Origin of the sequence: Nocardia sp. NPDC051750, from assembly GCF_044453135.1 — a bacterium.
GTDB lineage: Bacteria > Actinomycetota > Actinomycetes > Mycobacteriales > Mycobacteriaceae > Nocardia.
The window spans coordinates 613,134-659,570 of record NZ_JBITCK010000007.1 but is presented as its reverse complement, the minus strand read 5'-3'; the positions used below and the strand labels follow the sequence as shown (position 1 = coordinate 659,570).

At 66.0% G+C, this 46,437-nt stretch carries 56 protein-coding genes, 1 tRNA gene, 1 other RNA gene and 1 pseudogene (1 of these 59 cut by a window edge); 32 read left to right on the top strand and 27 right to left on the bottom strand.

What is annotated here, in order from left to right; translation table 11 throughout:
* The coding region (locus ACIA75_RS30960) for a pentapeptide repeat-containing protein (protein WP_397110283.1) at positions 1-251 on the bottom strand (251 nt) is incomplete at its 3' end.
* Positions 252-467: 216 nt separating this feature from the next.
* Between ACIA75_RS30960 and ACIA75_RS30955 the strand changes: the two genes are divergently transcribed.
* From ACIA75_RS30955 to ACIA75_RS30940, 4 genes are all read left to right on the top strand, one after another.
* Positions 468-1,397: a haloalkane dehalogenase gene (locus ACIA75_RS30955; RefSeq protein WP_397110281.1), complete on the top strand. Its 930-nt coding sequence runs from the start codon at positions 468-470 to the stop codon at positions 1,395-1,397.
* A gap of 41 nt (positions 1,398-1,438) precedes the next feature.
* Positions 1,439-2,314 (top strand): RNA polymerase sigma factor, encoded by an 876-nt coding sequence (locus ACIA75_RS30950; RefSeq protein WP_397110279.1) that lies wholly within the window; start codon positions 1,439-1,441, stop codon positions 2,312-2,314.
* Between the two features lie 455 nt (positions 2,315-2,769).
* Positions 2,770-3,633: an LLM class flavin-dependent oxidoreductase gene (locus ACIA75_RS30945; protein ID WP_397110277.1), complete on the top strand. Its 864-nt coding sequence runs from the start codon at positions 2,770-2,772 to the stop codon at positions 3,631-3,633.
* Positions 3,634-3,918: 285 nt separating this feature from the next.
* Complete coding sequence (locus ACIA75_RS30940; RefSeq protein ID WP_397110275.1) at positions 3,919-4,665, top strand: helix-turn-helix domain-containing protein; 747 nt, start codon at positions 3,919-3,921, stop codon at positions 4,663-4,665.
* 74 nt (positions 4,666-4,739) lie between these two features.
* On the opposite strand, the gene ACIA75_RS30935 is transcribed toward ACIA75_RS30940, so the two are convergent.
* Together ACIA75_RS30935 and ACIA75_RS30930 are read right to left on the bottom strand one after the other, a co-directional pair.
* On the bottom strand, positions 4,740-5,132 hold the full coding sequence (locus tag ACIA75_RS30935; protein WP_397110273.1) for a VOC family protein: 393 nt from the start codon (positions 5,130-5,132) through the stop codon (positions 4,740-4,742).
* Positions 5,133-5,135: 3 nt separating this feature from the next.
* A complete protein-coding gene (locus tag ACIA75_RS30930; protein ID WP_397110272.1) occupies positions 5,136-6,464 on the bottom strand; it encodes an FAD-binding oxidoreductase in 1,329 nt (442 codons plus the stop codon).
* A 223-nt stretch (positions 6,465-6,687) separates the two neighbouring features.
* Here ACIA75_RS30930 and ACIA75_RS30925 point away from each other — a divergent pair.
* Together ACIA75_RS30925 and ACIA75_RS30920 are read left to right on the top strand one after the other, a co-directional pair.
* Positions 6,688-6,954, top strand: a pseudogene (locus ACIA75_RS30925) (recombinase family protein); the annotation flags it as partial.
* Positions 6,917-7,258 carry a hypothetical protein gene (locus tag ACIA75_RS30920; RefSeq protein WP_397110270.1) on the top strand — a complete coding sequence of 114 codons (342 nt, stop codon included), beginning with the start codon at positions 6,917-6,919 and terminating at the stop codon, positions 7,256-7,258. The pseudogene ACIA75_RS30925 and the gene ACIA75_RS30920, both read left to right, overlap by 38 nt.
* 325 nt (positions 7,259-7,583) lie before the next feature.
* Here the strand turns inward: ACIA75_RS30920 and ACIA75_RS30915 are convergent, their stop codons facing one another.
* The 3 genes from ACIA75_RS30915 to ACIA75_RS30905 are packed head-to-tail and all read right to left on the bottom strand — an operon-like array spanning position 7,584 to position 8,986.
* Positions 7,584-8,147 (bottom strand): hypothetical protein, encoded by a 564-nt coding sequence (locus tag ACIA75_RS30915; RefSeq protein WP_397110268.1) that lies wholly within the window; start codon positions 8,145-8,147, stop codon positions 7,584-7,586.
* A 34-nt stretch (positions 8,148-8,181) separates the two neighbouring features.
* Positions 8,182-8,346, bottom strand: a complete 165-nt coding sequence (locus tag ACIA75_RS30910) for a hypothetical protein (RefSeq protein ID WP_397110266.1) — start codon at positions 8,344-8,346, stop codon at positions 8,182-8,184.
* Positions 8,339-8,986: a type IV toxin-antitoxin system AbiEi family antitoxin domain-containing protein gene (locus ACIA75_RS30905; RefSeq protein WP_397110264.1), complete on the bottom strand. Its 648-nt coding sequence runs from the start codon at positions 8,984-8,986 to the stop codon at positions 8,339-8,341. Before ACIA75_RS30905 ends, ACIA75_RS30910 begins: the two co-directional genes overlap by 8 nt.
* A 705-nt stretch (positions 8,987-9,691) precedes the next feature.
* Between ACIA75_RS30905 and ACIA75_RS30900 the strand changes: the two genes are divergently transcribed.
* The 4 genes from ACIA75_RS30900 (at position 9,692) to ACIA75_RS30885 (ending at position 11,383) form a co-directional block, all read left to right on the top strand.
* Positions 9,692-10,003: a hypothetical protein gene (locus ACIA75_RS30900; RefSeq protein ID WP_397110262.1), complete on the top strand. Its 312-nt coding sequence runs from the start codon at positions 9,692-9,694 to the stop codon at positions 10,001-10,003.
* 107 nt (positions 10,004-10,110) lie between these two features.
* Complete coding sequence (locus ACIA75_RS30895) at positions 10,111-10,662, top strand: DUF3558 domain-containing protein (RefSeq protein ID WP_397110260.1); 552 nt, start codon at positions 10,111-10,113, stop codon at positions 10,660-10,662.
* A 9-nt stretch (positions 10,663-10,671) separates the two neighbouring features.
* Positions 10,672-11,055, top strand: a complete 384-nt coding sequence (locus ACIA75_RS30890; RefSeq protein WP_397110258.1) for a hypothetical protein — start codon at positions 10,672-10,674, stop codon at positions 11,053-11,055.
* A gap of 88 nt (positions 11,056-11,143) precedes the next feature.
* On the top strand, positions 11,144-11,383 hold the full coding sequence (locus tag ACIA75_RS30885) for a hypothetical protein (RefSeq protein WP_397110256.1): 240 nt from the start codon (positions 11,144-11,146) through the stop codon (positions 11,381-11,383).
* A 4-nt stretch (positions 11,384-11,387) separates the two neighbouring features.
* Here the strand turns inward: ACIA75_RS30885 and ACIA75_RS30880 are convergent, their stop codons facing one another.
* From ACIA75_RS30880 to ACIA75_RS30860, 5 genes are all read right to left on the bottom strand, one after another.
* Positions 11,388-11,678, bottom strand: coding sequence for a hypothetical protein (locus ACIA75_RS30880; protein WP_397110255.1), 291 nt, complete (start codon positions 11,676-11,678; stop codon positions 11,388-11,390).
* A gap of 1,115 nt (positions 11,679-12,793) precedes the next feature.
* Complete coding sequence (locus ACIA75_RS30875; RefSeq protein ID WP_397110253.1) at positions 12,794-12,937, bottom strand: hypothetical protein; 144 nt, start codon at positions 12,935-12,937, stop codon at positions 12,794-12,796.
* A gap of 2 nt (positions 12,938-12,939) precedes the next feature.
* Positions 12,940-14,247, bottom strand: coding sequence for a phage major capsid protein (locus ACIA75_RS30870; protein WP_397110251.1), 1,308 nt, complete (start codon positions 14,245-14,247; stop codon positions 12,940-12,942).
* Between the two features lie 28 nt (positions 14,248-14,275).
* Positions 14,276-14,821, bottom strand: coding sequence for an HK97 family phage prohead protease (locus tag ACIA75_RS30865; RefSeq protein ID WP_397110249.1), 546 nt, complete (start codon positions 14,819-14,821; stop codon positions 14,276-14,278).
* Positions 14,822-15,068: 247 nt separating this feature from the next.
* The gene (locus tag ACIA75_RS30860) at positions 15,069-15,371 is read right to left on the bottom strand and encodes a hypothetical protein (protein WP_397110247.1); all 303 of its coding nucleotides are present in this window, start codon (positions 15,369-15,371) and stop codon (positions 15,069-15,071) included.
* A gap of 331 nt (positions 15,372-15,702) precedes the next feature.
* On the opposite strand from ACIA75_RS30860, the gene ACIA75_RS30855 reads away from it, so the two are divergent.
* Complete coding sequence (locus ACIA75_RS30855; protein WP_397110245.1) at positions 15,703-15,876, top strand: hypothetical protein; 174 nt, start codon at positions 15,703-15,705, stop codon at positions 15,874-15,876.
* Here the strand turns inward: ACIA75_RS30855 and ACIA75_RS30850 are convergent.
* The 4 genes from ACIA75_RS30850 to ACIA75_RS30835 are packed head-to-tail and all read right to left on the bottom strand — an operon-like array spanning position 15,810 to position 18,218.
* The gene (locus ACIA75_RS30850; protein WP_397110243.1) at positions 15,810-17,168 is read right to left on the bottom strand and encodes a hypothetical protein; all 1,359 of its coding nucleotides are present in this window, start codon (positions 17,166-17,168) and stop codon (positions 15,810-15,812) included. The two genes, ACIA75_RS30855 and ACIA75_RS30850, sit on opposite strands and share 67 nt — an antisense overlap.
* Before the next feature lie 5 nt (positions 17,169-17,173).
* On the bottom strand, positions 17,174-17,413 hold the full coding sequence (locus ACIA75_RS30845) for a hypothetical protein (protein ID WP_397110241.1): 240 nt from the start codon (positions 17,411-17,413) through the stop codon (positions 17,174-17,176).
* Positions 17,410-17,991 carry a hypothetical protein gene (locus ACIA75_RS30840; RefSeq protein WP_397110239.1) on the bottom strand — a complete coding sequence of 194 codons (582 nt, stop codon included), beginning with the start codon at positions 17,989-17,991 and terminating at the stop codon, positions 17,410-17,412. The genes ACIA75_RS30845 and ACIA75_RS30840 overlap by 4 nt, the downstream gene beginning before the upstream one ends.
* Before the next feature lie 5 nt (positions 17,992-17,996).
* Positions 17,997-18,218, bottom strand: a complete 222-nt coding sequence (locus ACIA75_RS30835) for a DNA-binding protein (protein WP_397110237.1) — start codon at positions 18,216-18,218, stop codon at positions 17,997-17,999.
* A 344-nt stretch (positions 18,219-18,562) separates the two neighbouring features.
* Here ACIA75_RS30835 and ACIA75_RS30830 point away from each other — a divergent pair, with 344 nt between their 5' ends.
* On the top strand, positions 18,563-19,723 hold the full coding sequence (locus tag ACIA75_RS30830) for a tyrosine-type recombinase/integrase (protein ID WP_397110235.1): 1,161 nt from the start codon (positions 18,563-18,565) through the stop codon (positions 19,721-19,723).
* Between the two features lie 83 nt (positions 19,724-19,806).
* On the opposite strand, the gene ACIA75_RS30825 is transcribed toward ACIA75_RS30830, so the two are convergent.
* The 6 genes from ACIA75_RS30825 to crcB form a co-directional block, all read right to left on the bottom strand.
* A tRNA-Ala gene (locus ACIA75_RS30825) sits at positions 19,807-19,879 on the bottom strand.
* A 94-nt stretch (positions 19,880-19,973) separates the two neighbouring features.
* Positions 19,974-20,708 (bottom strand): DsbA family protein, encoded by a 735-nt coding sequence (locus ACIA75_RS30820; RefSeq protein ID WP_397110233.1) that lies wholly within the window; start codon positions 20,706-20,708, stop codon positions 19,974-19,976.
* Positions 20,709-20,754: 46 nt separating this feature from the next.
* On the bottom strand, positions 20,755-22,038 hold the full coding sequence (locus ACIA75_RS30815) for an MFS transporter (protein WP_397110368.1): 1,284 nt from the start codon (positions 22,036-22,038) through the stop codon (positions 20,755-20,757).
* A 363-nt stretch (positions 22,039-22,401) separates the two neighbouring features.
* Positions 22,402-24,039, bottom strand: coding sequence for a phosphoglucomutase (alpha-D-glucose-1,6-bisphosphate-dependent) (gene pgm / locus ACIA75_RS30810; protein ID WP_397110231.1), 1,638 nt, complete (start codon positions 24,037-24,039; stop codon positions 22,402-22,404).
* Positions 24,040-24,089: 50 nt separating this feature from the next.
* Positions 24,090-24,446 (bottom strand): fluoride efflux transporter FluC, encoded by a 357-nt coding sequence (locus tag ACIA75_RS30805; RefSeq protein WP_397110229.1) that lies wholly within the window; start codon positions 24,444-24,446, stop codon positions 24,090-24,092.
* 86 nt (positions 24,447-24,532) lie between these two features.
* Positions 24,533-24,982: a fluoride efflux transporter CrcB gene (gene crcB, locus ACIA75_RS30800; RefSeq protein ID WP_397110227.1), complete on the bottom strand. Its 450-nt coding sequence runs from the start codon at positions 24,980-24,982 to the stop codon at positions 24,533-24,535.
* A gap of 148 nt (positions 24,983-25,130) precedes the next feature.
* Between crcB and ACIA75_RS30795 the strand changes: the two genes are divergently transcribed.
* Together ACIA75_RS30795 and ACIA75_RS30790 are read left to right on the top strand one after the other, a co-directional pair.
* A complete protein-coding gene (locus ACIA75_RS30795; protein WP_397110225.1) occupies positions 25,131-25,814 on the top strand; it encodes a TetR/AcrR family transcriptional regulator in 684 nt (227 codons plus the stop codon).
* Positions 25,815-25,878: 64 nt separating this feature from the next.
* Complete coding sequence (locus tag ACIA75_RS30790) at positions 25,879-27,207, top strand: D-arabinono-1,4-lactone oxidase (protein WP_397110223.1); 1,329 nt, start codon at positions 25,879-25,881, stop codon at positions 27,205-27,207.
* Here the strand turns inward: ACIA75_RS30790 and ACIA75_RS30785 are convergent.
* Entirely contained in the window at positions 27,172-27,915 is a 744-nt protein-coding gene (locus ACIA75_RS30785; protein ID WP_397110221.1) for an SIR2 family NAD-dependent protein deacylase, read from the bottom strand. The two genes, ACIA75_RS30790 and ACIA75_RS30785, sit on opposite strands and share 36 nt — an antisense overlap.
* Before the next feature lie 507 nt (positions 27,916-28,422).
* Between ACIA75_RS30785 and ACIA75_RS30780 the strand changes: the two genes are divergently transcribed.
* From ACIA75_RS30780 to ACIA75_RS30735, 10 genes are all read left to right on the top strand, one after another.
* Positions 28,423-28,620, top strand: a complete 198-nt coding sequence (locus tag ACIA75_RS30780; RefSeq protein ID WP_397110219.1) for a hypothetical protein — start codon at positions 28,423-28,425, stop codon at positions 28,618-28,620.
* Between the two features lie 56 nt (positions 28,621-28,676).
* The gene (locus ACIA75_RS30775) at positions 28,677-28,916 is read left to right on the top strand and encodes a hypothetical protein (RefSeq protein WP_397110217.1); all 240 of its coding nucleotides are present in this window, start codon (positions 28,677-28,679) and stop codon (positions 28,914-28,916) included.
* 49 nt (positions 28,917-28,965) lie between these two features.
* Positions 28,966-29,439, top strand: a complete 474-nt coding sequence (smpB, locus tag ACIA75_RS30770; protein ID WP_397110215.1) for an SsrA-binding protein SmpB — start codon at positions 28,966-28,968, stop codon at positions 29,437-29,439.
* Between the two features lie 85 nt (positions 29,440-29,524).
* Positions 29,525-29,893, top strand: a transfer-messenger RNA (tmRNA) gene (ssrA, locus tag ACIA75_RS30765).
* A gap of 216 nt (positions 29,894-30,109) precedes the next feature.
* Positions 30,110-30,457 (top strand): hypothetical protein, encoded by a 348-nt coding sequence (locus tag ACIA75_RS30760; protein ID WP_397110213.1) that lies wholly within the window; start codon positions 30,110-30,112, stop codon positions 30,455-30,457.
* 50 nt (positions 30,458-30,507) lie between these two features.
* Positions 30,508-31,143 (top strand): DUF2461 domain-containing protein, encoded by a 636-nt coding sequence (locus tag ACIA75_RS30755; RefSeq protein ID WP_397110211.1) that lies wholly within the window; start codon positions 30,508-30,510, stop codon positions 31,141-31,143.
* A gap of 160 nt (positions 31,144-31,303) precedes the next feature.
* Positions 31,304-31,555: a transcriptional regulator gene (locus ACIA75_RS30750; protein WP_397110209.1), complete on the top strand. Its 252-nt coding sequence runs from the start codon at positions 31,304-31,306 to the stop codon at positions 31,553-31,555.
* Positions 31,556-31,674: 119 nt separating this feature from the next.
* On the top strand, positions 31,675-32,577 hold the full coding sequence (locus ACIA75_RS30745; RefSeq protein WP_397110207.1) for a metal-dependent hydrolase: 903 nt from the start codon (positions 31,675-31,677) through the stop codon (positions 32,575-32,577).
* Positions 32,574-33,683 (top strand): PDR/VanB family oxidoreductase, encoded by a 1,110-nt coding sequence (locus ACIA75_RS30740; protein ID WP_397110205.1) that lies wholly within the window; start codon positions 32,574-32,576, stop codon positions 33,681-33,683. The genes ACIA75_RS30745 and ACIA75_RS30740 overlap by 4 nt, the downstream gene beginning before the upstream one ends.
* 36 nt (positions 33,684-33,719) lie before the next feature.
* On the top strand, positions 33,720-34,712 hold the full coding sequence (locus tag ACIA75_RS30735; protein WP_397110203.1) for an alpha/beta fold hydrolase: 993 nt from the start codon (positions 33,720-33,722) through the stop codon (positions 34,710-34,712).
* Here the strand turns inward: ACIA75_RS30735 and ACIA75_RS30730 are convergent.
* From ACIA75_RS30730 to recQ, 3 genes are all read right to left on the bottom strand, one after another.
* A complete protein-coding gene (locus ACIA75_RS30730) occupies positions 34,695-35,684 on the bottom strand; it encodes a helix-turn-helix transcriptional regulator (RefSeq protein WP_397110201.1) in 990 nt (329 codons plus the stop codon). The two genes, ACIA75_RS30735 and ACIA75_RS30730, sit on opposite strands and share 18 nt — an antisense overlap.
* Before the next feature lie 93 nt (positions 35,685-35,777).
* On the bottom strand, positions 35,778-36,278 hold the full coding sequence (locus ACIA75_RS30725; RefSeq protein WP_397110199.1) for a DUF5666 domain-containing protein: 501 nt from the start codon (positions 36,276-36,278) through the stop codon (positions 35,778-35,780).
* 292 nt (positions 36,279-36,570) lie between these two features.
* On the bottom strand, positions 36,571-38,433 hold the full coding sequence (gene recQ / locus ACIA75_RS30720; protein WP_397110197.1) for a DNA helicase RecQ: 1,863 nt from the start codon (positions 38,431-38,433) through the stop codon (positions 36,571-36,573).
* A 169-nt stretch (positions 38,434-38,602) separates the two neighbouring features.
* On the opposite strand from recQ, the gene ACIA75_RS30715 reads away from it, so the two are divergent.
* Positions 38,603-39,571 (top strand): SMP-30/gluconolactonase/LRE family protein, encoded by a 969-nt coding sequence (locus tag ACIA75_RS30715; protein ID WP_397110195.1) that lies wholly within the window; start codon positions 38,603-38,605, stop codon positions 39,569-39,571.
* A gap of 365 nt (positions 39,572-39,936) precedes the next feature.
* The gene (locus tag ACIA75_RS30710) at positions 39,937-40,482 is read left to right on the top strand and encodes a DinB family protein (RefSeq protein ID WP_397110193.1); all 546 of its coding nucleotides are present in this window, start codon (positions 39,937-39,939) and stop codon (positions 40,480-40,482) included.
* 81 nt (positions 40,483-40,563) lie between these two features.
* Here ACIA75_RS30710 and hisN read toward each other — a convergent pair whose 3' ends face one another.
* Positions 40,564-41,349 (bottom strand): histidinol-phosphatase, encoded by a 786-nt coding sequence (gene hisN / locus ACIA75_RS30705; RefSeq protein ID WP_397110191.1) that lies wholly within the window; start codon positions 41,347-41,349, stop codon positions 40,564-40,566.
* 65 nt (positions 41,350-41,414) lie between these two features.
* Positions 41,415-42,005, bottom strand: coding sequence for an NADPH-dependent FMN reductase (locus ACIA75_RS30700; RefSeq protein WP_397110189.1), 591 nt, complete (start codon positions 42,003-42,005; stop codon positions 41,415-41,417).
* A gap of 140 nt (positions 42,006-42,145) precedes the next feature.
* Between ACIA75_RS30700 and ACIA75_RS30695 the strand changes: the two genes are divergently transcribed.
* From ACIA75_RS30695 to ftsX, 6 genes are all read left to right on the top strand, one after another.
* Complete coding sequence (locus ACIA75_RS30695) at positions 42,146-43,024, top strand: helix-turn-helix domain-containing protein (RefSeq protein WP_397110187.1); 879 nt, start codon at positions 42,146-42,148, stop codon at positions 43,022-43,024.
* Positions 43,025-43,121: 97 nt separating this feature from the next.
* Positions 43,122-44,243 carry a peptide chain release factor 2 gene (gene prfB / locus ACIA75_RS30690; RefSeq protein ID WP_397110184.1) on the top strand — a complete coding sequence of 374 codons (1,122 nt, stop codon included), beginning with the start codon at positions 43,122-43,124 and terminating at the stop codon, positions 44,241-44,243.
* 58 nt (positions 44,244-44,301) lie between these two features.
* Entirely contained in the window at positions 44,302-45,177 is an 876-nt protein-coding gene (locus ACIA75_RS30685; protein ID WP_397110182.1) for a mechanosensitive ion channel family protein, read from the top strand.
* Positions 45,164-45,340 (top strand): hypothetical protein, encoded by a 177-nt coding sequence (locus tag ACIA75_RS30680; RefSeq protein ID WP_397110180.1) that lies wholly within the window; start codon positions 45,164-45,166, stop codon positions 45,338-45,340. Before ACIA75_RS30685 ends, ACIA75_RS30680 begins: the two co-directional genes overlap by 14 nt.
* Positions 45,341-45,396: 56 nt before the next feature.
* On the top strand, positions 45,397-46,086 hold the full coding sequence (gene ftsE / locus ACIA75_RS30675) for a cell division ATP-binding protein FtsE (RefSeq protein WP_397110178.1): 690 nt from the start codon (positions 45,397-45,399) through the stop codon (positions 46,084-46,086).
* Positions 46,086-46,437, top strand: the beginning of a protein-coding gene (gene ftsX / locus ACIA75_RS30670) for a permease-like cell division protein FtsX (protein WP_397110176.1). The gene runs 554 nt beyond the window's last position; the window shows 352 of its 906 coding nt (coding positions 1-352); the start codon lies at positions 46,086-46,088; its stop codon lies beyond the right edge, outside the window. The genes ftsE and ftsX overlap by 1 nt, the downstream gene beginning before the upstream one ends.

The following is a 46,437-nucleotide window of genomic DNA, read 5'->3' as shown; positions in this document are numbered from 1 at the left end:
TCCGTCCAGCCATGGTTCCCATAGTCCCTTCTGGCCCTGATCAGGGCCAACGAGACTCTAATTCCGGCTGGTCGCATCCATGGGGGACGGGTCAGTGGAACGAACCCTTCCGGCCGCTGTGTGCCGCTGTCGTAGATGATTCCGGTGAGGTCGGCACCGTCCAGGGAGGCGCCGGTGAGATCCGCACCGGAGCGGTCGGCCTCGGTGAGGTTCGCTCTCTGGGTGTAGGAGTCCGGCAGGGCAGCGCTCATTGCTCATTGTCCGGCCGGTCGAGTTGCCGGGTGAGGCAGATCACTATCTGGTTGTGTCACGGCTGTCGGCTTCCGGTGTCTAGAGAGGTGTATCAGTCATCGACACCCGCCCACCGCAAAGGGCGCGAAGGGATCGGTATGCACAGGCACCTTCGCTCGGCCACACCCCATCCCGGCCGGCCGGTATCTCGACGGGCACTGCTCCGGGGGATCGCCGTGGGGATCGCCTGCGCCTCCTGCGGATGCGGATCGCCCGATAACAAAGGCCAAATAGTGAAGACCGCAAAAGTTCTCGACTCGCACATGTCCTACACCGAAATCGGCGCCGGCAACCCGCTCGTGTTCCTGCACGGCAACCCGAGCTCCTCGCATACGTGGCGCAACATCTTGCCTCACATCGCCGGCAGGCGGCTGCTGGCGCCGGACCTAGTCGGCATGGGCACATCCGGTAAACCCGACATCGGCTACACCTTCGCCGACCACGCCCGCTATCTCGACGCCTGGTTCGACGCTCTCGACCTGGACCGGGTCGTCCTCGTCGGCCACGACTGGGGCGGCGCGCTCGCCTGCGACTGGGCCGCCCGTCACCCGGAAAGGGTGAGCGGACTGGCCTTCTTCGAAAGCATTATCAAACCGATGGCATGGGCAGAGCTTTCCCCGCAAGCACGCACCCGGTCCGAATCCATCCGGACCCCGGGCATCGGCGAGGAGATGGTACTCGAGCAGGACCTGTTCATTCGCCAAGCCTTCACCGGGGGTGTCCTCGATCCCGTCGACGAGGCGGATCTACAGGCCTACCTCGCGCCTTATCCGACCCGGGACAGTCGCCGGCCCATCCTCGCCTGGGCGCGCCAGATACCGCTCGGCGGTGATCCCGCCGAGCTCGTCGCTCGCATCGAGGCCTACGACCGGTGGCTGGCGACCAGTACCGGGACGCCGAAGCTGCTGATGACATTCGAAGGGTCCCCCACGCTGCTCATCGACGAAGCGGTGGCCGACTGGTGCCGACACCACATCGCGGCACTGGATGTCGTCGCTTGTGGCCGGGCCGGACATCACGCCGCCGAGGACCGCCCCGACGAGATCGGCACCGCAATCGCCCAATGGCTGCAGCGTCACGCCCTCACCGGAACACAGAACTGGTGAACACCATTGCGCCTACCCCGTCGCAGGTAGACGATCTATTGATGACCGACGGCGCGCCAACCGGCTTCAGCTCAGTCGACCCGAGCGAGGTCGCGCTCGTAGCCGAAGCCCTCGACGGTGACGCCATCGCGGCCGCCGAGGTGATGCGTAGACTGCAGGATCCGATCTACCGGCTGGCGCTCCGGATGACCGGGCGGCCCGCCGACGCCGAGGACGCCACACAGGAGATCCTGCTGCGGGCGTTCACCCGGCTCGCCACGTGGCGCGGCGAGGCGAAACTGCTCACCTGGGCCTACCGCATCGGCGTCAACCACCTGCTCAATCAACGAAGGCAGTCGATACAGGAGGCGGCGCAGCTCAGCCTCGACGCCTTCGGTGACGCGCTGGCCGAGGGATTGGCAGCTGACCGCCGGGAACCCGATGCGGAGTTACTCGCCACCGAAGTCCGCCTCCAGTGCAGCCAAGCGATGCTGCAGTGCCTGACCCGTGAGGAACGGATCGCGTTCGTTCTCGACGACGTATTCGGTGTCGGATCCGCCGATGCTGCCTGGATTCTGGACCTCACACCCGCCGCCTACCGAAAACGCCTCGAGCGGGCCAGGAAGCGGCTACGCGCATTCCTGACCTCGAACTGCGGCCACGCGAACGAGCAGGCCCGGTGTCGGTGTTCGCGGCGTATCGCCCATGCTGTGTCGACCGGGCGGATAGATCGGCAGCGGCCGGAATTGGCTACCCACCCCATCGCCGACGGAGGCCGTAGCGCCGCGGAAGCCGAACAGCAGATGATCGCGCTACACGACGCCGCGGCGGTGCTCCGCGTTCATCCGGACTATGCCTGCCCCCACACGAAAGTGAACGCCGTTGCCGGTCTCTTGAAATCCGGCCAGTTCTCCTTGCTGTCCGGCGAATCCGAGTAGCTATCCGGCCGGGGTATCTCATCGATTGACGGACAGCGGTTGGAGGCAGCGCTCCAAAGCATCTGGCAACCGACAATGTACCGACCATCGGTGGGGAGCCAAGCGCCGCCGACGGATGTCGCCCGGCGCGTTGCTGCCCTGAACTCCTAGGGGTTCAGGTAGCAAACGCCGAAAAACCAACAGATTACGAGTCCCGTCGGGGTTGGATCCGGCTTTGGGTGTACCTGCCGACCGACGGTGGCTGCCGCGACACAGCGGATGTCCGATTCGTTCAATCCTGGCCGAGGGTCGGCTCCATAGGTTGACTGCGTGGGAATTCGAGGCGTTCGAGGAGGCTTCGGGCTGCTCGGTCCCGCTTCCGGCTTCGTGGCCGATCATCCGCGGCGGCTTCATGTGGTTGCCGTCCCGGCCGGGTGCGCGAGGTCACTACACCACGACGACCACGAGGAGGGAAGTTGCGGATCGGAATCGGTCTGCCCGCCGCTGTACCGGGAAGCGACCCCACAGCGATCGGTGACTGGGCCGCCGCGAGTGAGGCGCGTGGTTTCCACTCGCTCGCCGTGATCGACCGGCTGGTTTACGACAATCTGGACCCACTTGTGGCCTTGGCTGCCGCGGCGGCGCGCACCGAGCGAATCGAATTGCTGACCACTGTGCTCAATACGGGCTATCGGCGTAACCCGATCGTCCTGGCCAAGCAGATCGACTCCCTGGAACGCCTTTCCGGCGGACGTCTCACAGTGGGGCTGGGTATGGGCGGCTGGCCGGAGGATTATGCCGTCAGCGAGGTCTCGCTGGCCGGTCGGGGGGCCGCGTTCGAGAGTGCGCTGGCTGCGATGCGCACAGTGTGGCGGGGCGAGGTGTCGGGTGCCTCGGGGCCTGTGCCCGCTTTGCCGCCGGGCCGGCCTGGGGTCCTGCTCGCCGGGGTGGTCCCCGCAGGTTTCGCCAGGGCTGCCGCGCTGTCCGACGGATGGGTGGCGCCGTCGTTCGGTCGTCAGGCCCTGCACGCAGGTATCGAGGCCGTGCACCGGGAGTGGAGTCGCGCCCGGCGTCCCGGCCGGCCGCGGGTGGTCGTGGAGCGCTACTTCTGCCTCGGCCCGGGCGCCGCCGAGATCGCCGAGGCGTACGTGAAGCATTACTACGGCGCCGAATATGTAGAGCAGATCCGGCCCGATATCCTCGCCGACGAAAGCCATCTCCGCAACGAAATCGACCACCTCACCGAGGCCGGAGCCGATGACCTGCTGCTGTTCCCCAGTACCGGAGCGCTGGAGCAGATCGATCTGCTCGCCGAAGCGCTCGGCGGGTTCGTGGGGTGAAGGAAGACCACACGCAGTCGCAGCCGTGAGCGAGGTGACCGGGGTCGCCCGGGAGTGCGATCCTGCGGCGCCTGCTGCAGGTCATGTCTGTCAGCCGACCGATTGGAACACCGCCCGGCGTTCTGAGGCAACTCCGGGCGCGAGTGCATCAGGCTCTGAAACCAACCGCTACATGAACCAGCGGATGCCATGGAAGGGACAGGCAACCGCATGCGACATGGGCACTGAGCAATAATGGAGGGTCGGTGAACTGCGGCAAATTGCCGCCGAGAGGTGGTGAGAACAGTGGATCGAACTCTACCCGGTCAGCCCGCCGACAGCGAGGGTCTCGAGGACGGACACAGTCACTACCGTGAGATCGCCTTCGCCGGATCGAGCACCGGGTTTCTGTGCAGGTGGACCCATCGGGTCGGCGGCGGTGCCCAGCGCGTGATTCCGGACAACCACGCCGACTTCATCGTGAGCAGTACCGGCCGGAGCTGGCTCGTCGGCCCCGCCACGACAGTCGACCTGCCGGCGCTGTCGCCGGGAACGGTTCTGCACGGCGCGCGTATTCACACTGCAGCGTTGCGCTCGGTGACCGGCGTGGCGGGTTCCGAGCTGCGGGACACGGCGATGGCGGTAGACGACCTGTTGCCCGGTCGGGTCGCTCGCGCGCTCGTCGGCAGTCTCGGCGCGGGCGAATTCGACGAGCTGACAGCGCACTCGTTGTGGCCGTGCCTCACCGTCGATCCGCGAGTGGAGAAGGCGGTCGAGTTGCTGACCGCGGCGACGACGACCGTCGACACCGTTGCCGATCGTGTCGCGCTCACACCTCGTCATCTGCGGCGACTGGTCGAACAGGAGACCGGGCTGACCCCGAAGACACTGCAGGTCGTGGGCCGGCTACAGCGGGCGGTCCGGCTGGCTCGCCGGGCGCCGGACGCCACGCTGTCGATGGTGGCGGTCGCGGTGGGTTACGCCGACCAGGCGCACCTCAGCCGTGACACACGACGAATGACCGGGCTCACCCCGGGTTCGCTGCTGGGCTGACTCCGCCGTGGACGCGGACTGTTCGTCGTAGACCACCCGGGGACCTCCCACCCGGCCCTGCCGAAGGCGATCGCTCAGGGCAAGGGAGCGAACAAATCGACGGTATTGCCATCCGGATCGTGGACAATGGCGTAGCGCTGTCCCCAGACAGCGTCCCACGGCTCCTTATGGCCGTGGAAACCCGCTGCGACAACGGTCTTGTACAGTGCGTCGACATCGGACGGGCTCGCGGTCGCGAACGCGAGGGCCACCGGGTGCCCGCCGGTCGCCTGGGTGAAGTCGGGGTCGAAGCTCCTGATCGTGTCGAGGGTGTCCCAGGCGAGCCGCAGTCCGTTCGGGAGTACGACCTCGACATGGGGTTCGCTGCCACTGATCTCGGGTGTTTCGATGCCGAGAGCACGGTAGAAGGCGAGCGATCGGGCCAGGTCGGTGGTGACGATACCGATGAGGTCGAGAGAGACAGCCATGGTTCAGCCTTTCGTCAGCAGTGCGATGTTGTGATTGACGCGGAAGAGGTTGTGCGGGTCCACGCGGTTCTTGACCGCGTGGAGCAGTTGCAGGTCAGCGGCACTGAAGGCGGCCGCCACCACGGCCGGGTCGGTGTGCGCACCGAGGAAATTCAGCATGCTGCCCCTGTCGAGGCGGCGGAATCGGTCCCGGGCCGCAGCGTGTAGGGCCCGGTCGGCATCGTGGCGGGGGTCGATGGCCGAGCTGAGGTACACCGTGAATTCGGCGTCGCGTCCGCCCACGACATTCGGTACTTCCGGCGGTTTCCGATACGCGCCGCCATGGTGTCGCAGTTCGAAACCGAGCGGTTCGGCGGCATCCGTCCCGGCGACCGCCAGAATGCTGTCGACATCGGCTTCTTCGAGAGGTCCGCTGTAGAAACCGGATTCGTGCACCGTGTACCGGCCGACCGGTTCGTGATGGACCATCCCGATCTCGGTGTAGCGCATCGGCCGCACCGTGTCGAGCACCGGCGGCCCGACCTCCCGAATCGCCGCAAGCAGCGACTCGGCCTCCCCGGATGGGCCGAAATACGCGATGCGCAGCTGTGCGATATAACGCCCTCGCAGCTCCGGGCGAATATCGGGATGATCCGGGTAGCCGAGCAGGAAGATCGATGTAGCGAGGGTGTTCGGAAGGTCGGCGGTCCAGCGGACATACCGGTTCAACAACTCCCGCGCGTGCTCGGCCGAAAAGTAGAGGCTGCCGCCGTAGAAACCGGTCACCGGGAAGAGATCGATCTCGATTCCGGTGGCGATCCCGAAATTGTCCTTGCCGCCGCGGACCACGCGGAACAGCTCCGGATCCGTGGCCGGGGAGATCGTGCGAACCACGGCGTCGGCGGTGACCAGTTCGATGGAGTGCACGTGGTCCGCCGCGTATCCGTACTGACGGCCCAGCATCCCGACGCCGCCACCGAGGACGTACCCCATCACCCCGACGTGTGGACTCGACCCGTTCAACGGCGCCAAGCCGTGCTCGGCCGCGGCGGTGATCACCTCGCGCCAGCGGGCGCCGGCGCCGACCCACGCCCGGCGCCGGACAGGGTCGATCGTGACGCGGGACAGCCGCCGTGTGGTCACGAGAACACCGTCAGCGGCCCGCGACATTCCGTGCCCGGTGGACTGAACCGCGACCGACAGGCCCCGCTCGCGCGCGAAAGTCACCGCGTCCGCCACATCGGCCGGCGACGCGACCGGACACACCACCCGCGGGTGGTGGACGACCGAGCAATTGTCGGTGCTGAACTCGTTTCGGTAGCCCTCGTCGGAAGGGTACAGCCAGGTCGTCATCCGGGACATACGCATTCGCCGTGGCCCGGACGGCCGGGTGAGAAAAGGACTGCGAACGGGGACAGCGCACTGAGCAGGCGGGCGGCGTCACCCACGAGAAACGAGTTTGGATTCACATTCCGGACGATATGGGCACAACCACTGCCGGTCTTGTACGAAACGGACACCACTGTAGCCGGACAGCTTTGGCTTTGGTCGCCGTCACCCCCTCACGGCGGCCGCCAACGGGCGGCAGATAGTGCTCACCACGACCGAGTTCGACCGGTTCGCCCGCAACATGGCCGAGGCCGGCGAGATCCTGACCGCACTGCGTGAACGTGACGTGCTGTTCGGATTGGGCAGCTCGATCTACGACTGGCACGACCCGTTCGGCGAACTCTTCCTGCAAACCCTCGCCATGGTCGCCGAAACTTCCTCTCGCGGCATGCAAAACGATCCACCGCCGACCGATCATGTCGACGAAAGACCTGCGATTCTTCGACCACCCTGAAACGCAAACTCTCCCGGATCGGCACCCACGCCGCGGTATCTCCGTCGTCGCAGCTCTGAGCAAGTGGCTCGTCCACACCAACCGCCGCCGCACCGGCGCCTGGACCCAGCGCTACGAACACGGCATTCCAGTGAGTGACCTCCTGCCCGTCGACACCCCCGGCCCGACCGGAACAACAGTCCACTTCCTGCCGGACTCAGCGACCGGCAACACCCTGAGCACTGCGGACCTGCTGGAGATGGCGAACTCCTGGCCTCACCTTTCGACAGCGATCGACGACGCCCGGGCACCGCGGCAACGATGAGGGCCCGAAGTAACCGGGAACCCGAGCGCCCGCAGGCCCTCGCCCACCATGGTCGTGAACACCTCAGCGAACCTGCCCATGTTGAACCGCTGAAGCTGATCAGGGGTTTTTGCTGGGGAAACGGCATGTCGTTGATGCCGTAGTTGGCGTGGTCGGCGGGGAGGTTGTCGTAGAAAGTGTCGTGAGGGGCGGTTTCCTCCCGACCCCACGATCCCATACCTGAAACGTATAACTTGTGGGCGGCGGTCCTGAGCCCGCGACACGAGACTTGACAAGCACCGATAAGGCGCTTTCTGGACCGGCTCGGTGTCACCTGCGGCTTCCCTTATCGCGTGCGCGCCCGAGCCGCGCACCAGGCGAGTTCCTGTGGGTCCCAGATCGCCGTGTCCCCAGCACTTGCGCCTAGGACCGGGTCGATGAACGCGGCCACAATGTCGGCCGCGGTGGTCGCGGTGAACGAGGCGGCGATCGGGACACCCTTTGCGGTCGTCGGGTAGGTGCGGCTCCAGTCGGCAGGAATCTCGAAATGCTCGAACGGCTCGATGCCGCCGAGTGCCTGTTTGGCGGCAATCGCTCGGCGCAACTCGTGAAGGTCGACGCTCTGGGTATGGGCAAGAACCACGAGATCGACGGTCATCGTGTCGATCTGCCGGTCGGTGTGGATATCGAGGCACACGTACACGAAACGACGAGTGGCGACACCGGGCTGATTGTCACCAAGCCCGGTGGGCTCGGATCGGATCAACCGGAACGTGAGGTGATCTCCCAGGTCGGCCGCCACCAGAGCACTCAGCAACCGCTCCGCCTCGGCCAAGTCTCCCGCCTGCTGCGCGGCAAGATCCACATCCTTGGTCGTGCGCGAGCGAGGAACCCGGGCCAGCATGCTCATGCCGCCTTTGAGTAACCATTCCGACTGCCCACCGTCAGCGAATACACGCGAGAGGAACCGAGAACCGTGCCTGCCGGATCTGAGCGTCGATGGTCGCGGCACTGATACCGGGACCGGCGTCGCGGGCGGCCTTCTTGGCCGCATCCTTAATTGCCAGTTCCAGAGATCGCCAGTCCGGGTAGCCGGATCGGTCAGTCACCGCGGAATCCTTCCGGACGAATACCAGCCAGTTCGAACAGATCCGCCGCGACCTCGCAGCCGGTGCGCCGGCCGATCACGTCGAGATGCTCAGCGAGCCGATCGGCGGACAGCAACTTTCCGGCTCGAACAGCATCGCGTACGGTACCGGCGACCAGTGACATGTCCGTGCCGAGGTCGACGAGGTCGGCGATCGTCCGCTCGACGGTGAGTGTCGGCAGACCATCGACCGGTAGCACATCGTCCGGGGCCAGGCGCCGGATCCGTAGGCGCACACCGGGCAGGCGAGTGCCCTTACGCGCGGGGACGATGTAGTCGAGTTCGTCGAGCAGGAAGTCTCCGACACCGTGGACAGTGGCTGCCGTGGTACCGGCAGCCACGAGCGCGGACACCCCGGTGTCGGCGCGAGGGGCAGTCGCGCCGCCGAGCGCGAGCCATGTCGCATAGATCGTCTCGTGTTCGGCCGAGGGCGCGCCGGCCATCCGGTAAACCCCATGCGCGACGCGCTCGACCGCGCCGGCGGCGGCCATCCGAGACAGCTGCTTGCGAGCGACACCGACAGTGGCCGCCTGAGCGGTCGTGAACAGGCCCCACCGCTGTTCCGCGATGACGCCGAGCCGCGCCAGTGTCACATCCGCCACGACAACAAATGTACCCATTCAAGGGGACAAATGTTGTCATTGTGCTCATGCGCGCGGACGCTCGGCACCTGGAGCCATCGCCACCTGGAATTTGATCCGCCGGGTTCCGCTCCGGCGCGGTCCTGATCAGATCACACAGGTACGGCACCGACTCTCTTCGCGAGCTTGCCCAGATCGCCCGTCGTGAGGTCTCGCCGGGCGGTGCGCATCATGTGTCCGCCGCCGCGTCGGCCATGTTCGGCGGTGCCGACAAGCCGCTCTGGGGCGGTCGAGAATCGGAAGTTCTCCCACCCATTGGCAAGGGCTTGGCAAGATGGCAGTGAGGGAAGAAGAGGACCGGTATGAATACCGGCCCTGACCTGTGGAAATAAAGTGGAGCTAAGGGGACTCGAACCCCTGACCCCCACACTGCCAGTCTCCGCGAGGGTGTCCGGCGGGTAGGGCTTCGTTTGCTGCCGTCCAGGTCAGACGCGGTTTCGTGTCCATCGTGTCTTCGATGATCCGGCCGGTTTCACCGCGTCTTGGCCCGTTCTTGGGACACTGGGATTGATCTTGGCGACTGGAGGCAAACCGCCGGTCCGTCGCCGGGGGAGAATGGGGCTTACGACCGCCACATCAAGGGCAGCCTCTTCGGCTTGTGATGCCGCCCTGGTGGTCCATCTCCCCGCAGGTGGGTTGCCAAGCCGATAAAGGAGAAATGCGATCATGACTAGCGCAGACGCACAGTTCGCCGAGGTTCTGGACACATTCTCCGCAAACAAGTGGTCGGTTACATTCACGACCGGACACATTGCGCGCCTGGAACACCACAAGCAGGTCGGTGGTTATATCCGCCGCAAGAAGTCGATCACCAACAAAGTGGATGCCCGCGCATCGGTAGAACTGTCCCCCAATGGCAAATGGGAACTTCGTCTTGTCAATTGGTTGACTGAAACCACCCCCGAAGCAAAAAGTGATTATCTCAAGGCTGTTCGTCAACTCAAGAAGGCTGGTGTTCCCGTCTTCAGCAACCTCTGATACTGCAACGTCTACGGGCCGATCCCGCCGCGTCTTGGCACACTGGCGGCACACTGGCAGGGCATCCGATAGGGTGACCCGCGAAGCCTTTACGAAGAGGGGGATGCGTGTCCAGCCGATACGTACTGCCGGTGCTCGCCGCGGGCCTGCTCGCTGCCGGGTGCGGGACGGCAACCGTGGAGGGAAGCTCTGCGACCACCACCTCGGAACGCCCCACAACTGTCGCGTTCGATCCCTGTGACGAGTTGTCGGCCGAAGCACTCCAGGCGGCTGGACTGGACCCGGCGACCAAGAAAACCTCCGTCGACTCGCCGGACGGGCAGGCGTCGGCGTGGAAGATATGCCGGTGGCGGCCCGCCGATGGGCAGTCGTATGCGGTGGCTGTCGGGTCGAGCACGTTCACCCAGGACGATCTACCGAGCAATGCGACGGTGACCGGTTTCGAGGATGTGCAGATCGGCTCGCGGGCCGGGAAGACCTATCACGAGGCGGGAAGTTCGGATCTGCTCCGGTGCTTCGTCTCGCTTCCGGCGCAGGCTGGGATGCACAACATCATTGTCGATTGGGATGCCTCCGAACGGGAAACGGCACCCGAGACACCTCCGTGCAGCCTGGCGGTCGAGAAGGCGCAGCAACTGGAACCGTTTCTACCGCAGTAGGGGGCGCTCGTGACCGAGCAACAGAACCAGCTTCAGCACTGGCAGAACCTGAAGACACAGGCCGAATCCGGTGAGCTGGTGATGCAGAAGGATGTCGCCGAGAAGTTGGCCGGGCGCTGCGATACGTTTCTGGACCAGCTCAACGATGCGGTCGCGCGGGCCAAGGACTTGCAGTACATCTCCGGGTTCGGCGATCTCCGCTCGGCGAAGGCGCTGGCCCAGAAGTTCGCGAACAAAGCCGTTGCCGACGAGGATTCGGCTGTGAATCGGCTGAACCAGGCCATCGAAATCGTGAAGCTGATGAAGCAGACCTTCGAGCTGTCGGCGAAGGAAATCAGCGAGGCCGACGACCAAGTGTCGCAGGCGCTGGATAACGCCGGGTCGGGTCTGTAGACCGCGCAAGTTCACAGCGTGTCGCGTCAGTCACCGCACCCGGCATCGTGAAACCCTGTCGGGTAACAGCACCCGAGCGGGGAGAAACATGGACTACTTCGGATATGTGGAAATAGAGCCGCCTCGGCGCTTTCGGCTGAGACGCGAGAACGGAGAGGTGGTAGAGACCCAGCTCATCCGAAAACGCAGAGAACTACCGAGCGGCAAAGTTGACCTGGCTCACCTTGTTCTAAGGCTGGAAGACGGCACAGAGACGACGCTTGGAGACCTTGTCTCGGAATGGGGGGAAACTCCAGCCATGTTGGACTACGACGACGACCTTCAATGATTCCTTACGCGACGAGTTGACCGGCCAACATCAGCGCCGTCCTGGTTTCCACGGCCCACACCGTGACCTCCGGGGTGGCGCTCTGGTGTGCGGTGTGCAGCCGGTCGCGCCGGTTGTTCCACTGGGGCACCTCTTCGGTGATGACCACCCTGCCACGGTCTCCGGCCAAGCTCTGGGCCGTCTTCAGCGTCGCGGCGCGGCTACGGCCGGTCTCGGCGGCGAGTTTGTCCAGCGTGATGCCGGAATTCTCGGGTAGGGCGGCCAGTAGGTCCATCTGGGTCGGTGTAAGCGACATATCGTCTCCATATGCACTGGTCAGCGGCTAAATCGTGTGGCAATTGGCCTGATTCTGCACCCTTTCCGTCGATATCGCGCGTAAAATTCGCATTTCCGCAGGTCAGAGGCGGTTTCTGGGCTGTTTTCGGAGCCTTACGGAATCGGCTATGCCCCAGAAGTTTTCACTGTTAGAGGGATGGGCCGACATTTGAGTCCCTGCGACCAAAACTGAAGCGACTGTCGCGACCCCCGCCCCCCGGTCTCGGCTACCCGTGGGTTCCGGCCGACCGATCCCCAACCACCGGCCATCGGGTTCGTATTTTCCAAATGGAAAACGTCGGCGTAGATCAAAGTCGAACCCGAGTTCGGATATCTACGCGGCATCCGGCGGCACGGGTAGCGCTTTGACGGCTGGGGCTTGGGCGCGGCTCTCGCTACGATCCATCTCACAGGCGAAACCACGGCGCTCGCGGCGCTGCAACCTTGCCTCTTCGCGCAACAGGAGAACACGGTCGATTACCTGCAACGCTGAGCGGTTATCGGCACGAACGGCTTGCTCTCGGAGGCGCAATAACCTGTGAGTCGGAAGCATACGTGTGTGTAGTTCGTCCATTGCTCAATGCCTTTGCTCTGTTGCTGTTGCCTTTGCTCTGTTGTGGTTTGGGGTGAGTACGATCACAGGCTTCGGCGTTGCAGGTGCGGACAACGCATATCACCTGTGATCGCACTCGGTGCTACCGAATACAGCAGGGCAAGAAAGGGAATGGGCTGGGCAGAAGCCATTCGTGTCAGCCCAAAGAACCCTGCTGTGTGCGATAGCAGTCTGTGGTGTTGTGTGCTTGTGCTGTGTCTCTGGTGGTCTGGGGTAGGGGGTGGTGGGTCCTGGGGTAGCCGAGTAGGGTGCCGACCCTTCCGATCCCACCACCCTTCAACTGCCGCGCCGGGTTGTTGACTACCCGTACCCAGCAGGGGCGGGGGTGGTAGCGCGGCGGCCGAGGGTACGTCCTGTGCACTACCACCTCCCTGTTCCTGCCGCGATGCGACGACGCCAACCCTCAACATCGCGGCTTCTGCTGTGGACACACCGGGGAAAGGCAGGTGAGTGCGAAAGCCGGTGTACCGCAGCATGTTCATTCAGCCGGGCGAATCGGGCAGGGCTCGCCATAATCCGACCGGAATACCTTCGCGTAGTTCTACTTCCTCGTCCAATTCGCGTTGCCGGTCCGCTGCGTTTCGGCGGCGCGCCTCGACAATGACCTCGAATCCGCCGTGTGCCATGATTACCGGACCCCGGTGTCAATGTGGAAAGCGCTCGGCTGAAGCACCGCGACATCGGCGCGCAGATGTGCGAGGAAGCCGAGTTGCATATTGTCCGCGTACCTTTCGCGCAAAACCTCCAGCGTGAACCCCGTGCGGATACCGATTGCCAGCTTCGTCCAGTCCGCCGTGTAGACCTCGGAGGTGTCCGTCGAGGTGCCCACGGTGAGGTTGGTAGGCACCTGCTTCGTGAGCAGTACCGGCGGAAGCCCTTGCGGCGCAGCAAGGTAATTTCCGGTGCTGTCCTTCAGCTTGCCGAGCGTGGTAGCCAGCCGCGGCGCGCCGATGATCGCGGTAGGCGCGAAGTTCGCGTTGAGCACCGCGCCCAGGGCATCCAGCAGGAAATCGTAGGTGGCGGTAGCGCCGTTGGCACCGTGGGCGGTGACGGTGACTCCCGAAGTGTTCAGCACGCCACGCGGTTCGGGCGCGGTGCCACTACCGCGCAAGGCCACCCGATCCAGCTCCAATGCGATCTGCGCCGCGAACGCCTGCGAAACGATATCGGAGACACTGGGGTCACTGTCCTCGAACAGCTCGCGGCTGATCTTGACCAGTCGGGTGAGGCTGCGCGCGGTCAAAGTTACTGCCCCGAACACCAAATCGGCCTCGGCTACGGCCGCGTTCTCGTTGCGCCAGGCCGGTGTGCCTTCGCCCTCCAGTCGCGGTAGCCGCAGCGTCTGGCTGGTCATCGGGACCGTCTGCGCGCCGGCGTTGATCACCTGCGCCGAATTACGCGCGAGGTCGATGACTTTCGATGCGATTGGGGAGGGTACGACGAAACCGCCGGCTGAGTTGGTGCCTTCGGCGAGGGCGCGCTCCTTGGGGGCGTCATCCCAGTTGCCGGTGACGATGCCCCGCATATACCTGTCGAAACTGACATCGTCGTCGTAGTCCTGGTGCCGGGCGTTGTCGCGGACCCAGTGCGATACGGACTGCTTGCGATTCAGGACCTGGATACCGCGGAGTTCCGGCGGCTTGGGCGGATCTGCTGTACGACTCCGACCGCCGACCGATCCGCAGCCGTCACCGCGTTCGGTGCTACCGGCAAGAACGAGTTGCTTACCGCGTTCGATCTTGGCGTTGGTGTCCGCGACGAACTCGCGTAGCTGCTGAGCACGGCCGGTCACCGAGTCGAAACGCCGGGCTTCGTCGTCTGCGAGATCGTTGTCTCCGGCGCGGCTGAGGATGTCTTCTGCTTCGGCGCGCAACTCGGTGAGTTCGTCTTCTGCTTCGGCCAATGTGATCTGCCGACCTTCTTGATTCTTCAACATGATTGATTCCTAAGTGACAATGATCGAGTCAGATATCGAATAACGCGGTGAACGTCCTTCGGGCGCGCGCGTTGGTGATGACGTATTCGGCTTCGGGCTTGCTCCGGATACCGGCGACCTGAGCGCCTTGATAGGCGGGTTCGGTGACCAAGGAGACTTCCCGGAGGCTGACTTCCAGCCGCTCGACTACGCCGTCCACGACGCGGCTACGGACAGGCATGAAGCCGATGGACAGACCCGTCACACTGCCGTCCCTGATCAGCGCTAAGGCATCGTTTCCAGCGGTGGTATCGCTGACCGCGAAAGCTACTTCCAGCCCTCTGCTGGTCTCCTGGGCGGTGGTAAGCCTGCCGATAGGGAAGCTCCGGCCGTCGTGCATACCGAGTAGCCGAATTTTATGGCTGCGCTCTTGGAGGGTTCGGGTAAAGGCACCGTGGGCGAAACGCTCTTGGTAGGGCTGCCCGTAACCGTCGCGGACCGTGGCAACCTCGCCATAGGGCACAGCGACGCCGTGGATAGTGCGTCCCTTGACAGCACCGACCGTCGTAAAGCGGTAGTGAATTAGATCGCTCATAGGGCATCTGCCTTCGAATTGCGCGCGCTGGATTTACCGCGAGTGCATGGCGACTGTGGCTGTGGTCCGGGTTGCCTTACGGTTCCGGCGCTGGTGCCATCCGATGCCGAGCGACTGCTATGGGGGCGGTTTCGGCGCTTACCGGAAGATTCCAATGGAGTGAAAAATCTCCGGTGGTAAGCGCGTCAACCTTGATACCCGATAGCCGGATTATACCTCCACGGGGTAGGGGTGACCATCGCGACTGCTACAGGTAGTGACCACCGACCTCGGGTTGCTGCGGTTTCTCGTGGCCCTCGGGTACCGGATGGCGTAGATCGGTCACATCGTTGAGCCATGTCGCCGACGCCGTAGCGAACTTCTCACCACCGAGCCAGACGGTAGCCGTAGCGCCCTCCACCGTCACGCCTACGGCGTTGGACTGGATCAGGTGCAGGGCGCTACCCATCGGGTCGTCGGCGAGCGCAGCGGAGAGTAGCGCGGTGAGCTTCCCTTGCCGGAGGAATTCGTCTTCGGGGATGTCGTCGTGGTGGTTCTCGTTCTCGATCATGGTCATAATCTCGTTTCGTTTTCGATTGATGGATACACACAGCGCGGGTCGATCAACGCCGCCGGTAGTGGCGGCCGTCGCGCCCAGCACTGCGAAAACACGGCCTAGATCCAACGCTGCGCGACGTTCGGGGGTGTCCGCGTGGCGTTAGACCGAAGCCGGGGTCGGAGCGCTCAGGCGGTATTTCTCATTTGCGCAATATCCCAACGTTGGGAAATTCGATCTTGGGCGGTTTTCGGCACCGTGAATACCTCAACTTAGCTTCAGGTTGGGATATGATCCGGAGATAACCCCTTTCCCCGGCCAAGCACGTCTCCCCGAAGGTGGTTCGATGAGCAGCGCAGAACCCTATGCCGAACTCCCGCCCCTGCCCGATGACTACTTCGTCCCCGCTGCGGTCCGCATCTTGCGCTACGGCGAAGTTCTCGGCGGCATCTACTATTCGCTGTCCGAACTCGACGCCAACGGGAAGTTCCTGCAAGGCACCGGAACGATAATCGTCTGACCATCATGACATTTCAGCGCTCCGTATAGGTGTCGGTCAGCCTGGCGGCCGGAACCCTGAAGTAACCACTTTCGCTTGTCGTCGTCCAGGTCGTAATCGCTCAACAGCAACTCACGCGCGTCCTCGGCGCAACCGGCAAGCGCGTTCGGGATCGTGTGGCATGTCAACTCTTCAGCGAGAACGTCGGCGTCGAGGCGGTCGTCGGTGATCTCCGCGACCAGCGGCCAGTCGTTACCGTTTGCGTCGAAGGGCAGCCGCAATCCTGGATACTTTTCGAGGACTTCCGTCACGACCTCGAAAGCGGCCTGTGCCAGCCCTCGCATATTCGCTGAAGCCTCCCGCCGGTTCTGCACCGCCCGCCACAACGATTTGCGTAGCCGGAACTCGACAGTCCGACCCTTACCGACAGCCGTCACCGAATTCGGTACTTGCTGATAGCGCGCGCCGGTGAGTCTCAGCTCTCGTCTCAGGGCTTGATCGAATTGCTCATCGGTGATTTCTTGGTTGCTCTCCCATACGAGGAAATCGAAATCTTCGTCAGGACCATCCCACGGGTCAAGGCCAACGCCGCTACGATCCGGCGCGGTCTCGACGCTTGCGCGCTTGCTACCCGTGACCGCAGCGCGGCTGTCCGGTGAGGACGACGAGCGGCGGTCGGCGGAGCGCGCCAGCGCGGAGTCCGATCCGTCCGTCGAGGAGGACGAACTACTCCTTTCCTCGACATCTCCCACTCCCTTCCCTCCGGTCAGGTCGGGTCGAGTCTCGTCAAGTCGAGTAGGGGCGCCGACTCGGTCACCGTCTAGGTCACCTAGATTGTCGGTCAGAGCATGTTTTTGTGCGCCGCGACCGTCTCGTTTACCGTCTCGGTCACCTAGATTCTGATACCGCACATAGTCTCCATTCTTGTGGCAGTCGTACTTGGGATGGCGGCCGCAGGCGCTGTGGTTGCCGTTCAGGTGTCGGTTCCAGTCGGCATCCCTGGTCCGCTTGGCTTCCATCTGCTCGGCGGTCAACTGCCGCGACCAATCGAGTTGCCAGACGCCCTCGCCGTCGCGCTCGATCAGTCCGAGACGTTCCAGAATGAGCACCGCGCTCATCGGGTCCGGGTGAACGGTCGCGCGCCGGAATTGGATCTCCCGAATGCGTCCGTCGCTCTCGTCGGCCATGCAATGCGATCGGAACTCCAGCAGCATCACGAGCGCGTTCAGTTCCTCGTTTGAGCCCTGGCGTAGTTGCTGAATACGATCGTCTTCCCAGAAGCCGGGTTCGATCCGTGGTCCGTAACTGCTCATTCTTCTTACTCCTGTTGTTCGGTGGCTGTATCCGGCATGGGCAGCGACCCGGAGAACACGCGGCGCATGGTGCGCGGGTCAACCGAGACGAAGCCGACAATCGACGCCGCCGGAATATCGAGGCGCGTAGCCAGACCCTGGCGCTCGTCGTCGGTGGGCCCGCGGACGCGGTAACTGTTGGGCCAGCGCTGGAAGTACTTGGAGTCGGGAATGAATTCGTCGGGGTCAGCCGTATCGGGACTCATGACTCAACGCCTTCGGACTCCATACGTCTCTGCATTTCGGCAACCAGGTTGAACGCATTGCGCAGTTCGTCGTTCACCGCGGTCCGGTTCTTCGGATACCGGTCGTCGGCGAGGATTCTGCGCACCATCTCCGTGCCCTTGTTGATCTGCCGCACGGCTTCGAGGGCCTGGTTTACGATCGGCCGTCTATGGGGCCTGATCCTCGCGTTCGGTGGCGCGTAGGACTTGCCGTCCAGCCCCCTAACCTCACCCGAGGAATTTTCCTCACGACCTCGCAGATCGTTGCTCACCGTTTTTTGATCTACCCCGATGGCGGACCCGATAGCCCGTGTACTCATTCCGGATTCCCGCAGCGACGCGACAACCCCTTGCCGCTCCTCCCGTGGGATGCGGAGACGCACGGTGTCCAACTCGGCTTGACAGTAGCTGTCCCAGCTTCCGTAACCCAGTGGCTCCCACACGCGTCGGTACCATGCCTCCTGAATCAATTCCCAGGTGGTCTCCAGCCCCGTCCTGATGCGCGCGGTGAGTTCGCGGGCTTCGGACTCGGACAATGCCAGTGTGAATTCAGGGCCCATGGTGATTACCGCGCCTCGTCTAGCTGGAGTTGTTTCCGTACCCAGACCGAAGGAATGCGGATCAGGTGACCTACCCGGATGGTCGGCCATTCACCGTTGGCCACAACGGTATACGCGGTGGAACGGGATACGCCGAGGAGTTTTCCCGTATCCTCCACGGACACTGTGGGCTGGGTGTTCAGGCGCTCGATGACGGCGGGAAGAGTGAGGTTGGCACGTTTACGCATGGCGAATCTCCATCGGGTAGTTCAATTTTCTGACTATCAACAAACACTAATCGCGGCCATCCGGACAACCTCACCGAAAAGTTACTGACATTGATTCCGATGCCGGATAGCAACAATTATGAATCGAGATTTGTCATGACCCAAAAGAGGCCGACGATGATCAACAAACCGGCCAAATGGCCGCCACGATGACCAACCTAAAGGGGCAAATGACCCCGGCGATGATCTTCCTATTTGCGCGTTTATCCGACCGGGCGCACAATTGTTTACCGGCCCATTCCATCCGCAGAACGACCGAATGCGGCAGGTCCGGCGAATTCCAGAGCACCACAAGGAGAATGGCAATGACTGCCACGAAACAAGAACCCCAGCGCCGGGCCGAACCGATCGACCGCCACGAAGCGATGAACGGTGCCGTCACCTACTCGTTCCGCGCCGATGTCGGGACCAAACCGAACGGCAAGCGCGACCGCCAGCGGTTCACCTACGCCACCAAGAAGGAAGCCCAGCGCGCCTACCGCCGAATCACCTCGGAGGTCGCCGCCGGAACCTTCGTCGGCCGCGTGGATCTCACCGTGGAACAGGTCGCGAAACAGTGGCTATCGTCGCGCCGTGACATCCGCGCGAACACCCTACGCAACTACCGCGACTCGCTGAAGTACGCCACCCGCGACCTCGGCGCGATGAAAATCCAGGCGCTACGCCAGGCCCACATAGACGCGTGGGTGTCCACCATGCTGGAGTCCGGGTCGATGAAGGGCGCGCCACTGGCACCGTCCACGGTCCGGCTGGCGCTGGTCATGCTGCAAGGTGTCACCGAGCACGCGGCCCGGCAGGGCATCATCCCGCGCGACCCGGCCGAATACGTCCAGCCACCCCGGCAACGGCCCGCCAAGCTCACTACGGCCGATGTGTGGACCAAAGACCAGGTGCATACCTTCGCCGACCAGGCCAAGACGGATCGGCTGTACGCGGCGTTCCTGCTGGCAACCTACGGCCTGCGTCGCAGTGAGGTCTGCGGGTTGCGCTGGTCCGATATCGACCTGTCCTCCGGCACGCTGAGCGTCGAACAGGGCTATGTCGAGGTGGACGGCAAGGATCACACGGTGGACGAACCGAAGACGGAGCGCTCCCGCCGTACCCTGCCGCTGCCCGACGATGTGGCTACCGCGCTGCGTGAGCTGAAGACCAAACAGAAGCGCGAACGGCTGGCCCTCGGTATCGCCTGGAACGAGAACACGCACGTCTGCGCCGACGAGACCGGCGCGGCAGCCCTGCCCCGGACGTTCACCGGATGGTTCCACCGCATCCGCATCGCCGCCGGGCTGCCGCGCATCACGCTGCGCAATCTCCGGCACACCTCGGTCTCGGTGATGCTGCACGCGGGGGTTCCGGCGTCCACCGTCGCGGCCTGGCACGGGCACGATGTCCGGATGACCACGGGTGTCTACAACCGCGTGTATGACGAGGGTCTGACCGCCGCCGCGTCCGCGATGTTCGGCTGAGGCTTGGCCCATTCTTGGGACACCGGGCCGTGGGCAGAAGAAAGGACCGGCGTGAAAACCGGCCCTGACCTGCGTAATAAGGGTGGAGCTAAGGGGACTCGAACCCCTGACCCCCACACTGCCAGTGTGGTGCGCTACCAGCTGCGCCATAGCCCCGGATGGTTGCTGCCGGTTCCCCGGCTGCCTGAACGAAGTTACACCACCTCCACGTCAGGAGCCAAATCGGCTGGATTCCGGGTGAACGCTGAGGTCAGGGGGCGACCTGCTGGACCCAGTCGTGCTGTTCGAGGTCGATCTTCGTAGCGACGTCGAACACACTGGGGGTGGCCGCGTCGCCTTCGAGGGCGGCTTTCAGGTCTTCGACGGCGGCGCTTGCCTGGGTCCTGGCTTCCTCGATACGGGCGCCGGTGGCGATGCAGTCGTGGGCGGACTGCGGGGCGCCGGCGTCGGTGGCCATGGTGGCGAGCTCGTCGTCGGAGAGGCCGGAGCCCTCCTCCGGCTGACGGGTCGTGAAGAGCGTGTCGTGGAACTTCGAGTAGGTGATACCGGAGCCCGTCTCCGCGACGCACTGGAGAGCGGCGGTGGCGCGGGTGGAGTAAGCACCGTCGGTGGATTTGGGGTCGAGGAAGTTCACGAAGCGGTAGCGGATCGCGAGTTTGCCCTCGTCGACTTTCTGGGCGAGTTCCTGGCCGTAGAGGTGTTCGAGGTTGCCGCAGCCGGGGCACATGGGGTCCTCGTAGATTTCGAGGGTTTTCGGGGCGTCGGGCAGGCCGAGTCGGACGCCGCCGTCGCTCTGCACCGCGGTCGTGACGGCCGGGTTGCGGACCGAGCCGTAACCGTCGTTGCGGACCTCGGCGTTGTCCGAGCCCCAGCGGTAGGCGAAGAAGACGATCAACAGGATCAGCACGAGGGCCACCGCGCCCAGGGCGTAGGTGGTCCGGCTGGACATGGGCCGCGGGGTGTAGTCGGACGGCGAATTGCTCACGCGACCACTCTGCCGTATCCGGGCGAACCGGTCACGCGCGCACGGTTCAGCGTTTCGGTTCCGCGCTCGATACTCCGGGGAAACCGGCGTCTCCCTCGACCGCGTCCACCCCCGGGATCCCGGCGGGCTGCTCCTTTTCGAGGCTCGCGCGCTGCATGGGTTCGGGCACGATGAACCAGGCCAGGGCGGCTACCGCCAGCAGTGAACCGGTCACCGCCAGGCCGGCACCGTAGGACAGGCGTTGCGCGATGGCCCCGACCACGATGGGACCGAGGACCGTGCCCAGGTCCTGGGACATCTGGAAACCGGCCAGCATGGTGCCACCGCGGGCGCGGGAGCCGATGATATCGCCGACAGCGGCCTGCTGGGCGGGGGTGAACAGGCCCGATCCGATACCGGCGACGAACGAGGTGACCAGCAGCCACGTCAGGTTCGGCGCCAGACCGAGACCGGTGGTGCCGACCGCGCACACCAGGGCTCCGGATATCAGCAGCGGCCGGCGCCCGTAGTTGTCGGAGAGCCGGCCGGCGAAGAACAGCACGGTCGCGTTGCCCGCGGCGAACACGGTGAGCGCCACCCCGGCCATCCCGGCCGGCTGACCGAGCACTTCCACCACCAGCAGCGGAACGAGTGCCATCCGGACTCCGAACACCGCGGCGCCGCTGGCGAAGTTGGACCACAGGGCCGCCCGGTATTCGGGACGGGCCAAACCCTGGCGGAAACTGACGGTGGTGACATCGGCGGCGGATTCGGATTCGGTGATCCGGGAGTCGCGCAGATTGAAGTACACGACGGCCACGGCGATGAGCAGGGCGACCGCGTAGATCAGGAACGGGGCGCGCAGGCCGAATCCGGCCAGCGCCCCGCCGACCAGCGGACCGGACAGTCCGCCGATCAGGAAACAGGTCGACCACAGGCCGGTGACACGGCCCCGCTCGGCGGGCGGGGAGAGCCGGATCACCAGCGCCATCGAGGACACGGTGAACATGGTCGAACCGATTCCGCCCAGGGAACGCAGCACCATCAGCTGCCAGTAGGTCTGGGCGAACGCGCTCGCGCCGGTGGAAACCGCGACGATGAGCAACCCGACCAGGTAGATTCGCCGCTCCCCCAGCAACTGCACCAATCGCCCGCTGACCGGCGCGAACAGCAGCCGCATCGCGGCGAACGCGCTGACGATCGCGGAGGCCGCCGCCACGCCTACCCCGAAACTCAGCGCGAACTGCGGCAGCACGGGCGCGACCAGGCCGAACCCGATCGCGATACAGAATGCGGCGCCGACCAGTACCCAGATCTCACTGGGTAGCGGTGCTCGCCCGGACTTTTTCACCCGCCGGCGCAGCCGGTGCCGAAGGGTTGACTTGTCCACCGCGGTACGTCCACCCGATCCATGTCCGCTCCCGGATTCGGGTCGATCGTCAGCTACGGCGTCAGCACTCACTCAGCCGACCAACGCTGAGCCGGGTGTCACAATTCCCCGTGTTTCGGCCCGGCGTTGTCGGCGCGCCGGCACGCGCGGGGTTTCGGCTCCCTTGGGTCCTGGTTTTCTGCCCTCGAGACTGGCGAGTACGTCGCTTCGACGGGTCGAAAGCAGTGCCGGGCCGAACCCTCCGAGGGCATCGGGCTCGGCGCCGCCGCCGGGCGCGTTCGATCGGGCTCGGGTTCCTCAGGGGCAGCGCTCGGCGCGGGGACTCTAGTTCGCTTTCAGCACCCGCCCGACCAGCTCCCGCGCCGCGTCCTGGACCTCGGCGAGGTGGTCGGGGCCGTGGAAGGACTCCGCGTAGATCTTGTACTTGTTCTCGGTGCCCGACGGGCGCGCCGCGAACCAGGCGTTTTCCGTGCTCACCTTCAGTCCACCCAGCGCTGCGCCGTTTCCGCGAGCCCGGGTGGCGACCTCGGTGATCGGTTCGCCCGCGATCTCGTCGGCGGTGACCTGGCCGGGGTCGAGGGCGGCCAGCAGTTTCTTCTGCTCGGCGTCGGCGGGGGCGTCGATTCGAGCGTAGGCGGGACTGCCGTGATTGCGCTCGAGTTCGAGGTAGCGGGCCGACGGGCTCTGCCCGGTGACGGCGGCGATCTCGGCGGCCAGCAGGGCCAGCAGGATTCCGTCCTTTTCCGTGGTCCAGACTGTTCCGTCCATCCGCAGGAAGGAGGCACCGGCGCTCTCCTCACCGCCGAAGGCGAGGCTGCCGCTGAACAGACCGGGTACGAACCATTTGAACCCGACCGGCACCTCGTAGACCTCCCGGCCCAGCACCCCTACCACCCGGTCGATCATCGCCGACGTGACCGCCGTTTTCCCGATCTTGGTCAGGGCGTCCCATCGATGCCGGTTCGCCACCAGATAGTCGATCGACACGGCAAGGAAATGGTTCGGGTTCATCAGCCCGCCGTCGGGTGTCACGATGCCGTGCCGGTCGGCGTCGGCGTCGTTGCCGGTGGAGATGTCGTAGTCGTCGCGGATCGATACGAGTGACGCCATCGCATGCGGGGACGAGGGGTCCATGCGGATCTGGCCGTCGCCGTCGAGGGGCATGAAACGCCAGGTCGGGTCCACGGTCGGGTTCACGACCTCGAGTTCGAGATCGTAGCGCTGGCCGATCTCCTCCCAATAATCGACGCTGGCGCCACCCATGGGGTCGGCGCCGAGCCGGATCCCCGCGCCGCGGATGGCGTCGAGATTGAGCACCGCGGGCAGGTCGGCGACGTAGTGGTCGAGGTAGTCGTAGCGATCGGCCGCATCCATCGCCCGCACCAGCGGCGCCCGCTTCACCTCGGCCAGGCCGGTGCGCAGTAGTTCGTTGGCACGTTCGGCGATCGCGTCGGTGACACCGGTATCGGCCGGTCCACCGTGCGGCGGGTTGTATTTGATACCTCCGTCGCGGGGCGGATTGTGTGACGGAGTCACCACGATGCCGTCGGCTTGCGGTCGCGTGGTGTCGCGATTGTGGCGCACCACAGCGTGACTGAGCGCGGGCGTCGGGGTGTAGCGGCCGCGCGAATCGACGACCGCGTCGACATCGTTGCCGGCGAGCACCTCCAGCACGGTGGTCCAGGCCGGTTCGGACAGGGCGTGGGTATCGCGGGCCAGATACACCGGACCCGTGATCCCGCGCGTGGCACGATATTCGACGATCGCTTGGGTGATGGCCAGGATATGCGCCTCGTTGAAGGTCGCGTCCAGGCTCGAGCCGCGGTGCCCGGAGGTGCCGAAGACAACCCGCTGGGCGGGTTCGGCGGGGTCGGGTATACGGCTGTAGTACGCCGTCACCAGCCCTGGAACGTCCACCAGGTCGGCGGGACGGGCGGGCCGTCCGGCTCGGTTGTGCGCCATGTTCGGAGTTCCCTTCGTGGTCGGCCGCACCCGGCTGGTCATCGTGATCATCAGAACAGCCCCGCGGTCGCGGCGCCGAGATAGACCGCGCCGAGGCAGATTCCGGTGTTGAGCACGATATTGCCGAACGCGTACCCGGTGTCGCCGCCGGTGGCGAGCCTGATCGTCTCGTATCCGAAGGTGCTGAATGTGGTGAACGCGCCGCAGAATCCGATTCCCGCGCCGGCCAGGACCATGCCGCTCGTGTCCTTGCCGATCAGCGCACCCAGTAGCGCCGAACCCACAATATTGACGGCCAGCGTCCCGAGCGGAAGGCGGGAACGACTGCGCGCGGTGACCGCACGATCGAGCAGGTAGCGCGCGGGGGCACCCAGCATTCCGCCCAGCACCACCCAGACGGCGGTCACCGGCTGCTCCCTTCGGCGCACGTCTTCCGCCGGAGTTCCTGACGCACCGGCACCACCATGACCCGACCCCTCTCGCTCGTACCGTCCTACGTTCCGCTCGTGCCGTACCGGTTTGTCCCGCCGCGTCTTCCCGTGAGGTAGCCGGTGATCCGTATTCCGGCTATCACCGCGCCGAGGCAGACCACCACCGTTCCCCCGAGATACCCGAGCGCCACACCGGTGGCACCCGATTCGAGCAGTGTACGAACCTCGGCGCTGTAACTCGAAAAGGTGGTGAAGCCACCGAGTACCCCGACCCCCAGAAAAGGACGGATCAGGCGATGCGGCGACCACACTTCGGCGATCAGCACCATCAGAACTCCGATGGCCAGGCAGCCGAGGGTGTTGGCGAGGAGGGTGGCCCACGGAATCATCCCGGGCCGGACCGGAATCCGGAGCGCGAGCCAGTAGCGCAACCCCGCGCCCAGCCCGCCGCCGCAGGCGACTGCTGCCAATACGAGGGCGTCGACGGGGCCGGGCTGCGCGGGTTCGCTCATACTCCGGCACCTCCGGACCGGGGTTCCACGATGACAGACCGTGGGCGGTGGATGTTCAGCGCCAACGTTATCCGCAGGCAGGCGGGGCATTACGTTCGCCCGGATCGAAACGGTTCGCGTTAATTCGTAACTTGCTACCATTCCGGATGTGAACCTCGCCACCACTGCGCCCCGGACGCGCCGTCTCCGGGTGGATGCGGCGCGAAACCAACAGCGGATCGTCGACGCGGCCCGGGAACTGTTCGCCGACCGCGGTTTGGATATCACGCTCGACGATGTGGCCGAACGCGCCGGCGTCGGGGTGGGCACGGTGTACCGCAGGTTCGCCAACAAGCGCGAACTCATCTCCGAGGTATTCGCGGGCCACGTCCGCGAATTCGCCGACGCCGCACAGGACGCACTGGACGCCGAAGATCCCTGGGAGGGTCTGGTCCGCCTGTTCGAGTACGCATGCCGGCATATGGCGACCAACCGCGGCTTCAGCGAGGTCATGCTGGAAATGCACGACGATCCCGTACGGCTGGGCTATCCGCGCGAGCAGATCGGTCCGGCCGTCGCGGCCGTGATGGAGCGGGCCCGGGACGCGGGTGTGGTGCAGCCGGGTATCGAGGCCACCGACCTGTTCGCGTTGATCTATATGGTCGATTCGCTCGCCGATTTCGCGCGACCCGTCGACTCCGATATCTGGCGGCGGTATATGGCGATCACCCTCAACGGGATCCGGTCCGCGAGCACCCCACCGCAGGCCCTGGCCGTGAATGCGCTCAGCCTGGCGGAGGTCGAACAGGCCAAGGCCGCCAAACCCGGCCCGTGCTCGGTCCGGCGGCGCTGACCTTCCCTGTATTCCCCCGCGGATTTTGCGGCGGCCGATGCCACCATCCCCTAGTGTTGGACATGTGACCAATTCATGGGTGAACTGGGCGGGCGATCAGCGGTGCGCGCCGGCCCGGCTGGCCGCACCGCGCGATCACGCCGAACTGGCCGCGGAGCTGGCCCGGGCCACCGCGGAGGGGTATCGCGTCCGCGTCGTGGGCTCCGGGCACTCGTTCAACGACACCTGCCTCACCGACGGCCTGCTGCTGGACCTCTCCCGGTTGAACCGCGTACTGGAGGTCGACCGGGACACCGGCCTCGCGCGAGTGCAGGCCGGAATCACCCTCGCGGCGCTCAACCCCCAGCTCGACGAATACGGACTCGCGTTCCCGAACCTCGGCGATATCGACTCGCAGACCCTCGCCGGCGCCACCGCCACCGGCACCCACGGCACCGGCGGCCGGTTACCCAACCTCTCCGCACAACTGCACGCGATCGAGGTCATGACCGCCGACGGCAGAACCGTCGAGCTGTCCGAGCAATCCGGTTCCGAGGCCTGGCGAGCGGCGCGCGTCGGTATCGGCGCCCTCGGCGTGATCACCGCGTGCACGCTGCGGCTCGTCCCGGCTTTCGTCCTCGAAGGCGTGGAGCGTCCGGTGCCGGTCGAGGAGGTCCTGAGCGATCTGGACTCCCATATCGACAGCAACGATCACTTCGAGTTCTACATGTTCGCCCACAGCCCGATGGCGATGACCAAACGCAACAACCGCGTAGAGCTGCCGCCCGCACCACGCCACCACATCGTCGACTGGTTTGCCGATATCGCCGTGTCCAACCACGCGAGCGACGCACTGTGCCGGGTGGCACGCCGGCGGCCCACCCTGATTCCGCCGCTCCAGCGCGCCGCCGCCTACGCCTTCAGCTATCGACGGCAGGTGGATCGCTCGTACCGCGTGTTCACCACTCCCCGGCTGTTGCGATTCACCGAGATGGAATACGCGATCCCGCGCGAATACTCGGCCGACGCCATCAGGGAGATCAAAGAAACCGCGCAACGTTTCGACAGCCCCATGCCGATCGAGGTGCGCTGGGTGGCCGGCGACGACGCGTTCCTCTCCCCCGCGGGCGGACGCCAGACCTGCTATATCGCGGTCCATCAGTACCAGGGCATGGCTCACGAGCCGTTCTTCCGCGCCTGCGAAGCGGTGTTCGATCGCTACTCGGGCCGGCCGCACTGGGGTAAGCGTCACTATCAGACCGCGGACACCCTGCGCGAACGCTATCCGGAGTGGGACCGGTTCACGGCGGTGCGCCGGCACTACGACCCGGACGGCCGGTTCGCCAACGCCTATCTCGACCGCGTACTCGGACCGGTGTCAGCGGGCCAGCATCAGGTCGACCAGCCGGGGTAGCGCGGTGCCGATGGGTTCACGCACGACCTCGGTCGCCAGCGAATCGTACGGAGTGGGTTCGGCGTTCACGATGATCAGCGTGGCACCGGCCGCCACCGCCCGCCCGCACAGCGAAGCCGCCGGCTCCACCTGCAGCGATGTCCCGATTGCCAGGAATATTTCCGCGGTCTCGGCCGCAAGCGACGCCTTCAGCAGGGCGCGGTGATCCAGCGCCTGACCGAACATGATCACATCGGCCTTGAGGACCCCACCGCATTCCGGGCACGGCGGATCGGCCTCGCCGGCGCTGACCCGGTCGAGGGTCGCGGCCATGCTCGTGGTGTAGGCGCAGCCCACGCAGACCACACCGAACATATTCCCGTGGATCTCGATCACCCGCTGCGGATCGGAACCGGCCCGCTGGTGCAGCCTGTCGACGTTCTGGGTGACGATAGTGAGCCCGCGGCCGGCTCGTTCCAGTTCCACGAGCGCCAGGTGCGCCGGGTTGGGCTCGGCGGCCCAGGCAGGATTGTCGCGGCGGGCCTGCCAGGAACGCTCCCGGAGCGCCGGGTCGGCAAGATAGTTGTCGTAGGTGGACAGCAACTCCGCCACCGGATCCTCGGTCCACACCCCGCGCGGCCCGCGGAAATCGGGAATACCGCTGTCGGTGGATATACCCGCCCCGGTCAGCGCCGCGATACGGCCGGTGCGTTCGTGCCAATCGCTCACCGCCGAAGCTCCCCGGTCCCGCAGGGAAGGGCACGTGAACGGAGCACAGACCGAGATGGAATCCGCATACCACAAGCTTAGGCAGCCGCTACCACGACCATCACAAAGTGGGTTACAGCAATCATTTGAGCTACTTTCCGGCAAACCAATTCCAGGGCTCGAACTGGCCACCCGGGGCAGAAAAAAACCTGCGGTACGGTTTCGGCGTGTCGAGCAGACCCATTAGTCCTGAACAGGTCTTTTACCCGGAAGGTCACGCAACGAGCACGAGATCGCACACCCGGTGACGCATTGCTGTGATGGTTGTCTCGAGATTTGCTGTCCGGTATCCAGGCAGAGATTTGTCCGTTACGGTGAACACAGTCGCCGCACCGACACCGAGACGGAGGTCCCGCCATGGCTAGCCACCGCGCACCCCGTACGGCAGATCTGCGGGTCGGATATGAACCGGCCCAGCACTACGGCAGTAACGGTTTGATAACCCAGCCAGTGGGGTACTCGAAAAACATGACAGCACTGCGTAACCGACCCACCCGGATCGCCGGCATGGAATGGGGCACCGCACTGCTGGCGCTAGCAACCTGCCTCATTTTCAGTACCGGAATCGCCGCCATCACCCAATCGTTGTCCACCGCGCTCATCGCCACCGCCAGCATCCTCGTCGGCCTGGGCATCACGCTGCGCATCCTGAGATCCCCCCGCTGATTCCGGGTCCGCGCGCCCCGTTCCCGAATATCTGCCCGCAGTACTAATCTGCGAGCATGGCATCCGGGGACGGGTCCGAGGAAAGCATCAGCGGCGACGGTGGCGGCCCGGGCGCTCCGGCCGAACCGCTCGATGCGCCGCACCGGACCCACATCACCGATCCAGCGGTCGACAGTACCTGGCTGGAGCGTCGCGCCCGTCCACGCGGGAGTCACCTGCCGCGACTGTCCACGGTGCTCCTCGTCACCGCTTTCGTCGCGGTTCTGACCCTCTACCTGCTTCTACAACCGGGCTGAGTACCGGCCGGGAATAATCCGGTTGCTGCAGCGCTTTAAGGTTGTCGGCATGAAGGAGAAGGGGCGCAAGGTCATCGCGACCAACCGCCGGGCGCGGCACAACTACACGATCCTGGACATCTACGAGGCCGGGATCGCGCTGGTCGGTACCGAAGTCAAGAGCCTGCGTGAGGGCAAGGCCTCACTCGTGGACGCCTTCGCGACCGTGGACAACGGGGAAGTCTGGCTCCGCGGCCTGCACATCCCGGAGTTCAGTCACGGCACCTGGACCAACCATTCACCGCGGCGCGTCCGCAAACTGCTGCTGCACAAGCGCGAGATCGAACGCCTGGTCGGCAAATCGCGCGAGGGAAACCAGACGCTGGTGCCGCTGTCGATGTATTTCTCCGATGGCAAGGTGAAGGTGGAACTGGCTCTCGCCAGGGGTAAACAGGACTACGACAAGCGCCAGGACCTCGCCCGGCGAACCGCGGAACGCGAGGTCACCCGCGAGATCGGCCGTCGCATCAAAGGGATGCGATGACCGCGCGCCCGGCGCCGGAAAATGGGAATGAACGACGGTGGCCGAGGTGTTAACATGACTAGCCCGGCAAGGTGCCGGGACGTACGGGGCTGAACGGTTTCGACTTTGTACGTAGATTCAGGGGAAGCGTGTCGGTGCAGGCAAGAGACCACCGTAAGCGTCGTTGCAACCAATTAAGCGCCGATTCTCATCAGCGCGAGTACGCTCTCGCTGCCTAAGCGATAGCGTCTCTGTCGGCCCGAGGTATGCCCTCGGCTTCGGTGCCGGCATCAGCTAGAGGGCTCACCGCGCGACTCGGTCGCGGAGTAACGCGGGACATCCAACAGCGACTGGGATCGTCATCCCGGCTTGTTCGCGAGACCGGGAGATCCGAGTAGAGGCATAGCGGACTGCACACGGAGAAGCCCTGGTGACGCGGCGGAGGACCCGGGTTCGATTCCCGGCAGCTCCACTCACGAAGGCCCGGTCCACACGGACCGGGCCTTCGTCGTTTCGCCGAGGTCCAGGGGCCGGACCAGGCGTGATCCAGGGTCTTCCGGAACAGGGAACTGATCTCCACGTTGGCGCGATGGCCGAGGACCGCGCGCCGGTACCGCAGTCGGCGGTAGCGTGGGAACCACAGCTCACGGTGGTTGCCGCTGGTGAGCCGGTCTGCGAAAGAGGTGGCGCCATGACCGAGACGCGCGATCCCGGTCCAGACCATGCCGGAGCAAGTTCCGACTACCGGTTGATGGACGAGGTACTCGATATCGGTGACGAGGAGCGCGAGGACCTGGACTACGACCTGGGCGATGACGATCAGGCCGACGAGGTCCGCGAGTACGAGCGCTATATCAACGACCCGCCGGACGAGCTGGTCATCCGCTATCACGAGAACGACGACACCGGCCGCCTGGGCATCGCCCGCGAACTCGACCAGGAGTGGAGTCGTCGCCGGCATCGCGAGGAGCTGCGCGCCGAGGACAAGCGCCCCGCGGAGGCAGCGGCCATGGAGATTCACGACGAACCCGGGGATTGAGCGGTCGGCTCCCGTCGTCCGCTCACGCAGCGGACGATAGGTTCGATGTCATGAGCGAGTTCGCGGGGTTTCCGATCGCCGGGCCGGACTTCTACGAAGATCTCGAGGCCGACAACTCGAGAATATTCTGGACCGCCAACAAGCACATATACGAGGAGTCTGTGAAGCGCCCGATGACCGCGCTGATCGCCGATCTCGAACCCGGCTTCGGTCCCGCCAAGATCTTCCGCCCCTACCGCGACGTGCGATTCTCGAAGGACAAGTCACCGTACAAGACCCATCAGGGCGCGGTAGTGCATACCGCGCCCGGTGTCGGCTGGTATGTCCAGATCGGCGCGCCCGGGCTGTTCGTGGCCGGCGGCCTGTACGCGGCAGCACCGGAACAGCTGTCCCGGCTGCGCACCACCATCGACGACGACGTGCGCGGAGCGGAGCTCGAAAAGATCGCGGACAAGCTCGTGCGGGCCGGGTACACCCTCGGCGGCGACAAGCTGAAGACCCGCCCCAAGGGTTATCCCGTCGACCACCCGCGGATCGACCTACTACGGCACAAATCACTGGTGCTCAGCCGGGAGTTCGGCGCCCCCGACTGGCTGACGACACCGCGGGCAGCCACAGAGATCCGCAAGTCATGGGAGACTCTTCGGCCGATCGTCGAATGGCTCGGGGCCGTGGTCGGTAACTGAGACCGCAGGTGGCGCCCCCCTCGGCTACGCGCGGCCGGGGCGCAGTCCGGAGACGACCATCAATTCCCTCGGCAGCGCGAGCCCGCCCGGCGAACTACTGCCCGAACCGGCCCGTACGGATCTGCGACTGGAAACCGTTCTGGCGGCACTCAGCGATCCATTGCGCCTCAGCATCGTGCGGGCGTACTACCTGGATTCCGGCGGAGTTCCGCAGGCATGCGGCTGGTTCGAGATCGACCGGCCGAAGTCGACCCGCACACACCACTGGCGAGTACTCCGCGAGGCGGGGCTGATCCGGCAGTGGCAGTGCGGCCTCGAGCGACGCAATCTGGTCCGGGTCGACGATCTCGAAGCCCGGTTTCCGGGCCTGCTGAATCTGGTCGCGAACTGGGAGCCGCAGCCGAACCCATAAAGCGCACACCATAGACAGAGTTGTCTGTTACTCCTTGTCGCACTAATATGGGCGAGGCTGGTGCCGCGTGCCCACCGAATTCGGGCGCGGCAGTTGCCGGTGGCGATCGAGGAGGATCGATGAGGCTGTTCCGCAACCCTGCCTCCGGGCAGGTGACCGATCCGGGGCAGGTAGCGCTCACCGCCCGTAACGTCCGCTTCGACTGGACCGGCCTGCCGCTGCACTGGATGAAACGCGAGCCCATCGCCTCGCATGTGCTGAACGCGCTGAATCTGCTACTCCCCGAGGGGGAACGTAGCTTCCTGGCGACCTTCGGCGAAGCGCTGCCGTTCGTGCGGGACGAGAAACTGCGCGAGGATATGCTCGGATTCATCGGGCAGGAATCCATGCACGCCGAAACCCATGCCGATTCCCACGAGATGCTCTTCCACGCCAACGGCGTCGACCCGCGGCCGTATGTCCAGCAGACCGAATACCTGTTCCGTAAGACCGTCGGACCACGGCGGTCCACCGCCACGCGGGCGGGACGGCAGCAACTGGTGGACCGGCTCGCGGTGATCTCCTCGCTGGAACATTTCTTCGCGTTCCTCGGCGATTGGGTGCTCAACAGCGAACTGGAGCGGTTCGACGCCGATCCGCGGATGCTCGATCTGTATCGGTGGCATGGGGCCGAAGAGGTCGAGCATCGCCATGTGGCCCACGATGTCGCCGAATATTTCGGGGTCGGCTATCTGCGCCGCGGCGCCCTGATGGTGCTGGTCTTCCCCACGTTCCTGGTTCTGCTCGTGCGCGGGACCAAATACCTGGTGCACCGGGACCCCGCGCTGCCCGACCTGGGATATCCCCGGCTGCTCCTGGCGATCCTGGGATCGATGTGGCGCGGGGCCCTCCCCGGAGTTCCTGCCCTGCTGGTCAGTGCACTGTCGACCTTCAAGCCCGGCTACAGCCCGGAATCCGTCGGTTCCACCGCGCAGGCCATCGCCTATCTGGCCCAGTCTCCGGCGGCCCGGGCGGCCTCGTGACGGTGCGGACCCCGAAACAGTCCCTACCGCTGCCCGCCGACCTGCACGGCAGACCTCGCCGGGATCGGACGCTGCGACTACTCGACGCGGTGGTGAATGCGCGACTGAACTGGACCGCGATCACCAACCGGCGCGACCCGGCGCCGCGGGCCGACGACCGGCGGATCCCTGTCACGGTCACCGGGCGGCGGGTGGAAGCATCCGACGAAGACGTGGTGAGCCTGCGTTTCCAGGCACCCGATGGCCGTGCGCTGCCGCCCTGGCGACCCGGTGCGCACCTGGACGTCGAACTGCCGTCGGGAGCCCTTCGGCAGTACTCGCTGTGCGGCGATCCGGCCGATACCCGCAGCTACCGGATCGCGGTACGCCGCATCCCGGACGGTGCCGGTTCGAACGAGGTACACCGGGCACTGCCGGTCGGCACCGCGCTGGTGGTGCGGGGCCCGCGCAATGCGTTTCCGTTCGCCGCACCGGGTTTCGGGTCGCGGGCGGCGCGGGTTCGTTTCGTGGCCGGAGGTATCGGTATCACCCCGATCCTGCCCATGCTGCGCCTGGCCGAATCGCTCGGTATCGACTGGACGATGGTGTATTGCGGACGCGCCCGCGACACCCTGCCGTTCCTGGACGAGATAGGCCGCTTCGGCGATCGCGTCACGGTGCGCACCGACGACGAGCACGGGCTGCCCACCGCCGCGGAACTGCTGTCCGGGGTCGGCCCCGGGACCGCTGTGTACTGCTGCGGACCGGCGCCGATGGTCACCTCCATCGCCACGCTGGTTCGTGGAATACCGGATGTGGAACTGCATTCCGAACGGTTCTCGGCGCCGCCGATCGTGGACGGCGTGCCGTTCGAGATCGCATTGGGCGCCGGCGGCGAGGTGATCGCGGTGCCCGCGGACCGGTCCGCCCTCGACGTACTCCTGCAGCACCGGCCGGATCTACCGTATTCGTGCCGGCAAGGCTTCTGCCGCACCTGCAAGGTCCGGGTGCTGGCAGGCGTTCCCGACCATCGCGACGGTGCCCTGACCCCCGCCGAACGCGACCGTGGCGACCTCCTGGTCTGCGTATCACGGTGTGCGGGTGGACGTCTGGTACTGGACCTGTAGCTCTCGACAACCCGCACACAGCACGAGGAGAACAGCGTGACGGCATCGATATCGGAGATCCCCGCGACCGAACGGACGGTTCACCACCGTGGATTCGACCTCGCGGTGCACGAATACGGCGATCCGGACGCCGAAACCGTCATCCTGGTGCACGGCTGGCCCGATACCCATCACCTGTGGAACGGTGTGATTCCGCTGCTGGCCGGCCGTTTCCACGTGGTCGCCTACGATACGCGCGGGCACGGCGCCTCCACCCGCACCGCCCGGGTCGCCGATTTCCGGCTCGCGGAACTGGCCGCCGATTTCTACGCCGTCGCCGACGCGGTGAGCCCCGACCGGCCGGTCCATGTACTCGCCCACGATTGGGGTTCGGTACAGGTCTGGGAAGCGGTATGCGAACCGCAGGCCACCGACCGGATCGCCTCGTTCACCTCGGTATCCGGCCCGAATCTCGACCATCTGGCCGCCTGGGTGCGGGCCCGGCTGCGCGGGCCCGGCCCGCGCAGTATCTGGCAGCCGTTCACTCAGCTGCTGTCCTCGGCGTACACCGGATTCTTCATGACCCCCGGTTTGCCGCGCCTGGCCTTCGGGCTGCTCGCCACCGAGCAACGCTGGCGGCGGTTCATCCAGCTGATGAACGACACCGCACCGTCGACGATTTTCTTCGCGCCGACCCTGAAACAGGACATGGTGAACGGCCTGCTGATCTACCGGGCCAATATCCTCGCGCATATGCTGAAACCCCGGGAGCGGACCACCGACGTACCGGTCCAGTTGATCGTCGCGGGTCGCGATATCGCGGTCCGACCGGCCGGATACGACGATTCGGGGCAGTGGGTTTCGCGGCTGTGGCGACGCGATGTACCGGCCGGGCACTGGATGCCGTTCTCCCACCCCGAACTCCTGGCCACCGCGACGACCGAACTCGTGGACGCCGTGGAAAACGGTGTGCTCACCGCCGGGGGCGAGGAGCAGACCCCTGTCGGGGAACCCCGGAAACAACCCCGGCGCCTACGCGTCGCGGAGTAGCGAACCCGAAGTGGCCTGCGCCCGGGCGAAACGCTCCCCCCACGCGCGGATCTGCGCGATCAGCTCCGGCGGTTCGAGAACGCGGAATTCGGCCTCGAGCGAACCGAGTGCCATGGTGGGCCAGTCCAGCGAATCGGTGGTCATCGTGACCCGGCAGCGGACGGTATCGACCGGCTCGACCGAACTCCACTGCCCGATCCGCTCGCGGACCGTCTCCGCCGGGGCTTCCACCAGGGCCTCGATCCGGTACGGCCGCGCAATACTGTCCACTCCGGCGCGAACGAATTCCGCCGCGTCGGTGGTGGGCAGCTCGCGCGGACGGAAACGGGCGCCGTCGCCTTCGGGTGCGGTCAGCCGGTCGATGCGGAAACTGCGCCAATCATGCCGGGTCAGATCGAAGGCGACCAGGTACCAGCGCCGGCCCAACGACACCAGACGGTGCGGCTCGACATACCGCTCGCTCCCTCGGCCGTCCGCCGCGGTATAGGAGAAACGGATACGTTCGCTGTCCCGGCAAGCCAGGGCGATGGTGGTGAGCGCGTCCGGATCCGGGCCCGCGCCCGGCCGGCCCCCGCCCCACTCGGCGGGAACGGTCATCGCACGGATCGCCTCCACCCGGCGGCGCAGCCGCGGCGGCATCACCTGGACCACCTTCGCAAGCGCACGCACCGACGATTCAGCGACCCCCTCGACCATCCCCTGCATCGCGACCTGCAGCCCGACGACCAGCGCCACCGCCTCGTCGTCGTCCACCATCAACGGCGGCAGGGCCGCACCCGCCGCGAGCTGGTAGCCGCCCTCGACGCCCCGTTGCGCCTCCACCGGGTAGCCGAGGTCACGCAGTCGATCGATATCACGCCGCAGGGTCCGCGCCGAGACCCCGAGCCGCCCGGCCAGCTCGTTACCCGGCCAGTACTTGTGGGTCTGCAGCAACGACAGCAGGCGCAGGGTCCGCGTGCTCGTATTCGCCATAACTCGATTGTTCTCCCATTGCGGTCAGATACTGACCGCTGGGCCGCGGGTCCGGCGCGCGCGGAGCCAACAAATAGTCACCCGGGCTATTGCTCAGGCACCGTGCATGGATATCCCCGCAATGGTGCGGGCGGTGATCGATCCGTCCGCGCGTTTGCGCCCGTAGACCCACACCGGGGCGCCGACATCGATTCCGGAGGGATCGCTCGCGATCAGGACATAGACTTTCGTTCCGTCGTCGGTGTGGACGACGATGTCGGACCGGGTCAGCTCACTGTGCACGGTGAGCGTCCCGCGATCATTGGCCGAGACCTTGCCGAAGACGAACCCGATCCCGATATCGCGTGAACCTGCTCCGGCCGGTTGCGGCGGAGTGCGCGCCGGCCTGACCGCGGGCGCTGGAGTGTCCGGCGACGTCGAGACCGCGACGAAGGTGGTCACCAGCGGAGCACCCGCCGGGGAAGATCCGGTGCCACGACCGAAAAACATGCCGCCGACGAACAGCAGGACCGCGACACCGAGTACGAGTCCGAGTAGCGCGTGGCTTCCCCAGCGCGCCGGGTAATCGGTCGCCGGAGTTCCCCCGGCTCGCAACGCATCACCGGTACCGGAATCGGAAACGGCGGCGGATGCGAAGTGTCCGGCGGAAGCGGAACTCGTGGCCGGTCGCTCAGCGGGACCACCCCGCATCGCACGAACGACTCCCGGCTCGTTCATACCGGACCGGTCGGCGCCCGCGTCGACCCTCTGGCGTGAGGGTGACCACGGAGTGTGCCTACTGGACATAAAGCCAGGCTAGGTGCTCTGTTCAGCCCCCTATCGTCACTGGCGGGAGGAGTGATCCACGGAAAGCCGTTCGGGCCCTGCGTTGTTCAGCGGACGCTGTTCATTCCGCCGCCAGGACTTCGAGCACCTGTTCGCCGTAACGGGTCAGCTTGCTCTCGCCCACGCCGCTCACCGCGCCGAGGGCGGAGAGATCGCCGGGCTTGCGGGCCGCGATATCGCGCAGGGTCGCGTCGTGGAACACCACGTAGGCGGGAACGCCCTGTTCCTTGGCCGTATCGGCACGCCACTGGCGGAGTTTCTCGAACAGCGCGGTATCCGCGTCGGTGAGGTCGGCGGGCGCGGATTTGGCGGCCTTGGCACTGCGCGCCGCACGCGAGGGAGTGGGGCGTTCGGGTTCCCGGCGCAGGCGAACCGTCCGGCCGTCGAAGAGAACGCTGTCGCTGGCCTCGGTCAGCGTGAGGACACCGTAGTCACCGTGCACCGCGAGCAGACCCTGGGCCAGCAATTGGCGGACGACGCCCCGCCACTCGGTATCACGCAGATCGCTACCCACCCCGAACACGCTCAGCTCGTGGTGGTCGTACTGCTGGACCTTCTGGTTCTTCTTCCCGAGCAGGATATCGATGAGGTGGCCGGCACCGAAGCTCTGGCCGCGTTCCCGTTTGAGGCGCAGCACGGCCGACAGCAGTTTCTGCGCGGCGACGGTGCCGTCCCAGGATTCGGGCGGGCTCAGGCAGGTATCGCAGTTACCGCACGGCCGCGGCGGCTGCCCGAAATAGGCGAGCAACTGAGCGCGGCGGCAATCGACCGTCTCGCAGAGTGCGAGCATCGCGTCCAGGTGCAACTGCAGCTGGCGGCGGTGGGTCATATCGCCGTCGGAGGAGTCGATCAGTTTGCGCTGTTGCACCACGTCCTGCAGCCCGTAGACCATCCAGGCGGTCGACGGCAGCCCGTCCCGGCCGGCGCGGCCGGTTTCCTGGTAGTAGCCCTCGACGGATTTGGGCAGATCGAGGTGGGCGACGAACCGGACATCGGGTTTATCGATACCCATGCCGAACGCGATGGTCGCGACGATGACAAGCCCTTCCTCGCGAAGGAAACGGGCCTGGTTCTCGGCGCGGGTCCGGTGATCGAGGCCCGCGTGGTAGGGCAACGCGCGAATACCGTTCTCGGTGAGGAACGCCGCGGTCTTCTCCACCGAATTCCGCGACAGGCAGTAGACGATCCCGGCGTCGCCGGGGTGCTCGGCGCGCAGGAAATCGAGCAGCTGACGATCGGGCCGGTTCTTCGGTTCGATCCGGTACTGGATATTGGGCCGGTCGAAACTCGCGACGAACCGGCGGGCCCCACCGAGCTCGAGCCGGGTGATGATCTCGTCACGGGTCTTCTCCGTCGCGGTGGCGGTCAGCGCGATCCGGGGGACCTCCGGCCACCGTTCGTGCAGCAGCGACAGCGCCAGGTAGTCGGGCCGGAAATCGTGACCCCACTGCGAAACACAGTGCGCCTCATCGATGGCGAACAGCGCGATCCGGCCGCGCCCGAGCAAGTGGACGGTGGATTCCATCCGCAACCGTTCCGGCGCCAGATACAGCACATCCAGTTCACCGGCCACGAACTGCGCCTCGACCGTCCGGCGTTCGTCCGGAAACTGGGTGGAGTTGAGGAAGCCGGCCCGGACACCGAGCGCACTCAGCGCATCCACCTGATCCTGCATGAGCGCGATGAGCGGGGATACCACCACGCCGACCCCGTCCCGGACCAGCGCCGGTATCTGATAGCACAGCGATTTCCCGCCGCCGGTGGGCATGAGCACCAGCGCGTCCCCGCCACCGATCACCTGCTCGACGATGGCGCGCTGCTCGCCGCGGAAACTGTCGTAGCCGAACACCCGGCGTAGTACCTCGTGGGCGGGGTCGTCGGGGTGAGCGGGAGGTGCCACAGCGGTGTCTTCGGCGGTATCCACGCGGCCATCCTACGAGCGAGCGCGCCACCCGCACCCCGGGAAGGACGCCCGGAAGGACTGGATCGCCGAGTTTGTCCCCATGTGGACAACCGCCGGGGCACAGCTCGCCGAGCCGATCGGCGCTGCGATAACGGGTGCACGACAACCGCATCCCGTAGATTTCCGGTCCATGGCTTCCGTGCTGACCCGTACCCGCTCCGCGTTGTGCGCCACGGCACTCGCCGCAGCGGGACTCCTCACCGCCCCCGCGGCACACTCCCAGATCCTGCCGGCCTCGTGCGCGGACGGATGGGTTGCCGAGACGCTGGTCGAGGGCGTGGGCAATCTGGAGAACCTGGATTCCGACGGCGCCGGTGGCTTCTATGTCACCGGCATCCTCGACGGATTCCTCGCCCACGTCGCCGCGGACGGAACATTCGAGAAAATCGTCACCGGACTCGATCATCCGGCCGGGGTCCGGGTGGCGGGACGATCGGTGTACTTCCTGACCGGGGACGGGCTCGCCGAGGCGCCCGGCACCCTGCAGCGCTACGACATCGAGACGGGCGCGGTAACCGTCCTGCTCACCGGCCTGAACGGACCGAACGGCCTGCTCCTGCTCCCGGACGGCGATCTGCTGTTCACCAATATCGGCGTGCGCGGCGCACCGACCGGAATCTCCCGCTACCGTCCGTCGACCGGCGAATTCACCCCCACATGGTCCCCGGTACCGCTGACCAACGGTCTCGCGCTGGCGCCCGGTGGTACCTCGATCTATACGGGCAACATGACCATGCGCCTGTTCCGGATCCCGCTGGACGCACCCGAGGAGGCACCGGTTGTCGCCGGGCTCCCGGACTTCATCGCGCTGCCCGACGATATGGAAGCGACCCGCGACGGCGACCTCTTCGTCGCCGACCACATCGCCGGCGCGATCTACCGGGTGGATCCTGCCACCGGCACGGGGTGCGCCGTCATCACCGGACTGATCAAACGCCCCGACCCCGTCCGGATACCACCGGACGGTGCCACCTCGGTCCGCATCGCCCGCGACGGCGATTCGTGGGCGCTCTACGTAACCAGCATGGACGGCACCCTGCGCCGGCTCCGGCCACCCGCCGATATCGACCTCACGCCCGCCGACGCGTCCCGGCAGTAATCCGGAACACGGCCGCGTCCCCAGCGTGGCCCCGAAACCGGGGCGGCGATACGCCCGTATCCGGCTCTGCACGTCAGGCACACACCATCCGGCCCTGGGCAGTGCACAAAACCTGACCTTGCCGCGGACGGGCAACGGTCCTGCCGTGCATAGATGCACAGGCACCGGCGACCTGCGGCGTTCGGTCTCGCGACCGCGCTGATCCTCCGGCTCGTGCGCAGTTCGGCCCGGTGCCCTCGCCTTCGGTCGAGAAATTTTCGAGCCCGTTTCTATTGAGGTCAGAAAGTGGCCGCTATGGGTCATAACGTGGTCTTCGAACACGGAAACGAACCGTTCAGAGCAGCCCCTGACGAAAGGTGAAAACCATGGCCGAGACCACCGCCCTCCACGAAACCGGCACCACCCCCCTGACCGGCGAGCGCGCCGATCTGCTCGCGGTACTGGGCAAGACACGCTTCTTCCTGCGTTTCACCACCCGCGATCTGACCGATGAGCAGGCGGCGAGCCGCCCCGCATCCAGCGAACTGTGCCTCGGCGGCCTGATCAAACACGTCACCGGCGTCGAGCGCGGCTGGGTGGATTTCATCGTGGAAGGCACCGGAGCCATGAAGGACTTCGACGATATGACCCCCGAGGATTTCGCCGCCCGCGTCGACGAATTCCAGCTGCTGCCCGGCGAGACCCTCGCCGGTGTCCTGGACGCCTACGCCGAGGTGGCCGCCCGGACCGACGCCATGATCGCGACCGTCGACCTGGACCGCGCGTGGCCATTGCCCCAGGCGCCGTGGTTCCAGGAGGACGCGTGGTCGGCCCGGAAAGTACTGCTGCACATCATCGCCGAGACCGCGCAGCACGCCGGCCACGCGGACATCATTCGCGAAGCGATCGACGGCGCGAAGTCCATGGGCTGAACTCCGGACCGAGCCCCGCCCGATTCATCCGGGCGGGGCTCGGTCGAACCCCGTCGCCCAGAAAACGCGCGGTCGGCCCGGCTATGCGCGTAGGCGGTCCAAAACCTGCTGGTGTACGAGCCCGTTCGTAGCGACAGCGTCGCCGGCGTGCGGCCCGGCCCGGCCGTCGAGAGCGGTGAAGGTGCCACCCGCCTCCCGGACCAGAATGTCCAGCGCCGCCAGATCCCACAGCGAGACCTCCGGTTCCGTGGCTATATCCACCGCCCCCTCGGCGACCAGGCAATAGTTGAGGAAATCGCCGTATCCGCGGACCCGCCAGACCTCGTCGGTGAGGTCGATGAACTTCTCCCGCAGGCCGCGATCGCGCCAGCCGGACAGACTGGAAAAGGCCAGACTGGCCGCCCCCAGCTCGGCGACCGCGGACACCGTGATCGGCTTGGGCGCGCCCGGATGGAAGGTCGACCACGCACCCTGGCCCGCGGCGGCCCACCAGCGGCGGGCCAAGGCGGGCGCGCTCACCACACCCACCACCGGCACCCCGTCCTCGAGCAGGGCGATGAGTGTGGCCCACACCGGGACGCCGCGCACGTAATTCTTCGTACCGTCGATCGGATCGATCACCCACTGCCGGCCGGTCAACTCGGCGTTCCCGCCGAACTCCTCGCCCAGTACCGCATCCTCGGGCCGGCCGTGCCGCAGGATCCGGCGGATCGACTCTTCCACGGCAAGGTCGGCGTCGGAGACCGGGGTGAGGTCCGGTTTGGCGTCGACCTTCAGGTCCAGGGCGCCGAAACGTTCGCGGGTGATCGCATCCGCCTCGTCGGCCAGGCGCAATGCGAGTTCGAGGTCAGAGGAGTGAGCAGCCACAGCAAAACCCTATCGAGTCGCCTCCGGTGTGGCGGTATCTGCCGGCGATGCGGCCCATCCGTGACTCAGGCCGTGACCGCGCGGGCCGCGACCAGCGCTTCCGACCACCAGTGCAACCGGTCCAGCATCTCCTGCGCCGCCGCCTCGGGTTCGGCGGGTGCGAGCAACTGGCCGTCCTCCCCGAACAGCAGGTAGTAGCGGGGGAACGACACATATTCGCGCACGGTATGCGCATCGAGTTCGCTGAACACCTGGCGCAGATGTTCGATCGCCGCCAGGCCACCCGTGACCCCGCTGTATCCGACGAAAGCGATCGCTTTGCGCTGCCACTGGGTGAAATGCCAGTCGATCACGGCCTTCAGCGAGGCCGGATAGCTGTGGTTGTAGTCGGGCGTCACGATGACGAAGGCGTCGGCGGCGGTCAGCCGTTCGGTGAGATCGCGCATCCCGGCGGGCCGTTCGGGGTTCGGCTCCAGTGCGGGCGATACCGCCGGCAGCACCAGCGGGATCTCGGCCTCGGCCAGATCGATCACATCGACCTCGAACCGCTCGTGCCGGGCGGCCTGCGCCGCGATCCACGCGGCGACGACAGTCCCGAAACGACCCTCCCGGACACTGCCGATGATCACCGCGAGCCGCAGAGGCGTGGTGGACATTGATACTCCCTTCGATGCGGCGGCCCCGCGGCCACCGGCTGCCTCGAATTTCCCCCGGGGCCGCGCCCAGAGGGAGACCGCGGCGAGAGTGGTAGCGGCAGGGACACCCTGAGCGCGCCGGGCGCGGCTAGCCTGAATCGGTGAGCGAGAACGAGATGGGGCTGTTCCTGCGCAGCCGCCGCGATGCGGTGACCCCGGCGCAGGTGGGTCTGCCCACCGGGCCGCGGCGGCGGGCTCCCGGACTGCGCCGGGCGGAGCTCGCCACGCTGGCGGGGGTGAGCGTCGAATACATCACCCGGCTCGAACAGGGCCGGGACCGCAATCCCTCACCACAGGTACTGGCCGCGCTGGCCGACGCGCTGTGCCTGGCCTCCAGCGAGCGCGTCCATCTGTATCGCCTGACCAAATCCGACAGCGGTTTCCGCTGCACGGGTCCGGATCCGGCGCCCCGGGAGATCCGCCCGGCCGTCCGGGCCCTGCTGGACCAGCTCGAACCCGCCGCGGCCGCGGTCGTCGACGGGACCACGGAAGTGCTGGCCTGCACCGACGGTTACCGACGGCTCATGGCACCGGCCGGCGCGCTGGACAGTGAGCACGGGTCCAATGCCGCCCGTTTCGTTTTTCTCGATCCGCGGGCCCGGACCGTGTACCCGGACTGGGACCATATGGCCGATCAGCTCGTCGCCACCCTCAAACAGGGGCCGTTCCGCGCCGACCCGGATATCGCGGCGCTGGCCGACCAGCTCACCATCGCGGCCGGCGCCGCCTTCACCGACCGCCTCGCCACCGTGCCGAACCTGCCGGCGGCCACCGGCATCACCCGGATGTTCCATCCCGAGGCCGGAACCTTACGACTCTCCTACGAGACGCTCATCCCGGCCGCCGACGCCGGCCAGCAACTCATCGTCCACCTCCCCGCCGACCCGGCGACCGCGAAGGCACTGGACCGGCTCGCCGGTGACGCCCAGGACCGGCTCGCCGGTGAGCACCGCGGCCGGCTGCGCGCCGTACCGGGCTGAACCGCCGGGCAACCGGGCACCGGCCGCAGTGTGCACCGGGTGCCCGCCGGGCCGCGCGGTTTCACCGCGCCGGACGCGCCGAGTAGCCTTGAACACCGTGCATCCAGACGTAACCGCCGACCTCGCCGAACTCGACTCGACACTGAAGACCGTCGAGTCGGTCCTCGATATCGAGGAGCTGCGCCGTCGCATAGACGAGCTGGAGCATCAGGCCGCCGATCCCGAGCTGTGGAACGACCAGGATCATGCGCAGCGAGTCACCAGCGAGCTGTCGCACGCCCAGGGTGAACTGCGCCGGGTCGAGGAGTTACGCCAGCGCCTCGAAGACCTCCCCGTGCTCTACGAGCTGGCCGAGGAGGAAGAGGGCGACGCGCGGACGAGCGCCCTCGCCGACGCCGACGCCGAGCGGGCCGCGCTGCACACCGATGTCGAAGCCCTCGAGGTGCGCACTCTGCTCTCGGGCGAATACGACAAGCGGGACGCGCTGGTGAACATCCGCTCCGGCGCGGGCGGGGTGGACGCCGCCGACTGGGCCGAGATGCTGATGCGCATGTACATCCGCTGGGCCGATCGGCACAAGTACGGGGTCGAGGTGTACGACACCTCCTACGCCGAGGAAGCCGGGATCAAGAGCGCGACCTTCGTGGTGAAGACTCCCTACGCCTACGGCACCCTCTCGGTCGAGATGGGCACACACCGCCTGGTCCGGATCAGCCCGTTCGACAACCAGGGCCGGCGCCAGACCTCGTTCGCCGAGGTCGAGGTGCTGCCGGTGGTCGAGACCACCGACCATATCGACGTCCCGGAAACCGATATCCGGGTCGATGTCTACCGCTCGTCCGGTCCGGGCGGGCAGAGCGTCAACACCACCGACTCCGCGGTGCGGATCACCCATATCCCCACCGGCATTGTGGTCACCTGCCAGAACGAGAAATCGCAGCTGCAGAACAAGGTTTCGGCCATGCGGGTGCTGCAGGCCAAACTGCTCGAACGCAAACGTCAGGAAGAGCGCGCCCAGATGGACGCGCTCAAGACCAACGAGGGCGCCTCCTGGGGTAACCAGATGCGTTCCTACGTCCTGCACCCGTACCAGATGGTCAAGGATCTGCGGACCAACTACGAGGTGAACAACCCCTCGGCCGTACTCGACGGCGATATCGACGCATTCATCGAATCGGGAATTCGCTGGCGGATGAGTACAGTTCTGCAGGAGAGCTAGCGATCCCGGGTTCGGGGTAATCGCAAGCTATCCGGTGAATGCGGGAGCAGGTGGTCCGATGCGTGCGGAGGGGGCCGATACCCTCGCCTTGTCCCTGACGCTGTCCGCCGATGTGACCGGCTGGCTGCGATCGTCCGGTCTGGAGATCGTGCTGCTGGTCCTCGGGGCCATGCTGTTCGCCCGGTTCGCCACCTATCTACGCGACCGGGTGACCCAGCGGATCGATTCCGGGTTCCGCGGCGGTGACGCACTCGTGCGGTCCGAGGAGGCCAAACACCGGCACGCGCTGGCTCAGGTGCTGACCTGGGTCGTGCTGACGGTCGCGTATGTGCTGGTCTCGATGGAAGTGCTGCAGCGGCTCGGGTTCTCCATGTCGGGGCTCGTCGCCCCCGCCGCGGTGCTGGGCGCCGCGCTCGGTTTCGGCGCCCAGCGCATCGTGCAGGACATTCTGGCCGGGTTCTTCCTGATCACCGAGCGCCAGTACGGTTTCGGCGATGTGGTGCGGATCGCGGTGACCGGTGTCGCCGACCCGGCCGAGGGCACCGTGGAGGATGTGACGCTGCGCGTCACGAAACTGCGCAACCCGGACGGCGAGGTGATCACCGTCCCGAACGGCCAGATCGTGAAAGTCACCAATCTGTCGAAGGATTGGGCGCGCGCGGCGATCGATGTCCCGGTCGCGGCGAGCGCCGATATCCTGCGGATCAACGAGGTACTGCACGAGGTCGGCGGGCAGGCCTACCGCGATCCCCGGCTCGAACCGCTGCTGCTGGACGAACCGACGGTGATGGGTGTGGAGGATCTGACCGTGGACCAGATGAACATCCGGATGGTGGCCCGGACGCTACCGGGCAAACAGTTCGAGGTGAGCCGGGAGTTGCGGGTCCGGGTGGCCGCCGCGATGCGCCGGGAGGGTTTGCATGCGCGCACGTAGGTCGACGCTGATCCTGGCCGGCAGCTGGCTCGCGACCTTCGTCCTCTACCTGTTCGTCAAACCGGACGACGATATCGCCCAGCGCCGGCCCGCTCCCATGCCCACCGTCGCCCCGGCCCACCCGGGTCAGGCGTCCCCGGCAATAGCCGTGCGCGTCCCGTAGCAGGCCCGATACGGCCGACCGACAGCTTCGTTATCGAATGGTTACACTGACTTCTCGTGATCACCCTGCGCAACGTCAGCAAGTCGTATCCGACCGCTACCCGACCGGCGCTGGAAAACCTCACCCTCCACATCGACAAGGGCGAATTCGTCTTCCTCATCGGTCCGTCGGGTTCCGGCAAATCGACGTTCATGCGCATGCTGATCAAGGAGGAGATCCCGACCGCGGGCGAGATATATGTCGCGGATGTCCGCGTGGACGGACTCCCGGGACGGCGGGTACCGCGGCTCCGGCAGCGCGTCGGCTGCGTTTTCCAGGATTTCCGGCTGCTGCAGCAGCGCACCGTCGCACAGAATGTCGCTTTCGCGCTGGAGGTGATCGGTAAGCGGCGGCAGTTCATCGAGCGGACGGTGCCCGAAGTGCTGGAACTGGTCGGGCTCGGCGGGAAGGCCGACCGACTGCCCAGCGAACTGTCCGGCGGCGAACAGCAGCGGGTCGCCATCGCCCGCGCGTTCGTGAACCGCCCGCTGGTTCTGCTGGCCGACGAACCCACCGGCAACCTCGACCCCGAGACGAGTTACGAAATCATGCTGTTGCTCGAACACATCAACCGGATGGGCACCACCGTGCTCATGGCCACCCACGACCCTCTCATCGTGGACGGGATGCAACGGCGGGTGGTGGAACTCTACGAGGGCCGGCTGGTCCGCGACGAGGCGACCGGCGGTTACGAGGTGCGCCGCTAATGCGCTTGGGATTCCTGTTCGGCGAGGTCTCCGAGGGCCTACGCCGCAACGTCACCATGACCATCGCGATGATCCTGACCACCGCGGTATCGCTGACCATGCTGGGCGGCGGCCTGCTGGCGGTCCGGATCGCCGACAAGACCGAGCAGTACTTCATGGACCGGCTCGAGGTCCGCCTCTACCTGACCGAGGATGTCTCCGCGACGGACCCGGACTGCGCGAACGACCCCTGCCGCACGCTGACGGCGGATCTGAAATCCGTCGACGGGGTGGAGAGTGTGCAGTACCTCAACCGCGACGCCGCGGTGCGGGAGGCCAAGGAGAAGACCTTCAAGGACCAGCCCGAGCTGG

Excerpts from the sequence above, each read along its gene's own strand:
- ACIA75_RS30950 (WP_397110279.1), top strand. The coding sequence starts at position 1,439 with ATGACCGACGGCGCGCCAACCGGCTTCAGCTCAGTCGACCCGAGCGAG.
- ACIA75_RS30935 (WP_397110273.1), bottom strand. The coding sequence starts at position 5,132 with ATGGCTGTCTCTCTCGACCTCATCGGTATCGTCACCACCGACCTGGCC.
- ACIA75_RS30930 (WP_397110272.1), bottom strand. The coding sequence starts at position 6,464 with ATGACGACCTGGCTGTACCCTTCCGACGAGGGCTACCGAAACGAGTTC.
- ACIA75_RS30920 (WP_397110270.1), top strand. The coding sequence starts at position 6,917 with ATGTCGACGAAAGACCTGCGATTCTTCGACCACCCTGAAACGCAAACT.
- ACIA75_RS30915 (WP_397110268.1), bottom strand. The coding sequence starts at position 8,147 with ATGAGCATGCTGGCCCGGGTTCCTCGCTCGCGCACGACCAAGGATGTG.
- ACIA75_RS30900 (WP_397110262.1), top strand. The coding sequence starts at position 9,692 with ATGACTAGCGCAGACGCACAGTTCGCCGAGGTTCTGGACACATTCTCC.
- ACIA75_RS30885 (WP_397110256.1), top strand. The coding sequence starts at position 11,144 with ATGGACTACTTCGGATATGTGGAAATAGAGCCGCCTCGGCGCTTTCGG.
- ACIA75_RS30880 (WP_397110255.1), bottom strand. The coding sequence starts at position 11,678 with ATGTCGCTTACACCGACCCAGATGGACCTACTGGCCGCCCTACCCGAG.
- ACIA75_RS30875 (WP_397110253.1), bottom strand. The coding sequence starts at position 12,937 with ATGGCACACGGCGGATTCGAGGTCATTGTCGAGGCGCGCCGCCGAAAC.
- ACIA75_RS30870 (WP_397110251.1), bottom strand. The coding sequence starts at position 14,247 with ATGTTGAAGAATCAAGAAGGTCGGCAGATCACATTGGCCGAAGCAGAA.
- ACIA75_RS30865 (WP_397110249.1), bottom strand. The coding sequence starts at position 14,821 with ATGAGCGATCTAATTCACTACCGCTTTACGACGGTCGGTGCTGTCAAG.
- ACIA75_RS30860 (WP_397110247.1), bottom strand. The coding sequence starts at position 15,371 with ATGATCGAGAACGAGAACCACCACGACGACATCCCCGAAGACGAATTC.
- ACIA75_RS30855 (WP_397110245.1), top strand. The coding sequence starts at position 15,703 with ATGAGCAGCGCAGAACCCTATGCCGAACTCCCGCCCCTGCCCGATGAC.
- ACIA75_RS30850 (WP_397110243.1), bottom strand. The coding sequence starts at position 17,168 with ATGAGCAGTTACGGACCACGGATCGAACCCGGCTTCTGGGAAGACGAT.
- ACIA75_RS30845 (WP_397110241.1), bottom strand. The coding sequence starts at position 17,413 with ATGAGTCCCGATACGGCTGACCCCGACGAATTCATTCCCGACTCCAAG.
- ACIA75_RS30840 (WP_397110239.1), bottom strand. The coding sequence starts at position 17,991 with ATGGGCCCTGAATTCACACTGGCATTGTCCGAGTCCGAAGCCCGCGAA.
- ACIA75_RS30835 (WP_397110237.1), bottom strand. The coding sequence starts at position 18,218 with ATGCGTAAACGTGCCAACCTCACTCTTCCCGCCGTCATCGAGCGCCTG.
- ACIA75_RS30830 (WP_397110235.1), top strand. The coding sequence starts at position 18,563 with ATGACTGCCACGAAACAAGAACCCCAGCGCCGGGCCGAACCGATCGAC.
- pgm (WP_397110231.1), bottom strand. The coding sequence starts at position 24,039 with ATGGCGCACAACCGAGCCGGACGGCCCGCCCGTCCCGCCGACCTGGTG.
- crcB (WP_397110227.1), bottom strand. The coding sequence starts at position 24,982 with ATGAGCGAACCCGCGCAGCCCGGCCCCGTCGACGCCCTCGTATTGGCA.
- ACIA75_RS30780 (WP_397110219.1), top strand. The coding sequence starts at position 28,423 with ATGACAGCACTGCGTAACCGACCCACCCGGATCGCCGGCATGGAATGG.
- ACIA75_RS30775 (WP_397110217.1), top strand. The coding sequence starts at position 28,677 with ATGGCATCCGGGGACGGGTCCGAGGAAAGCATCAGCGGCGACGGTGGC.
- smpB (WP_397110215.1), top strand. The coding sequence starts at position 28,966 with ATGAAGGAGAAGGGGCGCAAGGTCATCGCGACCAACCGCCGGGCGCGG.
- ACIA75_RS30760 (WP_397110213.1), top strand. The coding sequence starts at position 30,110 with ATGACCGAGACGCGCGATCCCGGTCCAGACCATGCCGGAGCAAGTTCC.
- ACIA75_RS30755 (WP_397110211.1), top strand. The coding sequence starts at position 30,508 with ATGAGCGAGTTCGCGGGGTTTCCGATCGCCGGGCCGGACTTCTACGAA.
- ACIA75_RS30745 (WP_397110207.1), top strand. The coding sequence starts at position 31,675 with ATGAGGCTGTTCCGCAACCCTGCCTCCGGGCAGGTGACCGATCCGGGG.
- ACIA75_RS30730 (WP_397110201.1), bottom strand. The coding sequence starts at position 35,684 with ATGGCGAATACGAGCACGCGGACCCTGCGCCTGCTGTCGTTGCTGCAG.
- ACIA75_RS30715 (WP_397110195.1), top strand. The coding sequence starts at position 38,603 with ATGGCTTCCGTGCTGACCCGTACCCGCTCCGCGTTGTGCGCCACGGCA.
- ACIA75_RS30710 (WP_397110193.1), top strand. The coding sequence starts at position 39,937 with ATGGCCGAGACCACCGCCCTCCACGAAACCGGCACCACCCCCCTGACC.
- ACIA75_RS30700 (WP_397110189.1), bottom strand. The coding sequence starts at position 42,005 with ATGTCCACCACGCCTCTGCGGCTCGCGGTGATCATCGGCAGTGTCCGG.
- ACIA75_RS30685 (WP_397110182.1), top strand. The coding sequence starts at position 44,302 with ATGCGTGCGGAGGGGGCCGATACCCTCGCCTTGTCCCTGACGCTGTCC.
- ACIA75_RS30680 (WP_397110180.1), top strand. The coding sequence starts at position 45,164 with ATGCGCGCACGTAGGTCGACGCTGATCCTGGCCGGCAGCTGGCTCGCG.